Raw genomic sequence first — 54,197 nt, 5'->3', positions numbered from 1 at the left:
TCAATGTGGTGCTGCTCAATGGCGCGATCAACACGCGCTCGGTCGGCGAACCCAGCCATAACGTGGCCGAACGCTTCGCCCAGGCGGCGCGTGGCCAGGCCACCTTGCTGCCCGTGCCGGCCATCCTGGGGCACGCCCATACCCGGGAAGCGCTGGAACAAGACCCGGTGATCGCCCAGGTCATGCACTTGGGCGAGCAGGCGCCAGTTGCCTGCTTCAGCCTGGGCGAGTTGTCCGACCATTCGGTGCTGATGGAGTCGGGCTACATCGACCGTCCCTTGCTCCAGGAACTTGAGCGCCTCGGTGCGGTGGGCGACATCATGGGCCGGTTTATCGGCATGGACGGCGAACCGGTCATGCCCGAACTGGATGCCCGTACCCTTGGCCTGCACCTGTCGGCGCTGCGCGACAAAGCCTGGTCGATAGCCGTGTGCGTGGGGGCCCACAAACATCGCATCGTGCATGCCAGCGTCAAGGCCGGTTACGTCAATGTGCTGGCGACCGACGCTGGCACCGCGCGCTATTTGCTGGAGCAGGATCATGAATGATTTGGCGCTGGAGATTCAGCATGTCAGCAAACGCTTTCCACCCAATGTCATCGCGTTGACCGACGCGTCCCTCGATGTGCGCCCCGGTGAAGTGCATTGCCTGCTGGGCGCCAACGGCGCGGGCAAGAGCACCCTGCTGAAGATCGTCGCCGGCGCCCATCGGCCGGACGCTGGCGAGATGTTCATCGGCGGCCGGCGCGTCGAGTTGAAAAACCCGCAGCAGGCGCGCCAGGCCGGGATCGCCATGATCTACCAGGAACTGGACCTGATCGCGCAGATGACCGTGGAAGAAAACCTGATGCTCGGCTACGCGCCACGGCGCTTCGGCATGATCGACCGTGGCAAGCGCAGTGCCTTGGCCAAGGCTGCGCTGGTGCGGGTTGGCGCCACGTTCTCCAGCACCGACTGCGTGGGCAGCTTGTCGATTGCCAACCAGCAACTGGCGGCCATTGCCCGGGCGCTGACCTGTGAGGCCAAGGTCGTGGTGATGGATGAGCCGTCCGCCGCGCTGAACGAAACCGAACTCAAGCAGGTGTTCCGGGTGATCCGCGAGATCACTGCCGCCGGGGTCGCGGTGTTGTACGTGAGCCATCGCTTGAATGAGATTCGCGAGATCGGCGACCGGGTCACCGTGCTACGTGCCGGGCGCACGTTGCGCACCTATGAATTGGCGCAGATCGATGACCAGGCGCTGGTGGCCGCGGTGGTCGGCGAACATCGCGACCTGCTGGAGCGCAGCCCGCGCCAGCCGCCGCGCGAGGCGCTGGCCCTGGATATTCGTCGCTTGCAGGGTGCCCAGGGCTTGGATGTGCGTGGATTGCAGGTGCGCCAAGGTGAAATTGTCGGCCTGGCGGGGCTCAACGGCGCAGGGCGCAGCACCTTGCTCAAGGCGTTGTTCGGTGTGGGCCGTACCGACAGCGATGTCGAACTGTTCGGTGAGCCCTACCGCCCATTGACCTCACGCCAGGCTATTCGCCAGGGCGTCGGCCTGGTCCCGGAAAACCGCAAGACCGAAGGCCTGCTGCTGGACGCGCCGATCTACCGCAACGCCTGCCTGGTGCATGCGCGGCATCTGGGCTGGTTCTCCCATCGCCAGGCCAAGGACCGTGCGGGCCCGGTGCTGCAACGCCTGCAAACCAAGCTCGACAACCTGGAGCAACCGGTACGCCAGTTGTCCGGCGGCAATCAGCAAAAAGTGGTCATGGCCAAGTGGGTGATCGACGGTGCGCGGTTGTTGCTGCTCGACGAGCCCAGCCGTGGCCTGGATGTCGGCGCCAAGGCCGACCTCTACGCCCTGGCCCGCAGCCTCGCGCAGGAGGGGGCGGCCGTGTTGGTCGCCAGCAGTGAGCTGGATGAGTTGTACGTCAATTGTGACCGGATCTGGGTCATGCACGAAGGGCGTAACGCGGTGTGTTTCGACCCGTTGAGCGCCAGCCGTGACCAGATCGACCAGGCCATCCTTATTGGTCGACATCCTTGAACGGTAAAGAGTGCAGAACCATGACTATTGCCAGCAACCCGACCCCCGTTTTCGACAAGCCCATGGCCCTGACGCCCAGCCGACGCAGTGCGGTGCTGGAATGGGTGATGCGCTACAACTTCGTGTTCATTTTCCTGTTCGCCGTGACAGTGGCGACGTTTTTGTCCGATGACTTCCTGACCTTCGGCAATATCGCCAACCTGTTCCAGCAAGGGGCGATCGTGGGGATCGTGGCCATCGGCATGACCTTCGTCATCCTGACCGCGAACATCGATTTGTCCGTCGGCAGCTTGTGCGCCTTTGGCGGCATCCTGGTGGCGGTGCTGTTGCAGCAACAGGTCAGCGGTTGGCTGGCAGTGCCGGCGACGTTGCTGGTGGGCCTGGCGATAGGCACCTTGATGGGCAGCCTGACGGTATTTGGCAAGGTGCCGAGTTTTATCATCACCCTGGCCGGCCTGGTGTCGTTGCGCGGTGCGACCTTCCTGGCCTCCGATGGCGCACCGATTGGCGGGCTGCCGGCAAGCTTCACCGGGTTTGGTTCATCGATGATCGACATCCTGCCGAGTGCCGGCATCGCGTTTCCGGTGCTGGGCCTGATCTTCATCCTGATCACGCTCATCGCCTGGCTGGTGCTGCGCTACACGGTGTTTGGCGAGTATGTGCTTGCCACGGGCGGTAACCTGGAAGCGGCGCGCTTGTCCGGTGTCCCGGTGCGGGCGGTGACCATTGCGGTGTTCTCCATTTGCGGGGGGCTGGCTGCGTTCGCCGGGCTGTTGATGACCTCGCGCCTGCATGTCGGCCAACCCACGGCGGCCCAGGGCCTGGAATTGGACGCCATCGCTGCCGTGGTGCTGGGCGGCACCAGTCTGTTCGGAGGGCGCGGTAGCGTGGTCGGCACGGCGGTGGCGGTGATGCTGCTGCAAGTGCTGCGCAATATCTTCAATTTGCTCGGGCTGGGTTCGTTCTATCAGATGGCGATCACCGGGGTGATCATTGTGCTGGCGATTCTGCTCAACCGCCTGATCGACCACTACGCTGGCCGAACGTGAGGAGAGCCCTGATGACTGCACCACAGATCAAGGCGGTGATTTTCGATATGGACGGCTTGCTGCTCGATACCGAAGGCATCTACACCGAAGTCACCCAATTGATTGCCGACCGCTTCGGTGGCCGGCGGTTTGACTGGAGTATCAAGCAGCACACCATCGGTCTGGGCGCATACGCGCTGGCGAGCTATATCGTGCAGGCGCTGGAACTGCCGATCAGCGCGCAAGCGTTCCTGGAACTGCGCACGCCCCTGATGAATGAGCGTTTCCCCCAGGCTGCGGCCATGGCCGGCGCTGAAGCCTTGGTGCGTCACCTGTCGGCCAAGGGCATTCCGATTGCGGTGGGGACCAGTTCGTCGCGGCATTATTTCGACCTGAAAATTGCCCGGCATCGTGAGTGGTTCGAGTTGTTCGATGCGGTCGTCACGGCGGATGACCCGCAGGTCGGCGCTGCCAAGCCGGCACCGGATATCTTCCTGGTCGCCGCCCAACGCCTGGGGGTTGCGCCGGCCGATTGCCTGGTATTCGAGGACTCACCGTTTGGTATCAGCGCGGCGAAAGCGGCGGGCATGTACGCGGTGGCCATCCCGGACCCGGCGATGGCCGACGATAAGTTCCTCCACGCCGACCGGCGCCTGCACAGCCTGGAGGCCGTCGACTTGAAGGCATGGGGTTTGCCCACGGACTAGCCGGGTGCTGCGACATGCGGTCGGCCACGCCCGGGGATGTGGGTGTAAGGTAGGGCGCGTACTGCGTGGAAATCTCAGGAAAGCGAGGTGACTATGAGCGCTCCAATGCTGAATAAGCTGCATCTGAATGGCTACGATATCGTGCAGGTGAACTTCGGGCCGTGGCGGGTCTGTACCCATAAGGACCGGTTGGCGTCCTTCAATTCCCGCGAACAGGCACTGGCGTATGCCGCCGCGCTGCCGGTGTACAAGGCACGCACCAGGCGGGTGTCCAACGATCATTGAGGGCGGGCTTGTTGTGGCGAGCGGGCTTGCCCCGCGTTGGGCTGCGCAGCGGCCCCAATAAGGCCACCGCGTTTATCCAGGCATGTTAAATCGCCAGGTTTTGGGGCTGCTACGCAGCCCAACGCGGGGCAAGCCCGCTCGCCACAGCAGCCCGATCGGCCGGGCGTTCAGCGTTGAGCCATGAGGGACACGCGAGCGCGCGCAACAGCGTTCGTTTTACGCCGCGCACCTGTTCAACCCTATAGTGGGACGCTACCCTGGCGCGGTCCCAATCATAAAAAGGAATGAGTGATGAGCATCAACAACCTGCCCCAGGAAGGCAGTTGCCGGTGTAACCAGGTGCGCTTCAGCGTGAGCCAGCCACCGGTGATCACCATGGCGTGCCATTGCACCGGGTGCCAGAAAATGACCGCCAGCGCGTTCTCCCTCAGTGCATTGATTCCCGCCAGCGCATTCACCGTGACCCAGGGTTGCCCGGTGATCGGCGGCTTGCATGGCGTGGACCGCCATTACTTTTGCCCCCATTGCATGAGCTGGTTGTTTACCCGGCCCCACGGCATCGATGAGTTCGTCAATGTGCGCGCCAGCTTGCTGGATAATGCTCGGGAATACGTACCCTTCATGGAGACCTGGACCAGCGAAAAGCTGCCGTGGGCGTCTACCCCGGCGCGTGAGAGTTTCGCGCAACTGCCGGCCCCGCAAGACTTCCCCCGACTGTTGCAAGCCTATGCCGAGTTCAGCGCCCGCTGAGTTCAGTCGATCAGCGCCAGCAGGTCCGTATCGCCCACATCGTGCCCCGCCTGGGTCAGCAGTGTTGTCACCTGGCCCCGGTGATGGGTCTGGTGATTGAAAAAGTGCACCAGCAGGCCAAAAAACGGCTTGTCGGCGGCGGTGCCACGCATGTTGTGGTAGCGCAGGCGCTGGTCAAGCTCGCTTTCTTTCAGGGTGCCGGCCCAATCGATGATCAGTTGATCCAGCCAGGCGCGGTGCGTCCAGAGTTCACCCAGGTTGGCGAAGGCCAGTTGCTTGAGGTCGGTGGGGGTGGCGATGGCGGTTAACGGTGCCAGCGCCCCATAGCCTGCCGGGTGCTGGGCAAAGCGCTTGAGCCACACGGTGTCGCCCAACATCAGGTGGTTCAGCGTGCCCAGGATCGAACCAAAAAATGCCCGACGATCTTCCATCAGCGCGGCATGGCTGAGCTGGTGGGCGGTGTCATACACCTTGCGGTTCATCCACTGGTTGTAGGTCGCCATCAGGGCAATCTGTTCGATACGGTCCACGGGGTGATTCCTCCTCGGCGCGGTGGCGCCATCATAAGGCGTGCCCGCCCGACGGTCATGGTGTTCCGGCAGGCGGGTGGACAGCAGCGCCGCTGCCAGCGCCTAGAAGCGCACTGTGGCGCCGGTGGTCAGCCATTGGTCACGCTCACCGATCAGGCTGCGCCCGAGCACCAGGTCGACATCGACCCACGGCCCGACATGCAACCGCGGCCCCGCCTGCCAGGCCTGGTCACGGCCTGCCTGGCCGTAGCGTTCGGCGATCAGCGTCAGGGACTGCGCCAGCGGGTATTCGAAGCCTGCGCCCCAGGTCAGGCGGTGGGTTTGATCGCCGTCGTTGTAGGCATGGCTCCAGCCAGCATTCAGGTTCAGGCGCAGGGGCAGCGAAGATTGCCAGGTCAGCGGCACGTTGAAGTCCGCGCCGTCAAACCCGTGTCGCCGATCCAGGGCAAAGTGCGCCCCGGCGGCAATCGCCATTTCCAGGCCCAACGCTTCGCTCGACAACAGCTGCGCCTTGAGTTGCGGGTTGACCTGGGTTTCACCCGGGCCACCGGTGGTGGCGCGGGACAGTGCCGCGCCCCATTGCACCGAAGGCAGTGCGCTGAACGTGCAGGCGGGTGACAGGGTCGCGTTGTGGGTGCCGCCATCGTGGCGGTTGGCGGTGTACCAGGCGTCGACGTTGCATTCGCCCGGCGCATTGATCGCGCCATCGTCGACCGTATAAGACCCGCCTGCCGCCTGGGCTTTGGAGAGCACGGCGATGAGCAAAAGGATCGCCAGGGTTATGCCGATAAAGATCAGGTTGCGTTGCAACGCGCGGCGTTTTGCCGGGGGCAGCAGCAACAGCGTGGCCCGAGGGCCGCGATGGTTGCGCGCGCGGTATTTGGCAAACCCGTCCGGGCGTCGAGGGGTGTGTTTTTTGTGCATGAGGCACCTCGCTTGAATTCAGCTTTCTACGGTCAGCACCGAAATGCCGCTGGCTTTGGCCTGGCAGACCAGCTCCGAGGTGTCATCACCACCCGGCAGGGCGATGACCACGTCGGGGCGGCTATCGGTGAGCATGAAATGGTTGCGCTGGCGTTCCGCCTGTTTGCCGTGGTGTTGCCAGTTGGGCGGGTAGCGCACCACGTCGATGCCGAGTTCCCGCGCCCATTCCTCGATATCGCTGCCCAGGAACTGGTTGCCGCCGTGGATCAACACCTGCACCGGGCGCAGGCGGTGGTAGGCATCCAGTACTTGGCGGGACAGCTTGGTGTCGGCGTAATGACGACCTGCACAGATCAAGACGCGCATAGGCCCTTTTTCCTTGTAGTAGCGCTTGTATTGCACGGTAGCGGTCGGGCGACCGCCACCGGTTAAACGGCGGGGGATCAGTACCACTGCTTGAAGCGGCGGATGTAGATCGTCTTCATCAGTTGAGCCACGCAGCAGTAGGCGAACAGGGTGCCCACCAGCCAGGGGAAGTACGCCAGCGGCAGCGGTTGCAGGCCCACCAGTGTGCCCAGCGGCGAGAACGGCACGTAGATGCCCAGGGCGATGACCACGCCGGTCATCAGCAGTACCGGCCAGGCGGCGGTGCTCTGGAAGAACGGGATCTTGCGGGTGCGCAACATATGCACCACCAGGGTTTGTGAGAGCAGGCCCTCGATAAACCAGCCGGACTGGAACAAGGTCTGCATTTCCACACTGTTGGCGGCGAACACGTACCACATCAGCGCGAAGGTGGTGATGTCGAAGATCGACGAGGTCGGTCCGATCCAGATCATGAAGCGGCCAATGTTCTTCGCGTCCCACTTGCGGGGCTTGGCCAGGTATTCCTTGTCCATCTTGTCCCACGGCAGGGCCAACTGGGAGATGTCGTACATCAGGTTTTGCAGCAGCAGGTGGATCGACAGCATCGGCAGGAACGGGATGAACGCACTGGCCACCAGCACCGAGAACACGTTGCCGAAGTTGGAACTGGCGGTCATGTTCAGGTACTTCATGATATTGCCGAAGGTTTCGCGGCCCTTGAGCACGCCTTCTTCCAGCACCATCAGGCTTTTTTCCAGGAGGATGATGTCGGCCGATTCCTTGGCGATGTCCGTGCCGCTGTCCACCGAGATGCCCACGTCGGCATCGCGCAGGGCCGGCGCATCATTGATGCCGTCCCCCAGGAAACCCACGGTGTGGCCGTTGGCTTGCAGCGCCTTGAGCACCCGTGATTTCTGCAGCGGTGTCAGCTTGGCGAACACCGTGCGTTCTTCCACGCGGCGTTGCAGGGTGGCGTCGTCCATCGCTTCGATGTCCATGCCCAGCAGCGGCTCGCCAGGCTCGAGGCCGACCTGGCGGCAGATCTTGCTGGTGACCACCGCGTTGTCGCCGGTCAGCACTTTCACCGCCACGCCAATTTGTTGCAGTGCCGCGATCGCCGGGCCTGCGGTTTCCTTGGGTGGATCGAGGAAGGTCAGGAACCCCTGGATCACCAGGTTGCGCTCATCGGCCGTGGTGTACTGCTGGCGGGCCAAGGCCTTGGGAATATTACGTGTCGCCACCACCAGGACGCGGAAACCGTCCTCGTTATAGTCGTTGGCAAGCGCCAGCAGTTCAGTACGGCGACGCTCATCCAATGGTACGGCGGCCCCGCCTTCCATCACATGGGTGGAAATGCCGAGCATTTCTTCCACGGCACCTTTGCACACCAGCAAGTGGTCGGCGGCGGTGTCCTTGACCACGATCGACAGGCGACGGCGGACAAAATCGAACGGTAATTCATCGACCTTGCTGTAGGCAAAGGGCTGCTGGAACTTCGGGTTCTGTTCCGAGAACTGCACCACGGCCTGGTCCATCAGGTTCTTCATGCCGCTCTGGTGATGGCTGTTGAGCCAGGCCAGGGACAACACCGCGTCATCCCGCTGGCCGAAAGCGTTGACGTGGTGCTCGAGGATGATCTTGTCCTGGGTCAGGGTGCCGGTCTTGTCGGTGCACAGCACATCCATCGAGCCGAAGTTCTGGATTGCGTTGAGGCGCTTGACCACCACTTTGCGCTTGGCCATCGCCGTGGCGCCCTTGGCCAGGTTGGCGCTGACGATCATCGGCAGCATTTCGGGGGTGAGGCCCACCGCGACCGCCAGGGCAAACAGGAAGGCATCGCCCCAGTCACCCTTGGAGAAACCGTTGAGGAAGAACACGATCGGCACCATCACCAACATAAAGCGAATCAGCAGCCAGCTGACGCTGTTCACCCCGCGATCAAAGGCGGTTTGCACCCGCGAGCCGACGATGGCCTTGGCCAGGGAGCCAAAGTAGGTGCGCGCGCCGGTGGCCACGACGACGGCTTTGGCCCGGCCGCTGACCACGTTGGTGCCCATGAAGCAGATGTTCGGCAGGTCGAGCAAATTGCCCTGGTCAGCGGCCGGGGAGTGGGCGGACTTTTGCGTCACATCCCCCAGCGTGTCGTACTTCTCCACCGGCAAGGCTTCACCGGTCAGCACGGCCTGGCTGATAAACAGGTCGCGGGATTCGATCAGGCGGATGTCGGCCGGAATCATGTCGCCCGCCGACAGTTGCACAATGTCGCCGGCCACCAGGTCGCGCATCGGCACTTCGCGCAGGGTTGGCTGGCTGCCCACTTGTTCGCGGCGCAGCACCGTCGCGGTGGTGCGCACCATGGCTTTGAGGGCCTCGGCGGATTTGGCCGAACGGTGTTCCTGCCAGAAACGCAGCAAGCTGCTGAGCAGGACCATGGTCATGATAATGATGACTTTGGTCGGGTCGACCTCTTCTCCTGCCTGCATCGGCAACCAGCAGTCGGTGAAGAAGCTGATGGCGCCCAAGGTCAGCAGTACGTAGATAAACGGGTTGTTCAATGCCTGCAGGAACTGGACGATGGCGTGAGGCGGCTTGTCGTGGGCGACTTCGTTATAGCCTTCGCGTTGCAGACGCGCGGCGGCGTCGAGTTCGGTCAGGCCATCCTGGGTGGCGCGTACGTTGGCCAGGGTGGCCGACAGGCCGTTGTGGGCTTCGCGGGCGGCACGCATCGACAGTTTGGTGTCGGCGTCGCTGCGCGCTTTTTGCTTCAATGGGGCGTTTTTTACGGCGCTCATGGTGTGTGCTCCTGTCGCCAATTCTCGACAAAACATACCCGTTACTGGCCTGATGACAGGCGAGCGAAAGCATGCCGAGTCGCTAACTTCGCGATCGGTTTAAATAAGGTCTCGATATAACTTTTACTGCGCCCGCCAATAGCGCGTTAGTTAACTAACGCGCAGCGGGTTACGACTGGGCTTGTTCATAAAGAACACCAGGTTATTAATCAGGAAGTTGCTGTTTCCAAACGGTTCAGGCAGCGCGAGTGCTCAGGTAAAGATCGAGCATCAGGCTGGCTTGAGCCAGGCTGGAAACGAGAGGTCTCTGAGGGTCCAGCGGGTCGGCGTGATCCCAGTGCAGCACGCGTTGGCCGCTGGCTGGGCAGATACGCCAGCGCGCCAGCGGGTGAGCCGGGCGCACCGGGGGGGCGGCGGTGGTACAGGCAGGGCGGGCAGGGCAAACGCCCGCGGGCCCACGGCATAGCTTGGCGCGCAAGGCCGCGGCCAGCATGCGTGCATCGGGTAGAGCAATGAGTTGGAAGGTCATAACACACCTCGGGACCGGACGGGCGACCGGTGAGGCAGTTACGGTGGAGCATCAAGCTCTAGCGCAGCTTACCGGACCGGGGAGGCGAGTCCTGTCATATTCTGGGTTGGGCGCCCGATGCCCGCGTTCGCGGTGCTCGGACAGCGACTAGATACTGTGTCCATTGGCTTCTTTTGTGAGGTTTAAAAAAGGCCCCAGTTGCGGGCAGGGGCAATCTACTTAGGCAGTTACAAAATGTCAACGCATAATTAATTAAAGTATCCGGCGTTCAGAGTTCATTCAGGCAAGCCGCGCTCGGAAGTTGCTGGATATATAACTTCATATACCGCGTGCGGCCAAAGCCGCCAGGTAGATCAATACCAAACCGCAGGCACCGTAACTGATACGTTGCCAGGTCGGTGAGGCGTTCTGGCGCAACAGATTCACCAGCGCCGCAATCAGAAAACACGACAGCACCGAAGCCAGCATGAACCCTGCAAAAAACATCAGCGTTTGCCCATGGCTGGGCGTGGCCCCGACGATGCCCGACAAGGCGCTGCCCAGCGCCCCCCAGTAAACAATGTTCTTCGGGTTGGCCAGGGAAATCGCCGCGCCCACGGCCAACGCATTGGGCCCGGAGCGGGCTGGTGCGCTGTCTGCTTCGGGCAGGTGCCAGGCATCGATCAGGCTGCGTATGCCGAGCCAGGCCAGGTACAGCGCGCAAATAATCGTCAGCGGTACGCGCACCGCATCATGCTGGATCAACAGAGCAATACCCGTCAGGCCGATCACCGCCCACACGGCATCGCCCACCAGTGAACCTATCTGTACCAGCAGCGCCGGCATGAAGCCGTGGAGCAACCCGCGGCGCAAGGTCTCTGCCAATACCGCGCCGGGAGAAAGGCAAAACACAAAACCGAATACCAGTGCGTAGAAAAAGATCGTCAGCATGCCCGCGTTCCTTCAAATGTGGGTGGGCAGTGTGAGGGGGTGTGCGGGGGGGCGTCTTGAACCAGATTGCGCTTTCAGCGATTCAGGAGGCGTTGGTAGTGCCCCGGCGTCATGCCGTAGGCCGCGCGGAAATGCCGGTTGAGGTGGCTTTGGTCGGCGAACCCCACGTGATGGGCGACCTCGCAGGTCGCCACGCCGTTGCGCAATAGACCTTTGGCCCGCCGAGTGCGCAGTTGCATGGCCCATTGCCGGGGGCTGAGCCCGGTTTCTTTCTGGAAGGCGCGCAGCAGGTGGAATTTGGACAGGCCCAGCTCATCCCCGAGAAGGTCCAGGGACACTGAGCGATGCAGTTGTGCGGCGAGCACTTCCTGGGCGCGACCGATCAGGTTGTGGCCGAGTGTCGTGCTGCCGGGCAGGCGCACGCCACTGGCGTTGACCACTTCCCCCAGCATCAGCACCAGCGCTTCTTCTTGCAGTTCACGGACCAGGGTGTCATCGCTTAAAGCCGCTTTCACCGCGCCGGCCAATCGTTGCGCAAGGTCGGGCTGAAAGCACAGCGAACGATCGAACTCCACGTGCGCCAACCCCAGGTCAGCCGCCAGTTGATCGGCCGTGGCGTACAGGCTGACGAACTGCCAGGGCGCCCCGTCCGCCGCACCGCCGCCTTGAATCTGCCCTGGGTTGTACAAGGTAACGCTGCCCGGGCCGGCCTCGAACTCACGGCGGTCCAGCCAGACTTTTTCTTCGCCCACCAGGTTCACGCCGATCACGCATTCGTCATGGCTGTGGCGGGCAAACGTCAGGCCGGTGCAGGACGTGGAACTGACTTCGTAGTTGCCCAACCAGGCGTGTTGCATGACGCTCATCGACTCGACTCGGTAAGAGATTGGGCACGAGCATACGCTGGCACAGGGGCTCAGATCGACCGTTGATTGACACGTTGTGACAGCTCATCGGCGCTTTCCTTGCGCTCCGAGTAACGGTCCACGAGGTCCGGGCGTTCACGCAGCAGTACGGTGAACTTGACCAGTTCTTCCATCACATCCACGACGCGGTCATAGAGGGCCGACGGCTTCATGCGGTCGTGCTCATCGAACTCCATGAACGCCTTGGGTACCGAGGATTGGTTGGGGATAGTGAACATGCGCATCCAACGGCCCAGCACGCGAAGCTGGTTCACCGTGTTAAAGGATTGAGAGCCCCCGGAGACTTGCATCACCGCCAGCGTCTTGCCCTGGGTCGGGCGAACGGCACCGAGGGCCAGCGGCACCCAGTCGATCTGCGCCTTGAACACTGCCGACATCGAACCGTGGCGTTCGGGAGAGCACCAGACCTGGCCTTCCGACCACTGCATCAGCGCCAACAGCTCTTGAACCTTGGGGTGGTCGTTGGGTGCATCGTCAGGCAATGGCAAGCCGCTGGGGTTGAAGATTTGCGTGTCGGCGCCGAAGTGGCGCAGCAAGCGCGCGCACTCCTCAACCAGCAACCGGCTGAACGAGCGGGGTCGGTTGGAGCCATAGAGCAGCAGGATACGCGGAGGGTGAGCCAGCCCGGTCTGCCGGGGCGGTGCGAGGCGGGTGTCCAGGTTGGGCAGGGTGGTCATGACGCTCTCCGGTTATAACAGCGCAATGCGCTCGAGTTCAGCCTTCAGCTCAGCGGCGCTGAGGCGGTCGAACGGCAGGGCGAAAAAGGCACGACAGCGGGTCTCGATGGTCTCCAGCGTGGCCTTGAATGCTGCATCGACAAGTGCCTCGTCACCTTGCACATCCGAGGGGTCTTCCAGCCCCCAGTGCGCCTTCAGCGCAGGCCCGAAATACACCGGGCAGGCTTCGCCGGCGGCTTTGTCGCAGACCGTGATCACCACGTCTGGCGGGCTGCCTTCAAAGGCGTCATTGCCCTTGCTGTACAAGCCCTCGGTGCTGATGCCCGCCGCCTGCAACGTGCTCAGGCTACGGGGCAGGACCTGGCCCTTGGGGAAGCTGCCGGAGCTGATCGCCACGAAACCGGGCGGCGCAAGGTGGTTGAACATGGCTTCTGACAGGATGCTGCGGCAGCTATTGGCGGTGCACATGAACAGGACTTTCATCACAGAGTTCCTTCAGAACGTGAGGCGCAAGGCGAGGGCGGCGAGGGTGATCAGCAGCACCGGCAAGGTCAGTACGATGCCGACCTTGAAGTAGTAGCCCCAGGTAATGTTGATGCCCTTGCGCGCCAGGATATGCAGCCACAGCAACGTGGCCAGGCTGCCGATAGGGGTGATTTTCGGGCCCAGGTCGCTGCCGATGACGTTGGCGTAGATCATCGCGTCCTTGACCACGCCCACGGCATGGCTGGACTCGATGGACAGCGCACCGATCAATACGGTCGGCAGGTTGTTCATCGCTGACGACAGCAGCGCGGTGAGCACCCCGGTGCCCATCGCCGCGCCCCATACGCCATAGGTGGCGAAGCTGTCGAGCCAGGTCGCCAGGTAGGTGGTCAAGCCGGCGTTACGCAGGCCATAGACCACCAGGTACATGCCCAGGGAGAAGACCACGATCTGCCAGGGGGCTTCCTTGAGTACTTTGCGTGTGGAGATCTTGTGGCCTTTGGCTGCGATCACCAACAGCAGCACGGCGCACACCGCGGAAATCGCGCTGATGGGAATGCCCAGCGGCTCCAGGGCAAAACAGCCCACCAGCAGGATGCCCAGCACCCACCAACCGGCGCGAAAGGTGGCGCGGTCATGGATCGCACTGGCGGGGTCTGCCAGGTCGGCCGGGTCGTAGGTACCGGGAATATCGCGACGGAAAAACCACAACAGCACCGCGAGGGTCGCGGCGACGCTGACCAGGTTCACCGGCACCATGACTGCCGCGTATTCGTTGAAGCCGATCTTGAAATAGTCTGCCGAAACAATGTTCACCAGGTTGGAGACCACCAGCGGCAGGCTGGCGGTGTCGGCGATAAACCCAGCCCCCATGACAAATGCCAGGGTCGCGGCAGGGGAAAAACGCAGGGCCAGCAGCATCGACATCACGATGGGGGTGAGGATCAATGCGGCGCCGTCATTGGCAAACAGCGCCGAGACCAGCGCCCCCAGCAGCACCATATAGGCGAACAACCGACGGCCCCGGCCGCGTCCCCAACGCGCCACGTGCAGGGCGGCCCAGGCAAAGAAGCCGGCTTCGTCCAGCAACAGGCTGATGATGATCAAGGCGACAAAGGTGCCGGTGGCATTCCAGATGATGTGCCACACCACCGGGATGTCCGTCAGGCTGATAACGCCACACGCCAGGGCCAGGATCGCGCCCAGGCTGGCGCTCCAGCCGACGCCCAGGCCCTTGGGCTGCCAGATGACCAGAATGATGGTGAACAGGAAAATCGCACTAGCGACAAGCATGAATAAAGGCTCCGATGGCTCAGCAGCAGGTGCCGGCCCGTTGTGGTCTGTCGCCCATTGCATCAAGACGCAGCGCGTCGTTTTGCAACCATGGCTGATTGGCTTGCAAGGTGGTGTCCAGCACGTGACGCACCCAGTCGGGCAGTGCCGGATTGATGCGGTAATAAATCCATTGCCCTTGGCGACGATCCAGCAGCAACCCGCCACTGCGCAGTTGTGCCAGGTGGCGGGAGATCTTTGGCTGGCTGTCGTCCAAGGCATGGATCAATTCGCACACACAAAGTTCGCCTTCGCGCAGGATCAACAGCGTCAAGCGCACCCGGGTTGGGTCGGCGAAGCATTTGAACAGGGCTGGAGGGGAGAAAAGATCCGACATGACTGATGCACATATATATGGATATACGAATATACGTATTTCCATATGTTTCAGTCAAATCCTGTTTCGATTGATATGGATCAAGTCAGCGCAAATGCGCCACAAGTGTTTGAAATTAAAATGAAACATGAATGTCCTAAAGTGCCTGCTATTGCCGATGAAGGAATACCTCGCGTGACCCGTGCCACTCGCAACCTGCGCAAGACCCTGGATTCCGTCGCGGAAAATAACGAAACCGCGGCATTCGACCTGATGCGCGCGGTCGAAAAACTCAGCGATGAAGTGCTGCGCCAGCGCCTGCTCAATACGATCCATCGGCTCAACCAGGACGCCCACGAACTGCGTGAAGCGCGGGATTCGGTGGAGCAGGTATCGGTCAGACTGGCTTGAGCCGACGATCACATGAGGAAAGCAACTCAAAGGAACTACTGAAAGGCGGATCTCTACTCAGGGTCAGGAAGCAATCATAGACCTGACAACCTGAGGCCCTAATATGATACCGCCGAGAGTCATAGGCTCGTATTTTGACGCAACGGTGCGTCGCAACGAAGTCAACAGCCCTGCGCAACAACTGCCAGGGCCTGCAGCAGGTTCGATACCTCGTACTGAAGGTGTTAAAAAAACCGTCCGCTTGCAATCTCCCCTTGTTACGCCTGAACTCAGGGATTATGTGAAGGCGATAACGTCGAGTTTTCTTACCCCCGCACAAAACACTTCGGCTCTTATCGCGGCCGCACTCAAGAGTCAGTGGAAAATAGAGATAGACCCCGATGTCGCGCGTATCGCAACGTTCAATTATCACCTCGGTCAGCCCAAGCCGGCGGGGGGTAAGTTACTGAACAGCATCACGCTGACAGAGGCTGCCCTTACAAACATGCGCGACAAAAATCCGGACGATGAAACGGCCAAGGTGCAAAAGCCATGGTGGCGTAAAGTTATCGACCTGGTAGAAGAGAATTCGCCGTTGGCGATGGCCATCCAGCAGCGCCAGCATGTTGCGGATTACGCGGGCGCTCACGAATATATTATTCCGCTGTTCGATCCCAACGCTCAGCACACTTATCATGCGAATGAAACGCTGCACCATACGCCGCAGGCATTCCGGGACTTGTTGCGGCAGACCGAACTCAGTGAGCCCTACAAGGCCCACCTGGATAAGTTTTGGCCTGCCCATGAAGATAAATATACGCAATGCAGCAAGTTTGCTTTTGCCGCGGCGGCACAGATCCAGCATAAAGAAGGCAGCCTCAGTAACTATGAAGCAAGCCTCGCCATGCGCGCCGCAGGGTTTGGTGTCGGCAGCCGTCTGAGCGATATGACGGCGGCTGACCTGAAGGCGCCGTTTCGCCAGGACGTCACGCTTGAAACCGGCCTGTTGTCCATTGACGGCAGTCCTTCCACCGATCTCGTCTACGTCACTGACAAGCGCCCGCGCATGAATGGCAAAGGCCAGAAAATCAATCACACGCTGCTGTATATCCCCGGAAACTCCTCACCGATTCATCGATTTGACAGCGTTGCGCAGATGAAAGGCTGGTTGGCGGATCAGGCGGCCGATCCGAACAAACGAGCGCAGTTGAGTACGCATTTCAAAGAAAACGATCAAGACGACAAGGTGTTTTCGGACGGTGTCAAACAAGCGCTTAAGGGGCTGGGCGGCTGGTCCGAGGCAAAAACGCCCAATAAGTGGGGGTTTGAAGCACCCAATGGATGGGACCCGCAGGCCTATATCACCACAGAACCTGTGAGCGATGATCCGTTCCGCGCCATGACGCTGCGACAAAAGGCACGCTCCTATGCAGACGCCGACCATGAGATTGTCACCAACGCCGATGTGCTCAAGCGCCGGCTGATCACGCTTGCCGAGGCCGCGACCACCGCCGCGCTGATGCTGACGCCACTGGCAATGGTCATTCCAGAAGTGGCGATAGCCGCTGAGGCTGTTTATGTCGCCGCTGGAGCCGCTGAAATTGGCGTAGGGATTGATGACGCAATGCATGGCAAATCAACGGCCACGGATCGCACCGTGTTCGGTCTGCTCAATGCCGTGCCGACACTTTTTCATGCGTCTGCGCGGTGGCCTGGCCTTTCCGTCACCGGTCTTGGCAAGTTACCGGATACCATTGAAAAAGCGGCTAACGCGAACAAGGAACTCTTAGAGTTTGAGGCGGTATTTGACAGCGATGAAGTAGCAAAGACCACCGATGTTGTTGAGTTGGCCGGGGAGGCGCCATCCACCAGCAATAATAAACGTGTACGCCTTGATGAATCGCTCGATTCGGAGGGCGCCAAACGCATCAAACTAACTGAACAGCCCAGGGAATTAAATAAATTAAACGACCTGATTTTTACTTTCGTGGACACTTATAACGGCGCTGAGCGACTGAATATAGTGGCCCATGGCATGCTTGGAAACGACGGCGCAAAGTCAGTGGCGAAGATGGTGCTGGATGACGTGAGCTATGACGCTGACGAGTTGACGCAGATGTTGTGGGATAACAACGTGCCAACCGATAAATACGCCAATATACGTTTGTTGATGTGCGACTCGGGTACCGGTGGAGACCGCTCTTTTGCTGCGCAGTTTCAGGAGAACGTCGGGGTTCCGGTTAAGGCTTATGCAAGTAAAGTCAATGCTGAGTTTACGCTGGACGATATCGAGGCTGTTTTTACATCGTCGGATCGAAGCAAAAAATTGGTGCAGTTCGATGATGTACTGCCTGCCGAGCGCCGGCATCGCGTGGTCAAAAAAAATCCGTATTCTTCCGACATTGACAGTAAGGATTACGAAAAATATAAAAGCTTCAGTTATGAACCTGTGCATTTTCCTCCACGGTCGGAAAACCCTAAACAGGCTGTGGCCGGCGCGTCGATGCCGGCACTCTAGCGCCGCCGTAGAGGCAAGGACGGCAGGGCTCGTGCAATATCGTTCAAGACAACCTGGTTATTACGCTGGCATGCTTGTCGACTGTCTGTCGATGAGCTGTCTTCATGCCTACTGCCTTGCCTCATTACGCGTTCGCCCGTGGCGCGATCGCCGTCATTCCATTATCCCTGGCCTGTGCGCCGTGGGGACTGCTCGCCGGTTCCATGGCCATTGATGCGCAATTTACGCCGCTGCAAGCCCAGGGGTTATCCGCCATTGTCTTTGCGGGTGCCGCGCAATTGGTGGCCATCGGCATGGTCAAGAGCGGCGCCAGCCTGGTGTCGATCGTGCTGACCACGCTGCTGCTGACTTCCCAGCATTTGCTCTACGGCATGCACATGCGCCCGACGTTATCCGCGCTGAACACGCGATGGCGCATGAGCCTGGGTTTTTTGCTGACCGATGAGTTTTTCGCGCTGGTCAACCACTATGACCGTGAGACGTTCAACCGCTGGTACGCCCTGGGGGTGGGCCTGACGTTCTATATCGTCTGGAACCTGTTCACCCTGGTCGGCATCGTGCTCGGCAAAAGCATTCCCGGGCTTGATCAGCTCGGGCTCGAATTTTCTATTGCCGCCACCTTCATCGCCTTGATTACACCGGTGGTTCGTGACGTGCCGACGGTGGTGTGTGTCGCTGTGGCGCTGCTGTGCTCGGTGTGGCTGAGTTACTTGCACTGGGAGTCGGCGGTGGTGGTTTCCGGTGTGTTGGGTATGAGTGCAGGGTTTGCCTGCAAGCGATTGGGGGTAGGGCAGCGATGATCTACCTCATGATTGTGGCGATGGGGCTGGTGGTGTTTCTAAACCGCTATCTGTTTATCGAGCCGCGTCTGCCAGTACGGCTCAACCGTGGTGCACGGGAGTTTCTCGGTTTTGCCGTGCCGGGCATGCTCACGGCGATCTGCGGGCCGATTATTTTCCTCGCCGACCACCAGCTCAACCTGAGCCCGGCCAATCCTTACCTGTTGGCCGGAATCTGCGCGGTCGCACTGATGTTCTGGACGCGTAACGTGCTGCTCACGGTGTTGCTGAGCATGGCGTTGTTCTATCTGTTTCGCTGGTGGCTCTGAAACGCAGGCGAAAAAAAGCCCGCGGGAGGGCGGGCAGAAGGGAGACTTCTAAAAATGAGCTTGGCCAGTATCGGTGGCGCGGTCTTCCTTCACAGTGAAACTAAATTCATACGGCTGATAGCAAAGCAGCCCTGGGCGGGGCTGCGACGGCGCTTGAGGCTAAAACCGGCGCCTGATCACTTCTTCCTGGACTGCGCCTCGGCGGCCAGGCACTCCAGGGCGAATTGCTCGGTGTAAGTCATCTGGATTGGCGTGCTTTCGCCTTTGACCGTGCGCTCGCCATCGAGAATGTAGCGAATGCGCTTGTCGGTGACACCAATGCGCTTGGCGATCCAGGTGGGTGTCTGGCCGATGCGGCTGATCAGCTTGTCGGCGTAATCGGTGGACGGGTTGTAGTGTTCGGCGTTGGGTGTCATCGGTTTTCCAGGTAGAAGCGAACTCGCAAGTAAGCGACAGGGTGACGTAATAATCCTTGGGTGTCGCCTGCTAATGGTAGAGTCGCGTTTTTTTCAAGGAGGCAATGGCATGCGGAAGGTAGTAGTGGGCGCATTGGTGCTGGCGATGCTCGGCGGTTGCGCAGGTTCGAAGATGAACACGGCGCGCGCGGGTACACCCTACAAGACCCTGGCTTCGGACAAGGCCGCCCTGGTGGTTGCTCAATGCATCCAGTTCGGCTGGCAGGACGAGAGCGTGTTCGGCGTCGATGCCGGCGGGTTCAAGGAGCCGACCGAGGCCGGTGGTTTCACGGTCTACACCACCGGCGGCGATTACTTTGTGGATGTGCGCACTGCCGGTGCCGGCTCCACCATCAATTACTTCGCCGCCCAGGACGATATGCCAGCCAAGCGCCGGTTGGCCGCTCTCGCGACCTGTCTGTAATCCGTTGCCTTAGCTGTTTTCGGAAATGCCCGGCGGGACAGCCACTGGGCATTGCCTTATGATTCACTCGCTCGCTCGACGTGATGGCTCTTTACCAGTACACGGATGTCGAGGCCCAACGTCGGGCGGGCACCCTTTGCATCGGCGCGTCCCTTCAACGAGGCATATAGCCCAGGTGCCAGCGGCGGGGGATCTTCAACGTCACCACCCCCAGGAATGCCGCCAGGGCACCGCTGATCAACAGCGCACGCAGGCCCAGCTGGTGCTCCAGCAGCGCCCCGAGCACCGCGCCGACAAACATCCCCGTCCACGGGATCAATTGCACGCGCCAGCCACTGCGCCGTTCTCCCATCATCCAGCGGCCCAGCCCGCGCCCGAAGCGTGAAAGCGCCCCGGTGACATAGGTGAGACCCACCGGCAAGCCGTTGACCTCCTCGACCGCCGCATTGAGCATGCCCATGGCCACGATCGCCGCCAGCAACGCTGGCAACATTTCCGCAAACGGCCATAGCGCACCGCCGCAGAGCAGGGCCGCGATGCACAACAGCAAAGGCAGCGCATGGCGTTGACTGACGCGACTGACGACCACCCCCAACGCGTTGCCAGCGATAAAGGTGGCAACCAGCAACAGCAGGCGCCCGGTCAGGCCGAGGTCACCCTCGCTGATCGCTACCGCCAGGCGCGTGGTATTACCGCTCATGAACGAAACAAAGTCGCCGCTGGCCATGAAGCCAATGGCGTCCGTCATACCCGCCAGCACCGAAAGGCTGGCGACCAGCATTAAGCCGACTCGGCCGCGCCATCGCTCTCGGTGAGCGAGTGCGGCGTTGGTGTAAGGCTTGCGGGATGAAGGCAGCATGGGGCCGGGTTCCTCGGTGAGATTATCCGGCCACTACCGTAGGACGCTTTGTGCGTCCGCGCAATGATCTCAGACACCCTCCAGTCGCCAACCCTCGTTTCGCCAGGTCAAGTAGTGGGTGGGCTCGATGGCCTGCAGAAAGGCTGCGTCGTGTGACACCGCGACGATCGCCCCATTAAAACCTTTCAACGCCTGTTCGAAGGCGAGCACTGACTCCAGGTCCAAGTGATTGGTCGGCTCGTCCAATAACAGCAGTTGCGCCGGGACTTGCCGCCACAGGGCGACCGCCATCGCGGCCTTCAAGCGTTCGCCGCCGCTGAGGTGCCCCGTCGGTCGTGTCACCCGCACTGCATCCAGTTGCAGCAGGGCCAGGCGGGTGCGCACGTCGGCTTCCGCCAGCGGTGTGTCGAGCAGGTTGAGTTGCTCGATGATGGAGCGCTGGTCGTCCAGCAATGCCAGGTGCTGATCGATGTAGGCACACGGGACCGGCACTGAGCATTCGCCACTGACCGGCTGCCATTGAGCCGCCAGCAGCTTGAGCAAGGTGGATTTACCGCAACCGTTCGGCCCGCGCACGGCGACGCGCACGGGGCCCGCCAGGCTGAACGTGATCGCCGGCTGATCCACCCACGGCAGGCGGGCCTCGACCAGGGCCACGACTTGCCGGCCATTGGGGACTGCCGAATCCGGCAAGGCCAGCAACGTTGGTGTCTGTTGCGCCACCCGTTCGTAGGCGTGGCGCACCTGCGCATCCAGCTCGTTCTTGCAGGCCTGATGGGCACTGCGCAGCGTGCTGACGATTTGCGTCGCCGCGCCTTTCCAGCGGGCCTTGGTGAAGCGGTCGACGTTGGCGGTCTCGGCATGCTTGCGTGAACGGGCGGCGCTGCGCTGCAGGCTGTCATGGTCATTTTGCAGGCGCCGACGCTCGCGGCTGCGTTCCAGGCGGGCGTGTTCCCAGGCCGAGACGGCGGCGTGTTGCTCGGTGTCGCGCTGTTTACGATAGGCCTGGTAATTGCCGCCATACACACGAGCGCCGAGGGGCGAGAGTTCGATGATGCGGCCCAGGCTGTCAAGCAGTTGCCGATCATGGCTGACCACCACCAGGCCGCCGCGCCAGTCGTGCAGCGCTTGCAGCAGCCACTCGCGACCGGCGCTGTCGAGGTGGTTGGTCGGTTCGTCCAGTACCAGCAACTGCGGCGCCGCCAGCAGGGCGCCGATCACCGCGACTCTGGCCAACTGGCCACCGCTGAGTCGATCGGCTGCGGCGTTGAAGTCGAGGCCGTGCAGTCCGGCTGCATCCAGGGCTGTACGCAGGCGTTCGGCAAGGTCCCAGCGCTCGTCAATCAGTTCCAGGTCATCGCTTTGCCCCTGGCCTTGGGTCATGCGTGCAAGCGCGGCCAATACTGGAGCGGTGCCCGTGACATCGGCCACGGTTGTTCCAGCCTGGATGGCCAGGGCCTGCGGGACGTAGGCCACGCTGGCGTATGCCTTGAGTGTCCCGGAGGAGGGGCGCAGAACCCCGGCGATCAATTGCGCCAGGATGCTTTTGCCGCAGCCATTTCGGCCGACTATCCCGGTGGGGGTGTGATCGATGGACAGGTTCAGGTCTTCCAGCAAGGTTTCGCCATGGGCGAACTGGAAGGACAGGTGTTGCAGGGATACAAGCACGGGCAGCCGGTTGACGTCAGTCATCAGCACCTCCAAAAAAATGTCGACAGGCCAACCAGCGCGCAAGGCGGCTCGTTGCAGATACATTTTGGAAGGCTTAGTGATTCACGTCGGCGGTCGTCCCATGAGTTGGAAGGGAGGCAGAGGCTAGCCTACCTTGGCCTTGTCCGGCAAGTCGGCAGCCAGTTGTTCCAGGAACATCGCCAGTGCGACTTCCTCGGCTTTCAGGCCCTTGCGTACCCTCGGCCTGGGCAGTTTCGATAGCTCGCCGAGGTTGAAATGCTCAAGCACCGCCGGGTGGATATAGCACTTGCGGCATACCGCCGGGGTGTTGCCCAGTTGCTTGGCGACGTCCTTGACCATCGCCACCACATGGCGTTTGGCGTCGGATTCCGGTTGCCACGCCAGTTCGCGCAGGACTGCCAGCGCCATGGCGGTGCCGGCCCAGGTGCGGTAGTCCTTGGCGGTGAAGTCGGCGCCGGTGAGGCTGTGCAGGTAAGCGTTGACGTCATGGGAGCTGACCGTGCGGCGTTCACCGTCTTCGTCCAGGTACTGGAACAGGTTCTGCCCCGGCAACTCCAGGCAGCGCTTGACCACGCTGGCCAGGCGTCGGTCCTTGACGCTGACTTGATGCTCGACACCACTCTTGCCGCGAAACTGGAACTGGATCTCGCTGCCCTTGATGTCCACATGCCGGTTGCGCAGGGTGGTCAGCCCGTAGGATTTGTTGGCACGGGCGTATTGGGTGTTGCCGACCCGAATCAATGTGGCATCCAGCAGCATGACCACGGTGGCCAGCACCTTTTCCCGAGTGAACCCCGGTTCGGCGAGTTGCGCTTGCAGCTGCTTGCGCAGTTTGGGCAGGGCTTCGCCGAACGCTTGCAGGCGTGCGTATTTGTCAGTGTCGCGTACTTCACGCCAGCGTGCGTGGTAGCGGTACTGCTTGCGTCCGCGCGCGTCACGGCCGGTGGCTTGCAGATGGCCGCGCGGGTCGGCGCAGATCCATACATCGGTATAGGCGGGCGGTACGGCCAGGGCGTTCAGGCGCTTGATGTCTTCGGGATCGGTGATGCGCTTGCCCTGGGAATCAAAGTACTGAAATTTGCCACGCAGCTTTTTACGGCGAATGCCTGGCTGCGTGTCATCAACATAATGCAGGTCGTGGGGCAGGTCGGCGGGCAACGCAGAATCGGGCATGGCGCAGGGTCCTTGGCAATCAGTCAGGCCGGTATGTCTGATTGACCGCAGGGTTTTGCGGTGGTGCCAAAAAGGTTTGTCATGCCAATACGGCAACCGCCTTGATCTGCGCCCATAGTGTCTGCCCAGGGTGCAGTTGCAATTGGTCGCGGGAGAAACGGGTGATCCGCGCCAGCAACGGCGTGCCGCCAGCATCCAGGCGCACCAACACGTGGGCGCTGTTATCCGCTGAAATTTCCTGGGTAACCGTCACCGGCAGGCGGTTGAGGATGCTGCTGGGTTCTTCGCCTTGCAGGCTGAGGCTGACATCCCGCGCCTGCACCTTGATCCGCAGGGCCTTGCCCAGTGCGAGCGGTGCATGGGCCACACGCATGCGCAAGGCGCTGCCGGGCAATTGCAGGGTGAGCAATTGGTAATGCTCATCGTAGGCGCTGACGGTGCCGCTGATCACCACGCCGGCGTCGTCGCCCAACGCCAGGGGCAAGTCCAGGCGAGCCAGGGTTTCACCGATGGGGCCACTGGCCAAGGCTTTGCCTTCGCTGAGTAATACGATGTGATCGGCCAGGCGTGCCACCTCGTCCTGGGCGTGGCTGACATAGAGCACCGGGATATCCAGTTCGTCATGCAGGCGCTCCAGGTACGGCAGGATCTCGCCCTTGCGTTTGCTGTCGAGCGCCGCGAGCGGTTCATCCATCAGCAGTAACTTGGGGCTGGTCAGTAATGCCCGGGCGATGCCAATGCGCTGGCGTTCCCCCCCGGACAGGTGCTGGGGATGACGTTCGAGCAAATGCCCGATACCCAATAAGTCCGTGGCCTGGGCCATGTCAACGCGCCGCGCCTGGCGAGGGATGCGCTTGAGGCCGAACTCCAGGTTGGCCCGCACGGACAAATGCGCAAACAGGCTCGCCTCCTGGAACACATAACCCAGCGCGCGCTTATGCGGCGGCACGAACAGCCCGCTGCGGCTGTCCTGCCAGATTTCATCGTTGACCTGGACAAACCCGTCCTTGGCGCGCTCCAGCCCGGCGATGCAACGCAGGCAGGTGGTCTTGCCGGAACCCGAATGCCCGTACAGGGCTGTCACGCCGCGACCGGGCAAATGCAGGTCCACCTCCAGCGCAAACGCGGCGTACTTGAGATGCAGGCGCACATTAATCATCGACATCAACTCCAGCCCATCTTGGTTTTACGGCTGGAGTAGAGCGCCAGCAATACAAGGAACGCGAAGATCACCATGGAACCGGCCAGCCAATGGGCCTGGGCATACTCCATCGCTTCGACATGGTCGTAGATCTGCACTGAGACCACCCGGGTCTTGTCCGGGATATTGCCGCCGATCATCAGCACCACGCCGAACTCACCGACGGTATGGGCAAAACCGAGAATCGACGCGGTGATGAATCCTGGGCGTGCCAGGGGCAGGATCACCGTGAAAAACGTGTCCCAGGGATTGGCGCGCAAGGTCGCAGCCACTTCCAGCGGGCGTGTGCCGATGGCGGAGAAGGCGTTTTGCAACGGCTGCACCACAAACGGCATGGAATAGATCACTGAACCGATCACCAACCCGGCGAAACTGAAGGTCAGGGTGCCCAGGCCCAGCCATTGGGTGAACTGGCCGAAATAGCCATTGGGCCCCATGGTTAACAGCAGGTAGAAGCCAATGACCGTGGGCGGCAGCACCAGCGGCAGGGCGACGATCGCACCAATGGGGCCGCGCCACCAGGAGCGGGTGCGCGACAGCCACAGGGCAATCGGAGTGCCGATGACCAGCAGGATCACAGTGGTCAGTGAGGCCAGCTTGACGGTCAACCAGATAGCGGAAAAATCGGCACTCGAAAGTGGCATTTAGAGCTCATAACCGTAGGATTTGATAACGGCAGCGGCTTTTGGCCCTTTCAGGTACTCCACCAGTGCCTTGGCTGCGACGCTGTCTTTGCCTTTGTTGAGGATCACCGCGTCCTGCTTGATTGGGTCGTGCAGCGACGCGGGGACAATCCACGCCGACCCGCTGGTGACTTTGCCGTCTTTATAGATCTGCGACAAGGCGACGAATCCCAGCTCGGCGTTGCCGGTGGAGACAAACTGGTAGGCCTGGGTGATGTTTTGGCCTTCAACGATCTTGTCCTTGACCTTCTCGGTCAAGCCTTCTTTGGCCAGCACCTGGGTGGCAGCGAGACCGTACGGCGCGGCTTTCGGGTTGGCAATGGAGAGGTGCTTGAAGTCGTTCTTGTTCAGGACCTCGCCCTTGGCGTCCACATAGCCTGCTTTGGCCGACCACAGCGCCAGGGTGCCCACCGCGTAGGTGAAGCGCGAGCCCTTAACGGTGGCGCCTTCGTCTTCGAGTTTTTTCGGGGTGGTGTCGTCGGCGCTCAGGAACACCTCGAACGGCGCGCCGTTCTTGATCTGGGTGTAGAACTGCCCGGTGGCGCCATAGGCCGCGACCAGTTTATGGCCGGTGTCTTTTTCGAAGTCAGCGGCAATTGCCTGGATCGGTGCGGTGAAGTTGGCGGCCACGGCCACCTGCACTTCATCGGCATGGGCCGAACCCACGGCGAAGGCAGCCATCAGGGTGGCCAGGGCGGTTGGGGCCAGGCGTGCGGCGCGAATCATCATGAAGCAGCTCCTTGGGACGTGTACGGCTTGTTATAGGTTGAAGGCTTAACCGCTATGTATGGGAATATATAGCGGTTGGCCATTGCCGGTACAGTGCAAAGTTGCCACAGGCCTGCTTCTACTTGAGCTTCGCCAGGGTTTGCCTGGCCAGTTCGCGGGTCAGCTCAAAGGTTCCGATATCCTTGCCCAGCCGCAGCGCTTGGCCTGACCACAGGTTGCTGAAGCCCGCTTCGTCCTTGGCCTTGAGTGGCATCAATGCCCCACCAGCCCGCGGAAACGCCGGAGCCAGCGGGTTGATCGCCCCCAGTTCACGCATGACGCGGTTGACAATGCCACGCGCCGGCCGGCCGGTGAACAAGTTGGTCAGTGCAGTTTCGCTGGCCTGGGCATGACGTAACGCATGATGGTGGGACGCACTGACGTTCGCTTCGGGCGTGAACAGGTAGGCGGTACCCATTTGCACGGCAGAAGCACCCAGGGCGAACGCCGCGACAATGCCACGCGCGTCACCAATACCCCCGGCCGCAATCACCGGCACGCTGACCGCATCGACAATCTGCGGCACCAGTGCCATCAAGCCAATCTGGGTGTTGAGGTCGTCGCTCAGGAAAATCCCACGGTGCCCGCCCGCTTCAAGGCCCATGGCAATGATTGCATCGCAGCCCTGCTGTTCCAGCCACACGGCTTCTTCGACGGTGGTGGCCGAGGAAAGCACCTTGGCCCCCGTGGCTTTTACGCGGTCAAGCAACGCTTGCTCCGGCAGGCCGAAGTGAAAACTCACCACCTCGGGGCAAAATGCTTCTACGACCTGGCACGCCGCGTCGTCGAACGGCGCACGGTTGGACACGGGAGTCGGCGCATCGAAGTCGGCGCCCAGTTCGCGGTAGTAGGGTTCCAGCAGATGCTTCCATTGACGGTCACGCTCGTCGTCGACCAATGGCGGCTGATGGCAGAAAAAGTTCACGTTGATCGGCCGCGTGCTGCCCCGGCGGATAGTGGCCAAGGCTTCGCGCAGTTGCTCGGTGCTCAGCGCCGCGGCAGGCATCGAGCCCAGCGCGCCGGCTTCGTTGGCGGCGATGACCATGGCCGGGGTGGTGGCACCGGCCATGGGTGCCTGGATGATGGGCACGTCAATGCCCAACAGGTCGAGAATACGGGGGTCTGGCCAGGTGCTCATAGGATGCGTCTCCAGCGTCAGTAGGACTGTGCGCTGTTTTAGCAGGGCCCTTGGCACCCGGCCAGTCTGTTTTATTCACTGGACGAAGCGGGTATTTCGTGCGCTGTCATCAGTCGATGGCGTAGATCTGCGGGGCAAAGTGGCCGGCAAGGTCGAGGCTTGCCAGGCGCAGGACCTGGCGTTGATCTACATCGGCATCCGTCAGGCTTTTGTCGGGCTTTCCCGTTCCAGCAGTTGCCGCTTGCGCTCCACGCCCCAGCGGTAGCCCGACAGTTCGCCATCACTGCGCACCACGCGGTGGCAGGGAATGGCCACCGCGAGGCTGTTGGCCCCACAGGCCTGGGCCACCGCCCGAAACGACTGGGGCGCGCCAATCCGCTGGGCGATCTGCGCGTAGCTGGCGGTACTGCCCGGCGGAATGTCGCGCAAGGCCCGCCATACCCGTTCCTGGAACGCCGTGCCGCGCAGGTCCAATGGCAGGTCGAGGCCCAGGGCCGGCGCTTCGATAAAACCCACTACTTGCGCGATCAATTGTTCGAAATCGTGATCGGCGCCGATGATGTCGGCTTTAGGAAATTGATCCTGCAGGTCGCGTACCAGCTTGTCTGGGTCGTCGCCCAGCAGGATCGCGCAGACGCCGCGATGACTCTGCGCAACCAGAATCGCGCCCAGCGAACATTGGCCAACGGCAAAACGAATCGTGTTGTTGGTGCCGCCGCCCTTGTAGTCGCTTGGCGTCATGCCGAGTAACTGATTGGCCGATTCATAGAAGCGGCTGTTGGAGTTGAAGCCGGCGTCATACAGGGCGTCGGTGACCGAACGCTGATCCTTGAGCCCATCGCGGATTTTGCGCGAGCGATGGGCACTGGCGTAGCCCTTCGGGGTCAGGCCGGTGACGGACTTGAATACCCGGTGGAAGTGAAAGGGGCTCAACCCGGCGTGCTGGGCCAGTTGCTGCAGGCCTGGCGCGGTGTCGGCCTGCTCGATCTGCCGGCAGGCGTCGGCCACCAGGCGGGCGTGATGCGCGGCCCGTTGCGTCTGATCGCCGGCGGCACGCTTGCTGGGCCGGTAGCCTGCCGCTTCGGCCTGTTGCGCGGTGTCAAAGAATTCGACGTTTTCCGGGCGCGGCAAACGCGAAGCGCTGCTGGGGCGGCAATACACGCCGGTGGTCTTCACGCCGTAGACAAACAGCGCGTCGGCCTCGGGGTCACGGGCCAGGATGGCTGCCCAGCGGGGGTCTTGTGGATTGATCATTGCCTGCACTCCTGACGGGTCACCGCCAGATTAGTCGGGACGCCTCGGCCTGGCACTCTGAAGCTTGCGGTCAAATCAGCCGGCGGTGCGAAAGGTCAGGTTGATACGTTGCGGGCCCATGATGGGATGCACGCCATCCTTGATCGGCATCACCCCATGGAAACGCAAGCGATCGACACCGCCCCACACCACCACATCGCCGTGGAACAACGAGACTTTTTGCGCCTTGTCGCTGCGTTCATGGCCACCAAACAGGAAGATCGCCGGTAGCCCCAGGGACACACTCACGACGGGCGCCGAGTAACGACGCTCGTTTTTGTCCTGATGCAAAGACATCTTTGCCCCTGGCACGTAACGGTTGATCAGGCAGGCGTCGGGTTCAAAGTCGTTGAACCCGGCTTGCGCAGCCGCCTGCACCGCCAGTTGGCGCATCGCGTCGGGCAGTGCCGGCCAAGGCTGCTGGTTGCGCGGGTCCAGCGCGCTGTAGCGGTAGCCGTTGGCATCCGTGTTCCAGCCCAATTCGCCGCAGCTGCTCAAGGCCGCCGACATGGTAAATCCGCCTGGGGTGACCATCTTGCGAAATGGCGATTGCGCCAGTACACGGCGCAATTCGGGTAGGAGGCGCTCAATCCAGGGCAGGGCATAACCTCTGAGGACGTAGGACTGTTCGCCAATCTGCTCGCGCTTCTGCGGTTGTTGCAGCGCATCATCGGCAAACAGGTCAGCGGTAGGGCCGGTCATGTCCTTACAGCGCCTTGCTCACATTGATGTCGGTGATTTCGTCGTTGGCATCGTGAATTTTTGCCAGGGCTTGCTTGGCTTCTTCAACGCTGTTGGTGTGCAACTGGGCAAATTCAAAACGACGCTCGCCGTTGAGCTTGTACTTGATGACATATTTGGTGGTGGTCACAGCTTTTTTCCTGTCGAGAGTCCGGATCAGCTCAGTTTGGAGCTGGTGCGACGAACGATGCGGATCTTGTGGGACAAGGTGGGTTTACGGGTGACGCTGATGGCGCGGCGGGTCACGACGTCTAGGGTGATGTTCCAGAATCCGGTGCTCGGCGCGGTGATTTTTGCCGGGAATTTGTCGAAGGCGCCGCCGTGGTAGGTGTGGCGCCCGCCATTTTTGAAGCTGCGAAAGTTGGCGTCGCTCATCAGGCGAATGTTGCAGGTTTGCGAGCATTCGATAACAACGATGTCTCCTTCGTTGAGGTGCTCGCGCTGGTGGATGAATTTCATGGGGGTGTCTCCAGAAGGGCTTTTTCTGAAAAATCAGAACGATACGTAGGTTAAGATGGAGTTTATCAGCCCCAGCGCGTTTATTATCGGGCCGTCGTCGACGACTTTGACAATTTAAAACAGTTATCTACCGAGTTATCAGGGATAAATCCTACTTTGGCGGGAGAAAATTACCATCCCCGTTGTCGTAGGGTCTTTATCGGAGGTTTTTTATGAAGTGGAGTGTGTTGGTTCTGGCCCTGGCGCTAGGTGGGTGTGCTTCGGTTGCAGACATCAAGCAGACCCCGCCGACGTTGGCGGTTATATCCGGGAAGAAACCACAGGAATATGCTGCCTGTGTGGTGCGTAAACTGTCCACGACGCGCCGGCCGCCGCAGATCGAACCTCATAAGGAGGGGGTACAAGTCATCGTGCCACAGAAGTTCTCCGCCGACCCTTCTGCGATTTTCGAGATCGAAGAGCGTTCCAGTGGCAGCAGCATCAAGCTCTACGAGAGCATGTCCAACGTGCCTATCCGTCCGGGTGACGTCAAGAAGGCCGGTGAAGAGTGCATTTCCGGCTAAGCCGCGTGAGCCCGCCGCCCCTTGAATCCGATAAAAGAAGCCTGGCCCTGGCGTGACAGCGCCGGGCTTTTTTATGAGTTGTCGCCACCCGACAAGCGTTACAACCTGAGCCAGGGTGCCTGCCTGGGACGTAGCAGCCTACGTCAACAGCCACGAGCGGCCACGCTGGGGTCAATCTTTACGCTCAAACCGTAGAGGGCGTGCTGATCGGGCAGGGCATCCGTTAAACTGTCGGTCATTCAATGCAAAAATGCCGCTCAAGCCTTGGGTTTGCGCGGCATTTGTCTTTATGTGGAAACCTGTCATGAAACGCGAACACGTCAGAGCCCAACATGCCGAGGGTCAGATTTCGGCCACCCATGTCATCCAGAACCCCGCCGATCCAGGCGAGTGGATCGTATTCTTCAAGAAAAGCGGTGGGCGCAGTTTTTTCCTGGTGGATGATCAGGATGAGGTGGAGTCGTTCCAGCGCCTGGACGACCTGATCGAGACCATTCGCGGCCTCGGCATCAAGTTTGCGGAAATTCACATGTAGGGCACTTGCGCCTACTTGCAGACCACTACCACGCTGCGGCTTTTGAAGTTGCCGACATCCTTGCCCAGGGTCTTGTCATCTTCACTCAACGCCGGCGTACCCTCGGTACCGACGATGCGATAACCGGTGCCCGCGCAGGAGGCGTCAGCCTTTTCGTAGCAACTGGCCCAGGAGTTGGCTTCGCCCGAGCAATCGATGGTCAGCCCCTGTTCGCCGTTTTTCAGATAGACGTCAGAGGTGGTGGTGCAACCGGTAAGCGCCAGTACCGCAGTCAGGGCCAGAATCTTGTTCATGTGTGTTCGTCGTCAAAGGTGTTGGAAGGAGCGCGGACACTGTCGTGGGGCGTTTGCGGAAGATTATAGCGAACTGCCATGTAGGTACAGACAAACACAAAAAAGCCCCATTGAACGGGGCTTTATGCGCTGGGCGGCGAGGTTTACTTGCCCTTCGGGCGCTTGCTCGACGCGTGGCCTGCTTCATCCACGAACACTTCGGCAACCGCAATCGCTTCACGTTCGGTCGCGAATGTGCCGGCGACGCTGTCTCCGTGGAAGTTGATCAGGTGCCAGCCGTCCGCACGCTGGGTGATCAGGTAGCCATTTACGCCTTTGGGTTCTGACATCTATTAACAATCTCGTGGTCGGATTCAAAGGCGTAATGATAGCGCCAAATGTCGCAGGCTCGCCGAAGTTATTCCATGTCAATGTCTGGCGCCGAAAAGCGTGCTAAAAGGGTTGGGTCCCGTTTAAATCAGAGGAAAAAGCTGATTTGGGGGTGTCGTTAGTGAAGCGCTTCGTAGGATTAGCGGAACTTACGACGACATTTTTTCTCTATGTTGACATCGCAACGCCAGCAGGACCCATTGTAAGGTGACTGCGGCCTGATTAGACTGCGCCGAATTCCGTACGCACAGCCCTTTGTAAGGACTCATATGATCAAGAAATGCTTGTTCCCAGCAGCCGGTTACGGCACTCGCTTCTTGCCAGCGACCAAGGCCATGCCCAAAGAGATGCTGCCGGTGGTGAACAAGCCACTGATTCAGTACGGCGTCGAAGAGGCACTGGATGCCGGCTTGAACGAAATCTCTATCGTTACTGGCCGCGGTAAGCGCGCGCTGGAAGACCACTTCGACATCAGCTACGAGCTGGAAAACCAGATCAAGGGCACCGACAAGGAAAAATACCTGGTCGGCATCCGTAAACTGCTCGACGAGTGCTCGTTCTCCTACACCCGCCAGACCCAGATGAAAGGCCTCGGCCACGCCATCCTCACCGGCCGCCCACTGATCGGTGACGAACCGTTCGCCGTGGTCCTCGCGGATGACCTGTGTGTAAACCTGGAAGGCGACGGCGTCCTGACCCAAATGGTTAAGCTGTACCAGAAATACCGTTGCACCATCGTCGCGGTTCAAGAGGTTGACCCTCAGGAAACCAACAAGTACGGCGTGATCGCTGGCGACGACATTGGCGACGGCCTGATCCGCGTACGCGACATGGTCGAGAAGCCAGCACCGGAAGATGCACCGTCGAACCTGGCGATCATCGGTCGTTACATCCTGACCCCGGACATCTTCAAGCTGATCGAAGAAACCGAGCCAGGCAAGGGTGGTGAGATCCAGATCACCGACGCCCTGTTGAAGCAGGCCAAAGACGGTTGCGTGATTGCCTACAAGTTCAAAGGTCGCCGCTTTGACTGCGGTGGTGCCGAAGGCTACATCGAAGCGACCAACTTCTGCTACGAGCACTTCTACAAGACTGGCAAGGCTTACTGATTCACGGTTGCCCGCCTGATTTAAAGTACGAACGCTAGAGAAAGCCACCTTCGGGTGGCTTTTTCGTTTTTCAGCCCCATGTAAGTCGGTATGCTGATGGCCTGCCGAGGAGAGTGAAATGGCCTACGATTTTGACCTGTATGTAATTGGCGCCGGTTCCGGTGGCGTTCGTGCGGCGCGCTTTGCCGCCGGTTTTGGTGCCCAGGTGGCTGTCGCAGAAAGCCGCTACCTGGGGGGTACCTGCGTGAACGTCGGCTGCGTGCCGAAGAAGCTGTTGGTGTACGGCGCGCATTTTGCCGAAGATTTCCAGCAATCCAGTGGCTTTGGCTGGTCCCTGGGGGAGGCGAACTTTGATTGGGCGACCCTGATCGCCAACAAGGATCGCGAGATCAACCGTCTCAATGGCATCTATCGCAACCTGCTGGTCAATAGCGGCGTCACCCTGCATGAGGGGCACGCACGGCTGGTCGACCCGCATCAGGTGGAGATCAATGGTGAGCGCTTCACCGCCAAGCATATCCTGATCGCCACGGGCGGCTGGCCGCAGATCCCTGAGATTCCGGGGCGCGAGCATGCGATCGGTTCGAATGAGGCGTTTTTCCTGAAAGAGCTGCCCAAGCGTGTGCTGGTGGTGGGGGGCGGTTATATCGCCGTCGAGTTCGCCGGGATATTCCATGGCTTGGGGGCCCACACTTCCTTGTTGTATCGCGGCGACCTGTTCCTGCGTGGTTTCGACGGTTCGGTGCGTACGCATTTGAAGGAAGAGCTGACCAAGCGCGGCCTCAACCTGCAGTTCAACGCCGATATCGAGCGCATCGACAAGCAGGCCGATGGCAGCCTCAAGGCAACGCTGAAAGATGGTCGAGTGCTGGAAGCCGATTGTGTGTTCTACGCCACCGGCCGTCGTCCGATGCTGGATAACCTGGGGTTGGAAAACACTGGCGTCAAACTCGACAAGCGCGGCTTTGTCGAAGTGGATGACCTGTACCAGACCGCCGAATCGTCGATCCTGGCCATTGGCGATGTGATAGGGCGCGTGCAATTGACCCCGGTCGCCCTGGCCGAGGGCATGGCTGTGGCGCGTCGCTTGTTCAAACCTGAGCAATATCGTCCGGTGGACTACGCGATGATCCCGACGGCGGTGTTCAGCTTGCCGAACATCGGCACCGTCGGCCTGACGGAAGAAGAAGCGAACGAAAAGGGCTATGCGGTGCAGGTCTTTGAAAGCCGGTTCCGGCCAATGAAGCTGACGCTGACAGACTGTCAGGAGAAAACCTTGATGAAGCTGGTGGTCGATGCCGACACCGACAAAGTGCTGGGTTGCCATATGGTTGGCCCGGACGCCGGCGAAATCGTGCAGGGCCTGGCGATCGCGCTCAAGGCGGGCGCGACCAAGCAGCATTTCGATGAAACCATCGGCGTGCACCCCACGGCGGCGGAAGAATTCGTCACCATGCGCACGCCTGTGGCTGGCTGATCAGGCTTTAGGCGTGGCCTCTGGCGCCGTTGCAATGACGGTCGCCAGGCGCAGCGCTTCGATGGTGGCCTGGGCCTTGATCAGGTCCAGTTCCAGTGCCTTGTTCGTCTGCTGGTGGGCGATCAGCGCTTCCTGGCGTGATTGACTGTCCAGTACTGCGACGCGCAGGCGCTCCTGAAGCACGGTGCGTTCGTTGTCGATCTGATTGACCTGTTCGCTCAGCTTGAGCTGGTGAGCCTGATCCTTGCGGATTTGCTCCTGCAATGCACTGAGTTCCTTCGTTGTTACCCGTTGCTCGATCAGCAACCGCTCGTTGTCGCGGTGCAGTTGAGTGATCTCGTCCTGGCGCACCATGGCGCTTTGCTGGGCCTGGCGCAGTTCCGCCTGGACCTGCTGCAACTGGCCTTCATGGCGACGCTGTTCCTGCTCGCGCTGCTCCTTGATTGCAGTGCGGTAATGCTCCAGCGCATCCCTGGCATGCAGGTGCTTTTCTTCCAGGGAGCGAATCTGTTCGTCCTTGTCACTGATCCGCAGCTCGTAGTCACTGCACGCCTGGCTGAGGCCGGCGTTGCGGGTTTGCTCGGTCTGCAGGCTGGTGCTGGCGGTTTGCAGGGCGGCACTTTCTTCGGCGAGGGCCGCGGCCTGGATATCGAATTGCTGCTGCAGCTGGCTGTGGGCCTCTTCCAGCGCATTGATCTGGGCGAGCAGGGCGGTCTTCTGCTGTTCAAACTGCGCCAAGGCCAGGTCAATCGGCTCCTGGGCTTTCTCTTTCAGGCGCTGGGCCAAGCGCGCCACCAGTTCGCCAAGCTCCTCGTCGATGGGGGCTTCGGTAATGGTCAGGCGGGTTTCACTCTCATCCAATTCTTTCAAATAACGATGAATCGTGGTTTTCGAGCCGGTATTGCCCATTTCGATGCGCACGGCATCGATGCTGGGGTTCTCGCCGCGGGCAAGGATCGCCAGGCGTGCCGTTTGAACTACTGCTTTGTTTATGCCGCCGCGAGCCATGGGGTCTCCGTCGATTTAGTACTGTGGTACGTATTATGTAGATACATACTGTATCACGAATAAAATAGGGTTCAAATTCATGATTTAACAGATGGGATATTGGCGTATTATCACGTGTCAAACAGGTTTCAGCCGCCGACACCCCCGATAGCAGTACGAATAGGCCTTTCATGAGCGATCTGGATCGTTACCTCAACGCCGCCACCCGCGATAACACGCGCCGCAGCTATCGCGCGGCCATCGAGCACTTCGAAGTGAGCTGGGGCGGATTCCTGCCGGCGACGAGCGACAGCGTGGCGCGTTATCTGGTGGCGCACGCCGGGGTATTGGCGGTCAACACCTTGAAACTGCGGCTCTCGGCGCTGGCGCAATGGCACACCAGCCAGGGGTTCCCCGACCCGACCAAGGCGCCGGTCGTGCGCAAGGTGCTCAAGGGCATTCGCGCCGTGCACCCTGCGCAGGAAAAACAGGCCGAGCCGTTGCAGCTCAAGCATCTGGAGCAAGTGGTGGCGTCCCTTGAGGTTGAGGCGATCGAGGCGGGCAAGGCTCAGGACCAAGCTCGATGGTTGCGCGCCAAGCGCGACACTGCACTGATCCTGCTGGGCTTCTGGCGGGGGTTTCGCAGCGATGAGTTATGTCGGCTGAGCATCGAGCATGTCCAGGCCGTGCCCGGAGCCGGCATCAGCCTGTATCTGCCACGCAGCAAAAGCGATCGCGACAACCTCGGCAAGACCTACCAAACCCCCGCTTTACTAAGGTTGTGCCCGGTGCAGGCCTACAGCGAGTGGCTCAGCGCGTCGGCCCTGGTGCGCGGTCCGGTATTTCGCGGTATCGACCGCTGGGGCAACGTGGGCGAGCAGGGGTTGCACCCCAACAGTGTGATTCCGCTGCTGCGCCAGGCCCTTGAGCGTGCGGGCATTGCTGCCGAGCACTACACCAGTCACTCCCTGCGCCGCGGCTTTGCGACCTGGGCCCATCGCAGCGGCTGGGATTTGAAGTCGCTGATGAGTTACGTCGGCTGGAGCGACATGAAATCGGCCATGCGCTATGTTGAAGCAACACCCTTTCTCGGCATGACCTTGGCCACTCCCGCGCTGATTTGATGTTTCTTCTATTAATACGGTTGCCTGATAGAGAAAGCCAATCGTCAGCATCAGGTTTGCCAATGAGCCATCGTCCAGAAGAGTGGGTAGGATTCACTTCATCAACTTCTTAACCCCTGACGGAGAGTCAACGATGCCTATCATCAACAGCCAAGTAAAACCGTTCAAAGCTACCGCATACAAAAACGGCAACTTCGTAGACGTGACCGACGCTGACCTGAAAGGCAAATGGTCTGTAGTGTTCTTCTACCCAGCCGACTTCACCTTCGTTTGCCCTACCGAGCTGGAAGACCTGGCTGACAACTACGCCGAGTTCCAGAAACTGGGCGTGGAAATCTACAGTGTTTCCACCGACACCCACTTCGCTCACGCTGCCTGGCACAACACTTCGCCAGCCATCGGCAAGATCCAGTACACCATGATCGGCGACCCGACCCTGACCATCTCCCGCAACTTCGACGTACTGATCGAAGAAGCTGGCCTGGCAGACCGCGGCACCTTCGTCATCAACCCTGAAGGTCAGATCAAGATCGTTGAGCTGAACGACGGTGGTGTTGGCCGTGACGCTTCCGAGCTGCTGCGCAAAATCAAGGCAGCCCAGTACGTCGCTGCTCACCCAGGTGAAGTGTGCCCAGCCAAGTGGAAAGAAGGCGAGGCCACCCTGGCGCCGTCCCTGGACCTGGTCGGCAAGATCTAAGTCTGTGAAGTATCAAGGGCGGATTACCGCACCTAAGTAAGCAACACCGCCCTCGAAACGCCCGGGCGAGATTCGCTCGGGCGTTTTTTTGTCTGCAATAAACCGAATGAACAGGAAATCGCCCGTATGTTGGACGCCAATCTTAAAGCTCAGTTGAAGTCATACCTGGAACGGGTCACCCAGCCGATCGAGATCGTCGCCTCCCTCGACGACGGCGCGAAATCCCAGGAAATGCTTGCCCTTTTGCAGGACGTAACCAGCCTCACCACGCTGATTACCCTGAAAACCGATGGCGATGATGCGCGCAAGCCGTCGTTCTCCATCAACCGCCCGGGTGCCGATATCAGCCTGCGTTTCGCCGGTATCCCCATGGGTCATGAATTCACTTCGTTGGTGTTGGCCCTGCTGCAAGTCGGTGGCCACCCGTCGAAGGCCAGTGTCGAAGTGATTGAACAGATTCGCGCCCTTAAAGGCGAGTTCAGCTTCGAGACGTACTTCTCGCTGTCCTGCCAGAACTGCCCGGACGTGGTCCAGGCGCTGAACCTGATGGCTGTGCTGAACCCGAACATACGCCACGTCGCCATCGACGGCGCGCTGTTCCAGGCGGAAGTCGATGAGCGCCAGATCATGGCGGTGCCCAGTGTCTACCTCAACGGGGTGAACTTCGGCCAAGGCCGCATGGGCCTGGAAGAAATCCTCGCCAAGCTCGACACCAGCGGCATCGAAAAAGCCGCTGAGAAAATCAGCGCCAAGGACGCCTTTGATGTACTCGTCGTCGGTGGTGGCCCGGCCGGTTCGGCAGCCGCCATCTACGCAGCGCGCAAAGGCATCCGTACCGGCGTGGCAGCCGAACGTTTCGGCGGTCAGGTGCTGGACACCATGTCCATCGAGAACTTTATTTCGGTACAGGAAACCGAAGGGCCGAAACTGGCCAGCGCGCTCGAAGCCCATGTGCGCCAGTACGACGTCGACATCATGAACCTGCAGCGCGCCAGCAGCCTGATCCCGGCGAAAAATGCCGGTGAGCTGCACGAAATTCGCTTTGAAAGCGGTGCGACGCTCAAGTCCAAGACAGTGATCCTGGCCACTGGCGCCCGCTGGCGCGAAATGGGTGTGCCGGGGGAGCAGGAATACAAGGCCAAGGGCGTGTGTTTCTGCCCGCACTGCGATGGCCCGCTGTTCAAAGGCAAGCGCGTGGCCGTGATTGGCGGCGGTAACTCCGGCGTCGAAGCCGCCATTGACCTGGCAGGTATCGTCAGCCACGTCACGCTGCTCGAGTTTGACAGCAAGCTGCGCGCCGATGCGGTGCTGCAACGCAAGTTGTACAGCCTGCCCAACGTTGACGTGATCACCAGCGCGTTGACCAGTGAAGTCAAGGGGGATGGCCAGAAAGTCACCGGCCTGGCATACAAGGATCGCGACAGCGGCGAGTTCAAGACCCTCGAGTTGGAAGGCATCTTTGTGCAGATCGGCTTGCTACCCAACACCGACTGGCTCAAAGGCACCGTGGAGCTGACGCCCCGTGGCGAGATCATTGTCGACGCCCGTGGCGAAACCTCATTGCCCGGTGTATTCGCTGCCGGTGACGTGACCACGGTGCCGTACAAGCAGATTGTGATCGCGGTTGGAGAGGGCGCCAAGGCTTCCCTGAGTGCGTTCGATCACCTGATTCGGACGTCCGCTCCGGCGTAAATCCGGGCCCGGAAATGAAAAACCCCATGAGCGATCATGGGGTTTTTTCGTTTACAGCGGCGCTGGCTGAATGATCTCAACCCAGTACGCATCCGGGTCTTTGATGAACGCCAGGCTTTTCATGCGACCATCGGTCAGGCGCTTCTGGAAATCGCAACCCAAGGCTTCGAAACGTTCGCATGCCGCCACGATATCCGGCACCGAAATGCAGATATGGCCAAAGCCGCGCGGATCGGTGTTGCCGTTGTGGTAGGCAAAGTCGGCATCGTTTTCGGTGCCATGGTTGTGGGTCAGTTCCAGGATGCCTGGGATCGACTTCATCCACTGGGTGCGCTCGGCAGCGTCGGCCGGGATCTGGGCCTTATCCACCAACGCCAGGAAGTACAGGCTGAATTCGGCTTCCGGGAAGTCGCGTTTTTCAACCAGGGAGAAACCCAGTACGCGGGTGTAGAAATCCAGCGACTTGGTGATGTCCTTGACCCGCAGCATGGTGTGGTTGAACACGAAGTTCGCGGTGGCGGTGTCAGGTTGGGCGGTGACGCCCGGGAAAGTGTTCAGATCGTGCAGGCTCATGGGCCCTCCAGAAAAAAATCGGGCAAATGCGGCTCGATGTGAGATGAGCGGTCCCTTGGCTTGCGGCTGGCATCCGTGCAGCCGAACCATGATACGCAAGGCCTGCGCGCAGCGCCAAATGAAAAAGCCCACACGGACCTTGCGGCCCGTGGGTGCCGAGGCTCAAACTTTGTCGCTTGAACCTTGGGCGTTTTTTGCAATGATCGAATTTCGTAGACCGCTGTTGAGTTCCTTGTGTTTGCTGATGGGCAGCCCCTTTGTGCTGGCGGCCGACCCGGAAATTCATTGGCCCAGTGGCTGGCAGGTGGAGGAGGTGGTGCCCGACGACCAGGCACCCGCCAACCCTGCCGCCGTGTCGCGCCAACGGGCCATCAAGAACGATGAAAACGGCAGCACCCTGATGGTCATGGAGTTGACTGGCACGCCGATCGAGGCCGGGCATAAAGTTAATCTTCAGGGGGTATTGCTGGAAATGCGTAAATCCATCCAGAAGGATTTTGCCCAAGGCGGTTATCAAAGCGTTTGCACCAAGATGCACCCCACGACGTTGAGTCGCCTCGATGCGCTCGAAACTACTTGCGTGATTACCGAAAACGGGCGGCATGTGCTGTCGCAAACATTGGTGGGCGCTGTTGATGTCGATAAAGCCTATGTATTTTCATACGCGGGCCAAGCGCAAGCTTACGAAGCGAGCAAGGATGAAGTCAGTTCGGTGCGTGACAGCTTGAAACTTTGATGGCGTTACATCAATCGTTTTTGAACCGAATGAAATGTTATTTAAGTTCGTTTTCGAACTCGAAAATAAAAAGCCTCGCTTATGCGAGGCTTTTTGTTAGTGCGGTGGATCAGCCGCGAAGCCAGGAGTCTACAGTGGCGGCGCCATACTGTTCTTTCCAGGCTTTCAGGCCGCGGTGATTGCCGCCCTTGGTTTCGATCAGTTCGCCGGTGTGCGGGTTTTGGTAAACCTTGACCACGCGTGCGCGGCGCTGTTTTGGTGCGGCGACAACCGACGCACCGGCCTTGCCCAGGTTGGGATCGAGGATCGAGATGATATCGCGCAGCCCTTTGCCATAGCTCTTCATGAGCGCTTGAAGCTTTTCTTCGAATTCGATTTCTTTCTTCAGGCCGGCATCGTTCTTCAAGGACTCCAGCTGGGCAAGCTGTTCTTGAAGGGCTTTTTCTGCTGCGCGAAATTCGGCGAGTCTGGACAAAATCTGTACTCCAATAGTGTATTTGACTGATATCAACTGCAGACAAAGCTACAAGCCAAGCGCGTTAAGGCGACTCGAGGAAAAAGCCGTCCTGCGGACTTCTGCACAGGCAAGAAAAATTGTAGTAGTTAATCCGTCATGAGTAAATCATGTCTTTTGTCTGAACAACATTATTTCATCGTATTAGTCGCTGGCTATTCAATGGCGGGCCAGGGATTTAATGAATTCATCACAAGGTAAAGGACGACCAAACAGATAACCCTGTAGGAAGTGCACACCGTGTGCGGCAAGGTATTCACATTGCTCTGCTGTTTCCACGCCTTCGGCAACGATGCCCAGGTCGAGCTTGACGGACAGTTCTATGATGCTGTCCAGGATGTGCCGCGAGAGCGCGTCCACACCGATCATGGCGACAAAACTTTGATCGATCTTCAAGTAGTCCACATTGAAGTTACGCAAGTAACCCAGGCTGGAATGACCCGTGCCGAAGTCGTCGATGGCGATCATGACGCCCAGCGCATGCAAGGCGTCGAACAGGCGGCGGGTGATGTCCGTGGGCTCGATCAACTCACGTTCGGTCAGCTCCAGTACCAGTGTGACCTGGCCAGGCGTGAAGGCCGCCAGAAACTCCCGGCAGTCTTCCACGAGCGCCAGGTCCTCGCAGTGGCGGGCGGTAATATTCACGCCGATATGAAAGCCTGGGCTGAAGCGCGCGGCATGGGGCGCCAGTTGCGCGGCTGTTTGGCGTAGCAGCGCGCGGGTCATCGGTACGATCAGGCCGCAATCCTCGGCCAGCGGAATGAACAGGTCGGGGCGCACCAGGCCTTCCTTGGGGTGTTTCCAGCGCATCAGCACTTCACAGCCCGCCCACTGGCGGGTATCGCCGCGGACCACGGGTTGAAAATAAGGCATGAACTCGTTGGCCCCCAACGCGCGCTGTAACTCATGGGAGGGGGCCGACACGCGTTTTTGCAGCCAGTGCGCAAGCAGGCCCGCCAGGATGCCGAAGAACACGACCAGGCTGAACATCGCCGGGTAGCGCGCTTGCATATAACGCCAGGTTTCACCCGCCGGCATACCGGCTTCGACGCTGTAGTGATAGCGCGGCGAGACCAGGTGGTGGTGGGCCACCGCGAACTGCGGCACGGCCGTGTCATGCACGTTGCCCTCAGCGTCCAGCCAATGGGGACCCACTTGCAGGACCAATTGCGCATAGCGGCTGATCAGGCGCAGGGCGTTGGTCAGGTGGTATCCATCGATCGAGGCAAAGGCACCTTGGTCGCCTTCGACCAGGCGATAGACCAGCAGCGCGGTATCCGGTGTGACCGGGTTGCCATTCATCAACCACAGGCGACCGTCCACATAATCATCCGGATTGACCTGCGATGCGTAGTGGCTGCCGAACAATGAGCTGCAATAGATGTTTTCCTGCCAGGACAAGGTGGTGGCGCGTACGAACGGTCGGCGCGTGACCTGTTCGCGCAAGGCCAATTGCGTAGCGGCGTCGCAGGGTTGGCCGGCCAGCGGGAGCAAGGCTTGGGCCGCCAGTGCGGTGTTGTCGAGCATCAGGTCGAACTGGCGCACGGCCTCCTGGGCCGTCTGGGCCGTGCTCTGTTCAAGCGTGCCTTCGGCTTGCCAGTACAGGATGACGACGCCCAGCAGGATCGGCAGCAGCCCGGACAATGCACTGATCGAGTAGCGTGTGAAGGGCTTTCGAGGACCTTGGACGGTGAGCGGCATGAGTTCTACGGCCTGTTACACAGTGGGGGAATGTACCGGTAGGCCGGTCAGGGATGCGTCGATGATAGATGGCCGGCTGGAAATATGCTCGCCATTCCCGGGGCCTGTGCCATCGCGATAAAGGCCAGCGTGGCAGGAGACGACTGGCGCCGGTCCAGCACGGCCAGGCCAATCTGGCGCGGCACGCGGGGTGACAACGCGCGTTTGACATAGCGCGGGTCGCTTGCCTGGGGTAAGGAGGCTTCTGCCACGATGCTCAGGCCATCGCCACGACTGACCGCTTCCAGGGTGCTGAGCAGTTGGGCGCAGCGATAGCGTACCTTCGGCTGCAACCGGGCCGCGCTGAATAGGCGAGTGACCAACTCCGAGGAGCCGGCCTCGGTGAGAATGAACGGATCGTCACACAGGTCTCGCAGGGTCAGGGCCTCTCGTGCGGCCAGGGGATGATCGGCGGGCAACAGCGCCACCAACTGGTCTTCGAACACCGCAAAGGTGTCGAGGCGCTCTTGTTCCAGTACCACGAAACCGACGTCGATACGCCGCTCATCCAGCCACTGGAGTACTTGCCGATCAGGCCCCTCGTCCACGTGCACTTCGATGCCGGAATGCGCTGCGCGAAACCGCCTGAGAATGCTCGGCAGCAAGCGATTCGACGCAGTGGGCCCAAACGAACCGATGCGCAAGGTGCCGCGCTTCATGCCTCGGGCATCGGCGGCCTCCTGTTGCAGGGTGTTGGCCAGGCCCAGCATGGCACGGGCGCGTCCGAGTAATTGCTGGCCAATATCGCTCGGCTCCACCAGGGTCTGGTGACGTCGAAACAGTTCCACGCCCAACTCCTGCTCCAGCGCCTTGATGGCGTGGGATACCGCAGATTGGCTGATGCCCAGCCGGTGGGCCGCACTGGTAAAGCCTTGCAGCTCGGCAACCAGGGCAAAGATTTCCAATTGAGTCAGGGTCATGAGCAAACACTCATTTTACGATGAGGAGGTATTAGCAAAAGAATAACTGCATTCTTTCGCCCCTCGAGCAACTTTCTATGAGCCCCAGCCCGGATCGCCTGACTTACTGCAAACTCGCCGCCGTCACCATGGTCTGGGGCGGCACCTTCGTCGCCGGGCGTTACCTGGCCGATCAGATCAATCCATTGCTGGCCGCCAGCCTGCGTTTTCTCCTGGCGAGCCTGGCGCTGCTGCTGTACCTGGCTTGCGCGCGCATTGCGCTGGTACGCCCAAGCCCCCGCCAACTGGCACGGTTGGCGGTATTGGGGTTTTTTGGGATCTTTTTCTACAACCTGTGCTTCTTCTATGGGCTGCAGTACATCAATGCCTCGCGGGCATCACTGATCGTCGCGCTGAACCCGGCGGTGATCGGCCTGGCATCCTGGCTGTGGTTCAAGGAGCGCCTGGGTCGCGCCCAGTGGCTGGGCATCGTGTTGTGCCTGGTTGGCGCGGCGGCGGTGATCGTCAGCCGCAACCCGCACGTGTTGCAGGGGGCCAGCCACGCCTGGATCGGCGACCTGCTCATTCTCGGTTGCGTGGTGGGGTGGGGCGTCTACTCGCTGCTGTCTCGTGGACTCAACCAAAGCCTGGGCCCCTTGCAGACGGTGACCTGGTCGATATTGCTGGGGACGTCGATGCTGGGCACTGCCACGTTGGCCACGGGAAGCTTCACCACCGCAGCACTCGGCAACGTTCATCTGCCACAACTCTTGAGCTTGCTGTACCTGGGTGTGCTGGGCTCGGCCCTGGCGTATATCGGCTACTACGAGGGTATCCGGCGCATTGGCGCGACACGTTCCGGGGTATTTATCGCGCTCAATCCGCTGACGGCCGTGATCTGTGGCGCATTGCTGCTGGGAGAGCCTCTGACTGCGCCGATGCTGATGGGGGGCGCGGTCATCCTGCTGGGGATCTACCTATGCAACAAACCCCTTGCGCGGGTCAGGGCAATGGGGATTTGATAAGAGTACGGACAAACTCGGTTACGCTGTGTAGAATCGATTTACGCATACAAGAATATGGACTTGCGCTCACGCAAGCCTCGGCCGTCAGAGACTGATGTAACCATGAAGCTACTCGGCTCCCCCCTCATCTTTGGTGATTTCCTCGCCCGCAGCGTGCGGGGCCTCTCGTGTGCACCGCCCTCGCGCTTCATCCTTGCTGGCAATTGATATCCGTTAATCACAAGCATGATGAGGCGCCGAACATGGCAGACCAATACGAAAACCCGATGGGCCTGATGGGCTTTGAATTTATTGAATTCGCATCGCCCACCCCCGGCACCCTGGAACCGATCTTCGAGATCATGGGCTTCACCAAGGTCGCGACCCACCGTTCCAAGAACGTGGAGCTGTATCGCCAGGGCGAGATCAACCTGATCCTCAACAACGAGCCCCACAGCATCGCCTCGTATTTCGCCGCCGAACACGGCCCGTCGGTGTGTGGCATGGCGTTTCGCGTCAAGGATTCACAAAAAGCCTACAACCGTGCCCTGGAGTTGGGCGCGCAACCGATCCATATCGAAACCGGGCCAATGGAACTGAACCTGCCGGCCATCAAGGGGATTGGCGGAGCACCGCTGTACCTGATCGACCGGTTCGGTGAGGGCAGCTCGATCTATGACATCGACTTCGTGTACCTCGAAGGCGTGGAGCGCAACCCGGTAGGCGCCGGCCTCAAGGTCATCGATCACTTGACCCACAACGTGTACCGCGGGCGCATGGCTTACTGGGCCAACTTCTACGAGAAGCTGTTCAATTTCCGTGAAGCCCGCTACTTCGACATCAAGGGTGAATACACCGGCCTGACTTCCAAGGCCATGAGCGCCCCGGATGGCATGATCCGCATCCCGTTGAACGAAGAGTCGTCCAAGGGAGCCGGGCAGATCGAAGAGTTCCTGATGCAGTTCAACGGCGAGGGCATCCAGCACGTGGCGTTCCTCACCGACGACCTGGTCAAGACCTGGGACGCGTTGAAGCGCATTGGCATGCGTTTCATGACTGCGCCGCCGGACACCTACTACGAAATGCTCGAAGGCCGCCTGCCGAACCACGGCGAACCCGTGGACCAACTGCAAGCGCGTGGCATTCTGTTGGACGGCTCGTCCATTGAAGGCGACAAGCGCCTGTTGCTGCAGATTTTCTCGGAAACCCTGATGGGCCCGGTGTTCTTCGAATTCATCCAGCGTAAGGGCGACGATGGGTTCGGGGAGGGCAACTTCAAGGCGTTGTTCGAGTCGATCGAGCGTGACCAGGTACGTCGCGGTGTATTGAGCGCCGACTGAACAAAAAACCGCCCGGTCGAGGTCTGCCTCGGCCGGGCGGTTTTTTTTGCCTGGCGTCAGGCTTTTCGCTGGCGCACCAGGTGCTTGAAGCCTTCATATACCAGCACCATCACCGCCAGCCAGATCGGAATGTACGTCAGCCATTGCCCGGCCTTGATCCCTTCACCCAGCAGCAACGCCACGCCGAGCAGCAGCACCGGCTCCACATAGCTGAGCAGGCCGAACAGGCTGAACGCCAGCAAGCGGCTGGCAATGATATAGCTCACCAGCGCCGAAGCGCTGATCAAGCCCAGCATCGGGATCAGTGCGTACAGCTTCGGATAGGCATCCAGCACCGCGAAGCCTTGTTCGCCGCTTTGCACAAACCACCAGGCCACCGGCAGCATCAACGCCATGTCCAGCCACAACCCGCCCAAGTGGTCGGTTGCCAGGTATTTGCGCACCACGAAATACACCGGGTAGCCGATGATCACCACCAGCGTGGCCCAGGAAAAACCGCCCGCCTGATACAACTCGTTCAGCACCCCCAGGGCGGCGAAGACCACGGCAATCTGTTGCAGGCGCGAAAGGCGTTCGCCATACACCAGGCGCCCGGTCAGCACCATGGTCAGCGGCAGCAGGAAGTACCCCACCGACACGTCCAGGCTGCGCCCGTTGAGCGGCGCCCACATAAACAGCCACAGTTGCACCCCGAGCAAAGCCGAGGACACCACCACCCCGGCAATCAGCCGTGGCTGGGCCGCCAACCTGCGCAACAGTTCCCACACCCGTCGCCATTCGCCAGTGACGAGCATGAACACCGTCATGCACGGCACGGTCAGCAACATGCGCCAGCCAAAAATCTCCAGGCCGCTCAATGGCGTGAGCAATGACGTGAAGTAATACATCACGGCAAATAACACCGAGGCCGATACCGATAACACAACACCTTTAGACACGCTGTCCTCGCGAAAACCGATAGCTAAAAAAGAGGGGGGATTTCAGGCTGGGAATATATTGCTTTTGAGCTGAGACGTTTGCTCTGTTTTGGGGCATCTTATGGGAAATTTTCTCACGCCCAGGGTTCTTACGGATGTCCATCCCCCCGCAGCCACCCCTCGACGCATTCGATGTGGCGATTCTCAAGCACCTGCAACATGACAACACCACCGCCCTGCGGGTGATTGGCGAGCAGGTAAACTTGTCGACGGCTGCCGTGCAGCGGCGAATCAAGCGCATGCAGCAGAGCGGGGTGATCACGGCGAATACGGCGGTGGTCAACCAGGAGGCGCTGGGCAAGCCGATCACGATCCTGGTGGAGGTGCACGCCGAACGCACGCACATCGAAGACCTTGATGTACTCAAGGCGCAGATGTCGATTCCCCAGGTGCAGCAGTGCTATTACGTCACTGGCGATGCGGATTTCATGCTGGTGATCGTGGTGGAGACCATGAAGGCATACGAGACCTTGGCCCGGCAGTTGTTCTACGAGAACCGCAATATCAAGTGGTTCCGCAGCATCGTGGTGATGGACCGGGTCAAGGTCAGCCTGGATGTGCCGCTGGACTGAGCCAGCGGCGCACATCCAAGCGATGGGCGCCGGCTCAAGGTCGTACGATTCGCCCGGAGACGAAGTGGCCCACGTCATTGAACCCCGGCGTCGACGAATGCCCCGGCGTCACCAGCGTGTCAATGAACGCTTCATCCTCAGCGCTGATGTGCACATCCAGCGCTCTCGTGTAGGCGTCCCACTGGGCTTCGGTACGAGGCCCGACGATCGCCGAACTCACTGCCGAGTTGTTCAGCACCCAGGCAATCGCAAACTCGACCATCCCGACACCGCGCCCCTGGGTGTAGTGCTGGATCTGCTGGGCAATACGCAGTGACTCTACGCGCCACTCGGTTTCCAGGATGCGTTTGTCCTGGCGCGCGGCGCGGCTGCCCGGTTCAGGGGTGACGTCGGGCGCATACTTGCCGCTGAGCACGCCCCGGGCCAATGGGCTGTAAGGCACTACGCCCAGGCCGTACGCGGCGGCGGCGGTGAGCTGTTCGACCTCGGCCTGGCGATTGACGATGTTGTACAGCGGTTGGCTGATGATCGGCTTGTCGACACCCAGGCGCTCGGCCACGCGGATCACCTCGGCAATGCGCCAGCCGCGGTAGTTGGACAGGCCCCAATAGCGGATCTTGCCTTGGCGAATCAGGTCGCCGATCGCCGACACGGTCACCTCCAGCGGCGTGCCGTGGTCTTCACGGTGCAGGTAGTAGATGTCCAGGTAATCCGTGTCCAGGCGCCTCAGGCTGGCTTCCAGCGCGTTGAAAATCCGCTTGCGGCTCAAACCGCTGCGGTTGGGTACGCCGTCGACGGGGCCGATGCCGACTTTCGAGGCCACCACCCAGTCCTCGCGATGACGCACGATGGCCTCACCGACGATTTCTTCGGAGCGCCCGCCGGTGTAGACGTCGGCCGTGTCGATAAAGTTGATGCCCTGGTCCCAGGCCTTGTCGATGATGCGCAGCGAGTCCTCGGTGCTGGTCTGTTCGCCAAACATCATGGTGCCCAGGGTCAGCGCGCTGACCTTCAAGCCGGACTGGCCCAGTGTGCGGTAAATCATGGAAAGCTCCTCGAAACGCGCAAATGTACGTTATGCAATACCAGACTCGCAGGCTCTGGAACAAGCCCTGCGCGCGTTTCTTCATGCGTTCAGCAAGGCCTGGCAGCGCACCTGTAAAAAACGGTGCAACACCTTCACCCGCTCCGACACTTGCAGGCGGTGGGGGCACATCAGGTTGAACGGCGTCGGTTCGCCTTGCCAATCCGGCAGCAGTTGCACCAGGCGTCCGGCCTTGAGGTCGCGGGCGATATCCAGGTTGGCCTTATAGGCGATGCCATGTCCGGCCAATGCCCAGCGACGCACGATTTCACCGTCATCGCTCAGGTAATCGCCCGTCACCTCGACTTCCTGGAGCACGGCGCCTTGGCGAAAGTACCAGGTGTTGTTGGCGCGCCCCTGGCGCATGTAGCGCAGCGTGTTGTGTTGCGCCAGCTCCGTCGGGGTGCGCGGCGTGCCATGGCGCGCCAGGTAGTCGGGGCTGGCGCAGGGGATGCGTCGATGATCGGGCACCACCGGCAGCGCCACCAGGCTGGAGTCCCGGGGGACACCGAACCGCAGGGCGATGTCGACGGTTTCGCGGAACAGGTCGGCATTGCTGTCGTTGAGCATCAATTGCAAACGGATGTTGGGGTGCTCGAGCTTGAACGCATCCAGCCAGCCCAGTACCACGTTGCGCCCGAAATCCGACGGCGCCGCCAACTGCAGCAGCCCGGTCAAGCCGTGGCTTTGCTGCCTGAGCGCTTGCTCACCCTCGGCCAGCGTCGCCAACGCCTCGCGCACGCTGTCGAGGTAACGCCGACCTTCCTCGGTCAGGCGCATGCTGCGTGTGGAGCGCGCCAGCAGGCGACTGCCCAGGCGGGTTTCCAGGCGCTTGAGGGCGATGCTGGCGGCGGCCGGGCTCAGCCCCAGGCTGCGTGCGGCGGCAGACAGGCTGCCGGTGTCGGCGGTGCGCACAAAGACTTCCAGGTCGAGAATCGAGCTCATTTATAAAAATCCTTTAAAGATCCTGTCGTTTTACCGGGATTTTTCGTCGATTGCCAAGCTGGGAAGATGAACGCTCACTTTCTAACCCAGGACATTTCCCCATGACATCCTCCCTCAGCGGTCAAACCGTGATCGTAATCGGCGGCAGCAGCGGTATCGGTGCCGCCGTGGCCAAGGCGGCGACCGCACGTGGTGCGCAGGTGGTGTTGGCCGGCCGACGCCTGTCCTCCGGCGTCGATAACGGCGTGCGCCGCGAACCGGTGGACGTGACCGACGCCAACTCCCTCCAGCAACTGTTCGAACGCGTGGGGCGCTTTGACCACCTGGTCTATACCTCGGGCCCTTCGGTACGGGCCAAACCCCTGGTCGAAACGGACCTGGACGAAGCCCAGGACAATTTCAACGTGAAGCTCTGGGGTTCACTGCGCGCCATCCAGTTGGCCCTGCCTTTTATGCATGAGCGCGGCAGCATCAGCCTGACCTCTGGCCAGTTGGGGAGAAAATTGGCACCGGGGCAGTTCATCAAGACCGGCATCAACGCCGCCACTGAAGCATTGGGCAAGCAACTGGCCAAGGAGCTGGCACCGCGTCGGGTCAATGTGATCAGCCCAGGCGTGATCGACACACCGGCGTATGCCGGGCTGGCTGAAGAACAACGGCTGGCGATGTTTGCCAAGGCGGGCGGCGCGTTGCCAGTAGGGCGTGTGGGGCAAGCGGAGGAGGTGGCGGCCGGGTATGTGCTGGCCATGGAGAATGGCTTTATGACCGGTGCCGTGATCGATATCGACGGCGGCGGTCTGCTGTAGCGCTGTCGCCCGGCAAACTGGTCTCCCAGTTAAGCGTACCTCGCCTTCTGTAGGAGCGAGGGGGACGCCTAGTTCTTGCTCGCGAAAAACTCACAGGCGCCGCGTTGATTCAGGAAACACGCGTTATCGTTGAGGTTTTTCGCGAGCAAGCTCGCTCCTACATAAACGGCGTCAGGCCTTCAAGGTCCGCGTCATGCGTAACGCCAGCACACTGCCCGCGACAATCACCGCAGCCAGCAAGTACAGCGCCATATCCGTCGACCCGGTGGCATCCTTCACAAAGCCGACGATATACGGGCTGAGGAAGCCGGCCATCTGGCCCATGGAGTTGATCAGCGCCAAGCCACCGGCTGCTGCGCCTGCGCTGAGCATGGCGGTCGGCACCGGCCAGAACATCGGCAGGCCGGTGAGGGCGCCCATGGTCGCGATGGTCAGGCCAAGAATCGCAATGGCCGGCGTGGTGGCGAAATTCACCGCGATGACCAGGCCGATTGCGCCCATCAGCATCGGCACCACCAAGTGCCAGCGCCGTTCCTTGCGCAGGTCGGCGGAGCGGCCCACCAGCAACATGAATACCGCGGCCAGCAGATAGGGAATCGCGCTGAGCCAGCCAATCACCAGGTTATCGCTGAACCCCAGGTTCTTGATGATCGACGGCAGCCAGAAGTTGATCGCGTACACGCCGCTCTGGATGCAGAAGTAGATCAGACCGAAAGCCCAGATCGCCGGATTCTTGAACACTTCTCCCAGGGAGTCCGTGGTGGTTTTCGGCTTGTTCGCCAAGTCCGTCGCTTGGTCGGCCTCCAGCACCGCGCGCTCATGGGGCTTGAGCCACTTGGCGTTGGCGAAGCTGTCACTGAGCAGGAAGTAGGCGAGGGCGCCGAGGATCACGGTCGGGATGCCTTGCAGCAGGAACATCCACTGCCAGCCCGCGAGGCCGCCTTGGCCGGCAGCGAAGTGGTTGAGAATCCAGCCGGAAAACGGGCTGCCGAGCAAGCCGGAGACCGGGATCGCCGACATGAACAAGGCCATGATGCGACCACGGCGGAACGTCGGGAACCACTGCGAGAGGTACAACACCACGCCGGGAAAGAAGCCCGCTTCAGCGGCGCCGGTCAACAGGCGCAAGGTATAGAAGTGCGTCGGCGTGGTCACAAACAGCAGGCAGGTCGACAGCGTGCCCCAGACGATCATCATCAACGCAATCCAGCGTCGTGGGCCGAACCTGGTCAACGCCAGGTTGCTCGGCACGCCGCACAGCACGTAGCCGATAAAGAAAATCCCGGCGCCAAGGCCGTAGACGGTTTCGCTGAACTTCAAGGCATCGAGCATCTGCAACTTGGCAAAGCCAACGTTTACCCGGTCGAGGTAGTTGAACAGATAGCAGATGAAGATGAAGGGAATCAGGCGCAGGGTGATGCGCTTGTAGATGGCGTTTTTATCGTCATCGGTGGCCAGTGTGGCAGCGGCGCTCTGTGACATGGGGATCTCTCTTTATTATGATTTTTCGCGATGCGCAGGTAACGTTGATCGCCCAACGAGTCTCGGCCACCTGGCGGGGTGCTGTCTTTGTGCTCGCGCACAGTGAAGCATCGTTTGCGCTGTGCCGATGAACAACCCTCCCTTTCAACGACTTCTTTCCAGGAGATGGCCCCATGTTCGAGCTGGATCATGACTTGGCGCAGGATATCGTCGACCGCACCATGGCGATCCTGCCCCACAACGTCAACGTCATGGACAGCCAGGGCCTGATCCTCGGCAGTGGTGAGCCCGAACGCATCAACACCCGCCACGAAGGGGCGCAACTGGTATTGGCCAATGGCCGCGTGGTCGAAATCGATGGGCAGACTGCCAAGCACCTCAAAGGCGTACAGCCCGGTATCAACCTGCCGCTGATGCATGACCAGCGCCTGATCGGCGTGCTGGGCATCACCGGCGAACCGGAAGGGCTGCGCACCTATGCCGAGCTGGTGCGCATGACCGCCGAAATGTTGGTCAGCCAACGTCACCAGCAGGTTGAACAACAATGGCGGCGCCAGCGCTGCGACGATCTGCTCGCCTTGTTGCTGGCTGACAGCGGCGACTCTCCCCGCCTGGTGGACGAAGCCCAACAACTGGGGCTCAAACCGCAGATGGCACGCACGCCTTACCTGTTCGAATTGGGGGTGGGGCAATCGGCGGAGGCCTTGAGTGCCTGGCTGACATCGCGCTACCCGGACAGCTGGTGTGTGAGCTCGGCGCAGTTTTCCCTGCTGTGGTGCCGACCGGCAGCCGTGCCGGTGGACAACCTGCGCCTGCTGGAGAAGCTTCAGGGCCTGGGCTGGAACATCCTGCGCGTCGCCGTTGGCGGGCAGGCCGATGGGCTGGCGGGATTGCGTCGATGCTACCGCAGGGTCGGCGATTTGTTGGCCTATGGGCGCGATATCTTGCCCCAGTCGCGCCTGTTGACCCTCAACCGTTACCGTCTGCCGGTGATGCTGTGGCGCCATCGCAACGACGATGCGCTGGACGAGCTGCTCAACCCCTTGCGCAAAGTGCTGGCCAAAGACAGCAACGGCCAACTCCTGGCCACGTTGCGCAGCTGGTGCGATCACGATGGGCAAAGCCAGGCTTGCGCCGATGCCTTGGGTATCCACCGTAACAGCCTGCGCTACCGCATGGAACGCATCGCCGAGCTGAGCGGCGTCGACCCGCTGACCCTCGATGGCATGCTCGCGCTGTACCTTGGCGTGCAGCTATTGCCCCAGCCTTTGTCCGAATGAACAACAAACCCCACCCGCACTTGTGCATCGGACCGGCGTTATTACCGGAGCCAACTGGCAGCATGGGCGTCATAAAAACCGGAGAAAGCCCATGAAAATCATCATCGCCCCCGACTCGTTCAAGGACAGCCTGAGTGCCGACGGCGTCGCCCAGGCCATTGCCGAAGGCTTGGCCCAGGTCTGGCCGGATGCACAGTTGATCCAGTGCCCGATGGCGGATGGCGGTGAAGGTACGGTGGATTCGGTGCTTGCAGCGTGCAATGGCGAGCTGCGTCACCAGCGCGTACGCGGCCCGCTCGGCGCGACGGTTGACGCGCGTTGGGGCTGGTTGGCCGACAGCCACACCGCCATCATCGAAATGGCCGAGGCCAGTGGCCTGCAACGGGTGCCGCCAGGCCAGCGCGATGCATGCCGGACCACCACCTATGGCACCGGCGAACTGATCCGCGCGGCCCTGGATGCTGGCGCCCAACGCATCATCCTGGCGATTGGTGGCAGCGCGACCAACGACGGCGGCGCGGGGGCCATGCAGGCCCTTGGTGTGCAACTGTTCGACGCCGAAGATCAGGCCCTGGCACCGGGTGGCCTGGCGTTGGGTCAACTGGCACGTATCAGCCTCGAGCAACTGGACCCGCGCCTGGCCCAAGTGCGTTTCGACATCGCCGCCGACGTGAACAATCCGTTATGCGGTCCCCACGGCGCCTCGGCGATTTTCGGCCCGCAGAAAGGCGCCAACCCCGAGCAAGTCCAACAGCTGGACGCCGCCCTTGGCCACTTTGCCGACCATTGCGCCCAGGTCCTGCCCAGGGACGTGCGCGACGAGCCCGGCAGCGGTGCCGCCGGTGGCCTGGGCTTCGCAGCCAAGGCCTTTCTGGGCGCACAGTTCCGCGCCGGTGTGGAGGTGGTGGCCGAACTGGTGGGCCTCGACGAAGCCGTACGCGGCGCCGACCTGGTGATCACCGGCGAAGGCCGCTTCGACGCCCAGACCCTGCGGGGCAAAACCCCGTTTGGTGTGGCGCGTATCGCTCGCCGGCACAACGTCCCCGTCATCGTGATCGCCGGCACCCTGGGCGAGGGCTATGAGCAGATGTACGCCCATGGGGTGGCGGCGGCTTTTGCTTTGCCCTCCGGGCCGATGAGCCTTGAGCAGGCGTGCAGTGAGGCACCGCGCTTGTTGCGGGAGAGGTCGGCGGATATTGCGCGGGTGTGGCGGTTGGCGGCGTTGCACCGCCGATAGAGCCACCCCTACACTGGGCGGCCACTTGTTTTTCAAAGGATGAAACACAATGCACCCGCCTGAACCCCATATCGTGATCCAGCGCTTTACCGAAGCCCACCTTGAAGGCGTCGCCGCGCTCTACAACGAGCCGGCCGTGTGCCGTCAGGTGCTGCAGATGCCTTTTCAGTCCGCTGAAACCTGGCGCAAACGCCTGGTGATGGACAACGAGCGGCGGCTCCAACTGGTGGCGTTGCATGGGGGAGAAGTGATTGGCCAGCTTGGCCTGGAACAGTACCTGCGCGTACGCCAGGCCCATGTGGGATCGTTCGGCATGGGCGTGGCCACGGCTTGGCAAGGCAAGGGTGTCGGTTCGCGGTTGTTGACTGCTGCGCTGGACGTGGCCGACAACTGGATGAACCTGCACCGTGTCGAACTTACGGTGTATGCCGACAACGAAGCCGCGCATAACCTGTATCGCAAGTTCGGCTTCGAAGTCGAAGGGCGGCTGCGCGATTACGCCCTGCGTGATGGTGTCTTCGTCGACACCCTGAGCATGGCGCGCCTGCGCCGGTCGGCTTAATCCTGCAAGGCAAACGCCACCGCAGCCTGCGCATGCAGCTCGGTGGTGTCCAGCAGCGGCAGGTCGCTGTGTTCCGGCTTGATCAGCAGGCT

Annotated in this window: 61 protein-coding genes and 1 pseudogene (2 of these 62 cut by a window edge); 27 read left to right on the top strand and 35 right to left on the bottom strand. The window is 60.8% G+C overall.

Annotation, left to right across the window (positions count from 1 at the left end; genetic code table 11):
- From ACODSV_RS04260 to ACODSV_RS04235, 6 genes are all read left to right on the top strand, one after another.
- A protein-coding gene (locus ACODSV_RS04260; RefSeq protein WP_150053951.1) for a sugar-binding transcriptional regulator crosses the window boundary here: on the top strand, window positions 1-548 show its 3' portion. Its footprint begins 439 nt before the window's first position; the window shows 548 of its 987 coding nt (coding positions 440-987); its start codon lies off the left edge, out of view; the stop codon is at window positions 546-548.
- On the top strand, window positions 541-2,028 hold the full coding sequence (locus tag ACODSV_RS04255; protein ID WP_102624644.1) for a sugar ABC transporter ATP-binding protein: 1,488 nt from the start codon (window positions 541-543) through the stop codon (window positions 2,026-2,028). The genes ACODSV_RS04260 and ACODSV_RS04255 overlap by 8 nt, the downstream gene beginning before the upstream one ends.
- A gap of 20 nt (window positions 2,029-2,048) precedes the next feature.
- Window positions 2,049-3,077 (top strand): ABC transporter permease, encoded by a 1,029-nt coding sequence (locus ACODSV_RS04250; RefSeq protein WP_150053950.1) that lies wholly within the window; start codon window positions 2,049-2,051, stop codon window positions 3,075-3,077.
- Window positions 3,078-3,088: 11 nt separating this feature from the next.
- Window positions 3,089-3,763, top strand: a complete 675-nt coding sequence (locus ACODSV_RS04245) for an HAD-IA family hydrolase (protein WP_024075676.1) — start codon at window positions 3,089-3,091, stop codon at window positions 3,761-3,763.
- Window positions 3,764-3,856: 93 nt separating this feature from the next.
- Window positions 3,857-4,048 carry a hypothetical protein gene (locus ACODSV_RS04240; protein ID WP_041160947.1) on the top strand — a complete coding sequence of 64 codons (192 nt, stop codon included), beginning with the start codon at window positions 3,857-3,859 and terminating at the stop codon, window positions 4,046-4,048.
- A gap of 291 nt (window positions 4,049-4,339) precedes the next feature.
- Complete coding sequence (locus ACODSV_RS04235) at window positions 4,340-4,798, top strand: GFA family protein (protein ID WP_102624642.1); 459 nt, start codon at window positions 4,340-4,342, stop codon at window positions 4,796-4,798.
- A 2-nt stretch (window positions 4,799-4,800) separates the two neighbouring features.
- Here ACODSV_RS04235 and ACODSV_RS04230 read toward each other — a convergent pair whose 3' ends face one another.
- From ACODSV_RS04230 to ACODSV_RS04180, 11 genes are all read right to left on the bottom strand, one after another.
- Window positions 4,801-5,328 carry a DinB family protein gene (locus ACODSV_RS04230; protein ID WP_069076045.1) on the bottom strand — a complete coding sequence of 176 codons (528 nt, stop codon included), beginning with the start codon at window positions 5,326-5,328 and terminating at the stop codon, window positions 4,801-4,803.
- Between the two features lie 102 nt (window positions 5,329-5,430).
- Window positions 5,431-6,252 (bottom strand): hypothetical protein, encoded by an 822-nt coding sequence (locus ACODSV_RS04225; RefSeq protein WP_150095329.1) that lies wholly within the window; start codon window positions 6,250-6,252, stop codon window positions 5,431-5,433.
- An 18-nt stretch (window positions 6,253-6,270) separates the two neighbouring features.
- Window positions 6,271-6,618: a DUF2493 domain-containing protein gene (locus ACODSV_RS04220; protein WP_024075671.1), complete on the bottom strand. Its 348-nt coding sequence runs from the start codon at window positions 6,616-6,618 to the stop codon at window positions 6,271-6,273.
- Window positions 6,619-6,695: 77 nt separating this feature from the next.
- Window positions 6,696-9,410 (bottom strand): magnesium-translocating P-type ATPase, encoded by a 2,715-nt coding sequence (mgtA, locus tag ACODSV_RS04215; protein WP_069076043.1) that lies wholly within the window; start codon window positions 9,408-9,410, stop codon window positions 6,696-6,698.
- A 235-nt stretch (window positions 9,411-9,645) separates the two neighbouring features.
- Complete coding sequence (locus ACODSV_RS04210) at window positions 9,646-9,939, bottom strand: hypothetical protein (protein WP_081329196.1); 294 nt, start codon at window positions 9,937-9,939, stop codon at window positions 9,646-9,648.
- Window positions 9,940-10,257: 318 nt separating this feature from the next.
- A complete protein-coding gene (locus tag ACODSV_RS04205; RefSeq protein WP_024075668.1) occupies window positions 10,258-10,869 on the bottom strand; it encodes a LysE family transporter in 612 nt (203 codons plus the stop codon).
- Between the two features lie 74 nt (window positions 10,870-10,943).
- On the bottom strand, window positions 10,944-11,735 hold the full coding sequence (locus ACODSV_RS04200; protein ID WP_190300954.1) for a helix-turn-helix transcriptional regulator: 792 nt from the start codon (window positions 11,733-11,735) through the stop codon (window positions 10,944-10,946).
- Window positions 11,736-11,785: 50 nt separating this feature from the next.
- Window positions 11,786-12,472, bottom strand: a complete 687-nt coding sequence (gene arsH, locus ACODSV_RS04195) for an arsenical resistance protein ArsH (protein WP_024075666.1) — start codon at window positions 12,470-12,472, stop codon at window positions 11,786-11,788.
- Between the two features lie 12 nt (window positions 12,473-12,484).
- Window positions 12,485-12,955, bottom strand: a complete 471-nt coding sequence (locus ACODSV_RS04190) for an arsenate reductase ArsC (RefSeq protein WP_024075665.1) — start codon at window positions 12,953-12,955, stop codon at window positions 12,485-12,487.
- 12 nt (window positions 12,956-12,967) lie between these two features.
- Window positions 12,968-14,251 (bottom strand): arsenic transporter, encoded by a 1,284-nt coding sequence (locus ACODSV_RS04185; RefSeq protein ID WP_024075664.1) that lies wholly within the window; start codon window positions 14,249-14,251, stop codon window positions 12,968-12,970.
- Between the two features lie 19 nt (window positions 14,252-14,270).
- Window positions 14,271-14,627 carry a metalloregulator ArsR/SmtB family transcription factor gene (locus ACODSV_RS04180; protein ID WP_150053984.1) on the bottom strand — a complete coding sequence of 119 codons (357 nt, stop codon included), beginning with the start codon at window positions 14,625-14,627 and terminating at the stop codon, window positions 14,271-14,273.
- A 174-nt stretch (window positions 14,628-14,801) separates the two neighbouring features.
- On the opposite strand from ACODSV_RS04180, the gene ACODSV_RS04175 reads away from it, so the two are divergent.
- The 4 genes from ACODSV_RS04175 to ACODSV_RS04160 all read left to right on the top strand — a co-directional run bounded on the left by ACODSV_RS04175 (window position 14,802) and on the right by ACODSV_RS04160 (window position 18,622).
- Entirely contained in the window at window positions 14,802-15,017 is a 216-nt protein-coding gene (locus ACODSV_RS04175; RefSeq protein ID WP_024075662.1) for a hypothetical protein, read from the top strand.
- 145 nt (window positions 15,018-15,162) lie between these two features.
- Complete coding sequence (locus ACODSV_RS04170) at window positions 15,163-17,514, top strand: dermonecrotic toxin domain-containing protein (RefSeq protein ID WP_150053985.1); 2,352 nt, start codon at window positions 15,163-15,165, stop codon at window positions 17,512-17,514.
- A gap of 104 nt (window positions 17,515-17,618) precedes the next feature.
- Window positions 17,619-18,314, top strand: a complete 696-nt coding sequence (locus ACODSV_RS04165; RefSeq protein WP_024075660.1) for an AzlC family ABC transporter permease — start codon at window positions 17,619-17,621, stop codon at window positions 18,312-18,314.
- The gene (locus tag ACODSV_RS04160) at window positions 18,311-18,622 is read left to right on the top strand and encodes an AzlD domain-containing protein (RefSeq protein ID WP_150053986.1); all 312 of its coding nucleotides are present in this window, start codon (window positions 18,311-18,313) and stop codon (window positions 18,620-18,622) included. Before ACODSV_RS04165 ends, ACODSV_RS04160 begins: the two co-directional genes overlap by 4 nt.
- Window positions 18,623-18,798: 176 nt before the next feature.
- Here the strand turns inward: ACODSV_RS04160 and ACODSV_RS04155 are convergent, their stop codons facing one another.
- Window positions 18,799-19,038: a hypothetical protein gene (locus ACODSV_RS04155; protein WP_024075658.1), complete on the bottom strand. Its 240-nt coding sequence runs from the start codon at window positions 19,036-19,038 to the stop codon at window positions 18,799-18,801.
- A gap of 109 nt (window positions 19,039-19,147) precedes the next feature.
- Here ACODSV_RS04155 and ACODSV_RS04150 point away from each other — a divergent pair, with 109 nt between their 5' ends.
- Window positions 19,148-19,501 carry a hypothetical protein gene (locus ACODSV_RS04150; protein ID WP_024075657.1) on the top strand — a complete coding sequence of 118 codons (354 nt, stop codon included), beginning with the start codon at window positions 19,148-19,150 and terminating at the stop codon, window positions 19,499-19,501.
- Between the two features lie 154 nt (window positions 19,502-19,655).
- On the opposite strand, the gene ACODSV_RS04145 is transcribed toward ACODSV_RS04150, so the two are convergent.
- The 11 genes from ACODSV_RS04145 to ACODSV_RS04095 all read right to left on the bottom strand — a co-directional run bounded on the left by ACODSV_RS04145 (window position 19,656) and on the right by ACODSV_RS04095 (window position 29,508).
- Window positions 19,656-20,360 (bottom strand): YoaK family protein, encoded by a 705-nt coding sequence (locus ACODSV_RS04145; RefSeq protein ID WP_024075656.1) that lies wholly within the window; start codon window positions 20,358-20,360, stop codon window positions 19,656-19,658.
- A 69-nt stretch (window positions 20,361-20,429) separates the two neighbouring features.
- Entirely contained in the window at window positions 20,430-22,052 is a 1,623-nt protein-coding gene (locus tag ACODSV_RS04140) for an ABC-F family ATP-binding cassette domain-containing protein (protein ID WP_150053987.1), read from the bottom strand.
- A gap of 123 nt (window positions 22,053-22,175) precedes the next feature.
- Window positions 22,176-23,225 carry a DNA topoisomerase IB gene (locus ACODSV_RS04135; protein WP_150053988.1) on the bottom strand — a complete coding sequence of 350 codons (1,050 nt, stop codon included), beginning with the start codon at window positions 23,223-23,225 and terminating at the stop codon, window positions 22,176-22,178.
- A 79-nt stretch (window positions 23,226-23,304) separates the two neighbouring features.
- Complete coding sequence (modC, locus tag ACODSV_RS04130) at window positions 23,305-24,390, bottom strand: molybdenum ABC transporter ATP-binding protein (RefSeq protein ID WP_411741560.1); 1,086 nt, start codon at window positions 24,388-24,390, stop codon at window positions 23,305-23,307.
- Window positions 24,390-25,070, bottom strand: coding sequence for a molybdate ABC transporter permease subunit (gene modB / locus ACODSV_RS04125; protein WP_069076039.1), 681 nt, complete (start codon window positions 25,068-25,070; stop codon window positions 24,390-24,392). Before modB ends, modC begins: the two co-directional genes overlap by 1 nt.
- Window positions 25,071-25,790 (bottom strand): molybdate ABC transporter substrate-binding protein, encoded by a 720-nt coding sequence (gene modA, locus ACODSV_RS04120; protein WP_370531124.1) that lies wholly within the window; start codon window positions 25,788-25,790, stop codon window positions 25,071-25,073.
- Between the two features lie 166 nt (window positions 25,791-25,956).
- Window positions 25,957-27,015, bottom strand: coding sequence for an NAD(P)H-dependent flavin oxidoreductase (locus ACODSV_RS04115; protein ID WP_150053990.1), 1,059 nt, complete (start codon window positions 27,013-27,015; stop codon window positions 25,957-25,959).
- Window positions 27,016-27,216: 201 nt separating this feature from the next.
- The gene (gene ada, locus ACODSV_RS04110; RefSeq protein WP_150053991.1) at window positions 27,217-28,269 is read right to left on the bottom strand and encodes a bifunctional DNA-binding transcriptional regulator/O6-methylguanine-DNA methyltransferase Ada; all 1,053 of its coding nucleotides are present in this window, start codon (window positions 28,267-28,269) and stop codon (window positions 27,217-27,219) included.
- A gap of 75 nt (window positions 28,270-28,344) precedes the next feature.
- Complete coding sequence (gene alkB, locus ACODSV_RS04105; protein ID WP_150053992.1) at window positions 28,345-29,010, bottom strand: DNA oxidative demethylase AlkB; 666 nt, start codon at window positions 29,008-29,010, stop codon at window positions 28,345-28,347.
- Between the two features lie 4 nt (window positions 29,011-29,014).
- The gene (locus tag ACODSV_RS04100; protein WP_168232635.1) at window positions 29,015-29,179 is read right to left on the bottom strand and encodes a hypothetical protein; all 165 of its coding nucleotides are present in this window, start codon (window positions 29,177-29,179) and stop codon (window positions 29,015-29,017) included.
- Window positions 29,180-29,205: 26 nt separating this feature from the next.
- On the bottom strand, window positions 29,206-29,508 hold the full coding sequence (locus ACODSV_RS04095; RefSeq protein ID WP_024075646.1) for a DUF1883 domain-containing protein: 303 nt from the start codon (window positions 29,506-29,508) through the stop codon (window positions 29,206-29,208).
- A 212-nt stretch (window positions 29,509-29,720) separates the two neighbouring features.
- Between ACODSV_RS04095 and ACODSV_RS04090 the strand changes: the two genes are divergently transcribed.
- From ACODSV_RS04090 to ACODSV_RS04080, 3 genes and pseudogenes are all read left to right on the top strand, one after another.
- Window positions 29,721-30,071 carry a hypothetical protein gene (locus tag ACODSV_RS04090; protein WP_024075645.1) on the top strand — a complete coding sequence of 117 codons (351 nt, stop codon included), beginning with the start codon at window positions 29,721-29,723 and terminating at the stop codon, window positions 30,069-30,071.
- A 121-nt stretch (window positions 30,072-30,192) separates the two neighbouring features.
- Window positions 30,193-30,298: pseudogene (locus ACODSV_RS04085) on the top strand (c-type cytochrome); the annotation flags it as partial.
- A gap of 77 nt (window positions 30,299-30,375) precedes the next feature.
- Entirely contained in the window at window positions 30,376-30,606 is a 231-nt protein-coding gene (locus ACODSV_RS04080; protein WP_069076036.1) for a hypothetical protein, read from the top strand.
- Between the two features lie 11 nt (window positions 30,607-30,617).
- Here ACODSV_RS04080 and ACODSV_RS04075 read toward each other — a convergent pair whose 3' ends face one another.
- Window positions 30,618-30,899, bottom strand: a complete 282-nt coding sequence (locus ACODSV_RS04075; RefSeq protein WP_024075349.1) for a hypothetical protein — start codon at window positions 30,897-30,899, stop codon at window positions 30,618-30,620.
- A gap of 143 nt (window positions 30,900-31,042) precedes the next feature.
- Entirely contained in the window at window positions 31,043-31,228 is a 186-nt protein-coding gene (locus ACODSV_RS04070; RefSeq protein ID WP_016969599.1) for a hypothetical protein, read from the bottom strand.
- 309 nt (window positions 31,229-31,537) lie between these two features.
- Between ACODSV_RS04070 and galU the strand changes: the two genes are divergently transcribed.
- Entirely contained in the window at window positions 31,538-32,377 is an 840-nt protein-coding gene (gene galU / locus ACODSV_RS04065; protein WP_003212579.1) for a UTP--glucose-1-phosphate uridylyltransferase GalU, read from the top strand.
- Between the two features lie 118 nt (window positions 32,378-32,495).
- The gene (gorA, locus tag ACODSV_RS04060) at window positions 32,496-33,854 is read left to right on the top strand and encodes a glutathione-disulfide reductase (RefSeq protein ID WP_150053993.1); all 1,359 of its coding nucleotides are present in this window, start codon (window positions 32,496-32,498) and stop codon (window positions 33,852-33,854) included.
- On the opposite strand, the gene ACODSV_RS04055 is transcribed toward gorA, so the two are convergent.
- The gene (locus ACODSV_RS04055; protein WP_150053994.1) at window positions 33,855-34,862 is read right to left on the bottom strand and encodes a DNA-binding protein; all 1,008 of its coding nucleotides are present in this window, start codon (window positions 34,860-34,862) and stop codon (window positions 33,855-33,857) included.
- Window positions 34,863-35,032: 170 nt separating this feature from the next.
- On the opposite strand from ACODSV_RS04055, the gene ACODSV_RS04050 reads away from it, so the two are divergent.
- From ACODSV_RS04050 to ahpF, 3 genes are all read left to right on the top strand, one after another.
- A complete protein-coding gene (locus tag ACODSV_RS04050) occupies window positions 35,033-35,965 on the top strand; it encodes a site-specific integrase (RefSeq protein WP_024075352.1) in 933 nt (310 codons plus the stop codon).
- A gap of 133 nt (window positions 35,966-36,098) precedes the next feature.
- Window positions 36,099-36,662, top strand: a complete 564-nt coding sequence (gene ahpC, locus ACODSV_RS04045) for an alkyl hydroperoxide reductase subunit C (RefSeq protein ID WP_003173835.1) — start codon at window positions 36,099-36,101, stop codon at window positions 36,660-36,662.
- A gap of 126 nt (window positions 36,663-36,788) precedes the next feature.
- Window positions 36,789-38,354: an alkyl hydroperoxide reductase subunit F gene (gene ahpF / locus ACODSV_RS04040; protein ID WP_069076033.1), complete on the top strand. Its 1,566-nt coding sequence runs from the start codon at window positions 36,789-36,791 to the stop codon at window positions 38,352-38,354.
- Window positions 38,355-38,405: 51 nt separating this feature from the next.
- On the opposite strand, the gene gloA is transcribed toward ahpF, so the two are convergent.
- A complete protein-coding gene (gloA, locus tag ACODSV_RS04035) occupies window positions 38,406-38,927 on the bottom strand; it encodes a lactoylglutathione lyase (protein ID WP_024075354.1) in 522 nt (173 codons plus the stop codon).
- A 199-nt stretch (window positions 38,928-39,126) separates the two neighbouring features.
- On the opposite strand from gloA, the gene ACODSV_RS04030 reads away from it, so the two are divergent.
- Window positions 39,127-39,663, top strand: a complete 537-nt coding sequence (locus ACODSV_RS04030) for a DUF4946 domain-containing protein (RefSeq protein ID WP_069076032.1) — start codon at window positions 39,127-39,129, stop codon at window positions 39,661-39,663.
- Window positions 39,664-39,772: 109 nt separating this feature from the next.
- On the opposite strand, the gene ACODSV_RS04025 is transcribed toward ACODSV_RS04030, so the two are convergent.
- The 3 genes from ACODSV_RS04025 to ACODSV_RS04015 all read right to left on the bottom strand — a co-directional run bounded on the left by ACODSV_RS04025 (window position 39,773) and on the right by ACODSV_RS04015 (window position 42,837).
- Complete coding sequence (locus ACODSV_RS04025; RefSeq protein ID WP_024075356.1) at window positions 39,773-40,138, bottom strand: histone-like nucleoid-structuring protein, MvaT/MvaU family; 366 nt, start codon at window positions 40,136-40,138, stop codon at window positions 39,773-39,775.
- Window positions 40,139-40,336: 198 nt separating this feature from the next.
- Window positions 40,337-41,878 (bottom strand): EAL domain-containing protein, encoded by a 1,542-nt coding sequence (locus tag ACODSV_RS04020; RefSeq protein ID WP_024075357.1) that lies wholly within the window; start codon window positions 41,876-41,878, stop codon window positions 40,337-40,339.
- A gap of 47 nt (window positions 41,879-41,925) precedes the next feature.
- Window positions 41,926-42,837 (bottom strand): LysR family transcriptional regulator, encoded by a 912-nt coding sequence (locus ACODSV_RS04015; protein WP_150053995.1) that lies wholly within the window; start codon window positions 42,835-42,837, stop codon window positions 41,926-41,928.
- Window positions 42,838-42,914: 77 nt separating this feature from the next.
- On the opposite strand from ACODSV_RS04015, the gene ACODSV_RS04010 reads away from it, so the two are divergent.
- Window positions 42,915-43,838 (top strand): DMT family transporter, encoded by a 924-nt coding sequence (locus tag ACODSV_RS04010; protein WP_150053996.1) that lies wholly within the window; start codon window positions 42,915-42,917, stop codon window positions 43,836-43,838.
- Between the two features lie 245 nt (window positions 43,839-44,083).
- Complete coding sequence (gene hppD, locus ACODSV_RS04005; RefSeq protein WP_150053997.1) at window positions 44,084-45,160, top strand: 4-hydroxyphenylpyruvate dioxygenase; 1,077 nt, start codon at window positions 44,084-44,086, stop codon at window positions 45,158-45,160.
- A gap of 56 nt (window positions 45,161-45,216) precedes the next feature.
- On the opposite strand, the gene rarD is transcribed toward hppD, so the two are convergent.
- Window positions 45,217-46,098, bottom strand: a complete 882-nt coding sequence (gene rarD, locus ACODSV_RS04000) for an EamA family transporter RarD (RefSeq protein WP_102623395.1) — start codon at window positions 46,096-46,098, stop codon at window positions 45,217-45,219.
- A gap of 134 nt (window positions 46,099-46,232) precedes the next feature.
- Between rarD and ACODSV_RS03995 the strand changes: the two genes are divergently transcribed.
- The gene (locus ACODSV_RS03995; RefSeq protein WP_024075362.1) at window positions 46,233-46,709 is read left to right on the top strand and encodes an Lrp/AsnC family transcriptional regulator; all 477 of its coding nucleotides are present in this window, start codon (window positions 46,233-46,235) and stop codon (window positions 46,707-46,709) included.
- A gap of 34 nt (window positions 46,710-46,743) precedes the next feature.
- Here ACODSV_RS03995 and ACODSV_RS03990 read toward each other — a convergent pair whose 3' ends face one another.
- The gene (locus ACODSV_RS03990) at window positions 46,744-47,754 is read right to left on the bottom strand and encodes an aldo/keto reductase (protein WP_150053998.1); all 1,011 of its coding nucleotides are present in this window, start codon (window positions 47,752-47,754) and stop codon (window positions 46,744-46,746) included.
- 81 nt (window positions 47,755-47,835) lie between these two features.
- Entirely contained in the window at window positions 47,836-48,738 is a 903-nt protein-coding gene (locus ACODSV_RS03985) for a LysR family transcriptional regulator (RefSeq protein ID WP_150053999.1), read from the bottom strand.
- Window positions 48,739-48,839: 101 nt separating this feature from the next.
- Here ACODSV_RS03985 and ACODSV_RS03980 point away from each other — a divergent pair, with 101 nt between their 5' ends.
- On the top strand, window positions 48,840-49,544 hold the full coding sequence (locus ACODSV_RS03980) for an SDR family oxidoreductase (protein ID WP_150054000.1): 705 nt from the start codon (window positions 48,840-48,842) through the stop codon (window positions 49,542-49,544).
- A 171-nt stretch (window positions 49,545-49,715) separates the two neighbouring features.
- Here the strand turns inward: ACODSV_RS03980 and ACODSV_RS03975 are convergent, their stop codons facing one another.
- The gene (locus tag ACODSV_RS03975; protein ID WP_150055780.1) at window positions 49,716-51,026 is read right to left on the bottom strand and encodes an MFS transporter; all 1,311 of its coding nucleotides are present in this window, start codon (window positions 51,024-51,026) and stop codon (window positions 49,716-49,718) included.
- 173 nt (window positions 51,027-51,199) lie between these two features.
- Here ACODSV_RS03975 and ACODSV_RS03970 point away from each other — a divergent pair, with 173 nt between their 5' ends.
- The 3 genes from ACODSV_RS03970 (at window position 51,200) to ACODSV_RS03960 (ending at window position 54,105) form a co-directional block, all read left to right on the top strand.
- On the top strand, window positions 51,200-52,306 hold the full coding sequence (locus ACODSV_RS03970; protein ID WP_024075367.1) for a sugar diacid recognition domain-containing protein: 1,107 nt from the start codon (window positions 51,200-51,202) through the stop codon (window positions 52,304-52,306).
- A gap of 91 nt (window positions 52,307-52,397) precedes the next feature.
- A complete protein-coding gene (locus ACODSV_RS03965) occupies window positions 52,398-53,543 on the top strand; it encodes a glycerate kinase (protein WP_150055779.1) in 1,146 nt (381 codons plus the stop codon).
- 49 nt (window positions 53,544-53,592) lie between these two features.
- Window positions 53,593-54,105: a GNAT family N-acetyltransferase gene (locus tag ACODSV_RS03960; RefSeq protein ID WP_150055778.1), complete on the top strand. Its 513-nt coding sequence runs from the start codon at window positions 53,593-53,595 to the stop codon at window positions 54,103-54,105.
- Here the strand turns inward: ACODSV_RS03960 and ACODSV_RS03955 are convergent.
- Window positions 54,102-54,197: the end of an aspartate/glutamate racemase family protein gene (locus ACODSV_RS03955; protein WP_150055777.1), read on the bottom strand. The gene runs 597 nt beyond the window's last position; 96 of the gene's 693 nt are visible here — the last part of the coding sequence; its start codon lies beyond the right edge, outside the window; its stop codon occupies window positions 54,102-54,104. The two genes, ACODSV_RS03960 and ACODSV_RS03955, sit on opposite strands and share 4 nt — an antisense overlap.

The organism is Pseudomonas sp. FG86, assembly GCF_057808775.1.
Note: the sequence above shows the minus strand (reverse complement) of the source record. Positions and strands in the feature narration are given on the sequence as shown.

What these genes read in the sequence shown, in the direction of transcription:
- ACODSV_RS04255 (WP_102624644.1), top strand. Translation starts at nt 541, where the DNA reads ATGAATGATTTGGCGCTGGAGATTCAGCATGTCAGCAAACGCTTTCCA.
- ACODSV_RS04250 (WP_150053950.1), top strand. Translation starts at nt 2,049, where the DNA reads ATGACTATTGCCAGCAACCCGACCCCCGTTTTCGACAAGCCCATGGCC.
- ACODSV_RS04245 (WP_024075676.1), top strand. Translation starts at nt 3,089, where the DNA reads ATGACTGCACCACAGATCAAGGCGGTGATTTTCGATATGGACGGCTTG.
- ACODSV_RS04240 (WP_041160947.1), top strand. Translation starts at nt 3,857, where the DNA reads ATGAGCGCTCCAATGCTGAATAAGCTGCATCTGAATGGCTACGATATC.
- ACODSV_RS04235 (WP_102624642.1), top strand. Translation starts at nt 4,340, where the DNA reads ATGAGCATCAACAACCTGCCCCAGGAAGGCAGTTGCCGGTGTAACCAG.
- ACODSV_RS04225 (WP_150095329.1), bottom strand. Translation starts at nt 6,252, where the DNA reads ATGCACAAAAAACACACCCCTCGACGCCCGGACGGGTTTGCCAAATAC.
- ACODSV_RS04220 (WP_024075671.1), bottom strand. Translation starts at nt 6,618, where the DNA reads ATGCGCGTCTTGATCTGTGCAGGTCGTCATTACGCCGACACCAAGCTG.
- mgtA (WP_069076043.1), bottom strand. Translation starts at nt 9,410, where the DNA reads ATGAGCGCCGTAAAAAACGCCCCATTGAAGCAAAAAGCGCGCAGCGAC.
- ACODSV_RS04210 (WP_081329196.1), bottom strand. Translation starts at nt 9,939, where the DNA reads ATGACCTTCCAACTCATTGCTCTACCCGATGCACGCATGCTGGCCGCG.
- ACODSV_RS04205 (WP_024075668.1), bottom strand. Translation starts at nt 10,869, where the DNA reads ATGCTGACGATCTTTTTCTACGCACTGGTATTCGGTTTTGTGTTTTGC.
- ACODSV_RS04200 (WP_190300954.1), bottom strand. Translation starts at nt 11,735, where the DNA reads ATGAGCGTCATGCAACACGCCTGGTTGGGCAACTACGAAGTCAGTTCC.
- arsH (WP_024075666.1), bottom strand. Translation starts at nt 12,472, where the DNA reads ATGACCACCCTGCCCAACCTGGACACCCGCCTCGCACCGCCCCGGCAG.
- ACODSV_RS04190 (WP_024075665.1), bottom strand. Translation starts at nt 12,955, where the DNA reads ATGAAAGTCCTGTTCATGTGCACCGCCAATAGCTGCCGCAGCATCCTG.
- ACODSV_RS04185 (WP_024075664.1), bottom strand. Translation starts at nt 14,251, where the DNA reads ATGCTTGTCGCTAGTGCGATTTTCCTGTTCACCATCATTCTGGTCATC.
- ACODSV_RS04180 (WP_150053984.1), bottom strand. Translation starts at nt 14,627, where the DNA reads ATGTCGGATCTTTTCTCCCCTCCAGCCCTGTTCAAATGCTTCGCCGAC.
- ACODSV_RS04165 (WP_024075660.1), top strand. Translation starts at nt 17,619, where the DNA reads ATGCCTACTGCCTTGCCTCATTACGCGTTCGCCCGTGGCGCGATCGCC.
- ACODSV_RS04160 (WP_150053986.1), top strand. Translation starts at nt 18,311, where the DNA reads ATGATCTACCTCATGATTGTGGCGATGGGGCTGGTGGTGTTTCTAAAC.
- ACODSV_RS04155 (WP_024075658.1), bottom strand. Translation starts at nt 19,038, where the DNA reads ATGACACCCAACGCCGAACACTACAACCCGTCCACCGATTACGCCGAC.
- ACODSV_RS04150 (WP_024075657.1), top strand. Translation starts at nt 19,148, where the DNA reads ATGCGGAAGGTAGTAGTGGGCGCATTGGTGCTGGCGATGCTCGGCGGT.
- ACODSV_RS04145 (WP_024075656.1), bottom strand. Translation starts at nt 20,360, where the DNA reads ATGCTGCCTTCATCCCGCAAGCCTTACACCAACGCCGCACTCGCTCAC.
- ACODSV_RS04140 (WP_150053987.1), bottom strand. Translation starts at nt 22,052, where the DNA reads ATGACTGACGTCAACCGGCTGCCCGTGCTTGTATCCCTGCAACACCTG.
- ACODSV_RS04135 (WP_150053988.1), bottom strand. Translation starts at nt 23,225, where the DNA reads ATGCCCGATTCTGCGTTGCCCGCCGACCTGCCCCACGACCTGCATTAT.
- modC (WP_411741560.1), bottom strand. Translation starts at nt 24,390, where the DNA reads ATGTCGATGATTAATGTGCGCCTGCATCTCAAGTACGCCGCGTTTGCG.
- modB (WP_069076039.1), bottom strand. Translation starts at nt 25,070, where the DNA reads ATGCCACTTTCGAGTGCCGATTTTTCCGCTATCTGGTTGACCGTCAAG.
- modA (WP_370531124.1), bottom strand. Translation starts at nt 25,790, where the DNA reads ATGGCTGCCTTCGCCGTGGGTTCGGCCCATGCCGATGAAGTGCAGGTG.
- ACODSV_RS04115 (WP_150053990.1), bottom strand. Translation starts at nt 27,015, where the DNA reads ATGAGCACCTGGCCAGACCCCCGTATTCTCGACCTGTTGGGCATTGAC.
- ada (WP_150053991.1), bottom strand. Translation starts at nt 28,269, where the DNA reads ATGATCAATCCACAAGACCCCCGCTGGGCAGCCATCCTGGCCCGTGAC.
- alkB (WP_150053992.1), bottom strand. Translation starts at nt 29,010, where the DNA reads ATGACCGGCCCTACCGCTGACCTGTTTGCCGATGATGCGCTGCAACAA.
- ACODSV_RS04095 (WP_024075646.1), bottom strand. Translation starts at nt 29,508, where the DNA reads ATGAAATTCATCCACCAGCGCGAGCACCTCAACGAAGGAGACATCGTT.
- ACODSV_RS04090 (WP_024075645.1), top strand. Translation starts at nt 29,721, where the DNA reads ATGAAGTGGAGTGTGTTGGTTCTGGCCCTGGCGCTAGGTGGGTGTGCT.
- ACODSV_RS04080 (WP_069076036.1), top strand. Translation starts at nt 30,376, where the DNA reads ATGAAACGCGAACACGTCAGAGCCCAACATGCCGAGGGTCAGATTTCG.
- ACODSV_RS04075 (WP_024075349.1), bottom strand. Translation starts at nt 30,899, where the DNA reads ATGAACAAGATTCTGGCCCTGACTGCGGTACTGGCGCTTACCGGTTGC.
- ACODSV_RS04070 (WP_016969599.1), bottom strand. Translation starts at nt 31,228, where the DNA reads ATGTCAGAACCCAAAGGCGTAAATGGCTACCTGATCACCCAGCGTGCG.
- galU (WP_003212579.1), top strand. Translation starts at nt 31,538, where the DNA reads ATGATCAAGAAATGCTTGTTCCCAGCAGCCGGTTACGGCACTCGCTTC.
- gorA (WP_150053993.1), top strand. Translation starts at nt 32,496, where the DNA reads ATGGCCTACGATTTTGACCTGTATGTAATTGGCGCCGGTTCCGGTGGC.
- ACODSV_RS04055 (WP_150053994.1), bottom strand. Translation starts at nt 34,862, where the DNA reads ATGGCTCGCGGCGGCATAAACAAAGCAGTAGTTCAAACGGCACGCCTG.
- ACODSV_RS04050 (WP_024075352.1), top strand. Translation starts at nt 35,033, where the DNA reads ATGAGCGATCTGGATCGTTACCTCAACGCCGCCACCCGCGATAACACG.
- ahpC (WP_003173835.1), top strand. Translation starts at nt 36,099, where the DNA reads ATGCCTATCATCAACAGCCAAGTAAAACCGTTCAAAGCTACCGCATAC.
- ahpF (WP_069076033.1), top strand. Translation starts at nt 36,789, where the DNA reads ATGTTGGACGCCAATCTTAAAGCTCAGTTGAAGTCATACCTGGAACGG.
- gloA (WP_024075354.1), bottom strand. Translation starts at nt 38,927, where the DNA reads ATGAGCCTGCACGATCTGAACACTTTCCCGGGCGTCACCGCCCAACCT.
- ACODSV_RS04030 (WP_069076032.1), top strand. Translation starts at nt 39,127, where the DNA reads ATGATCGAATTTCGTAGACCGCTGTTGAGTTCCTTGTGTTTGCTGATG.
- ACODSV_RS04020 (WP_024075357.1), bottom strand. Translation starts at nt 41,878, where the DNA reads ATGCCGCTCACCGTCCAAGGTCCTCGAAAGCCCTTCACACGCTACTCG.
- ACODSV_RS04015 (WP_150053995.1), bottom strand. Translation starts at nt 42,837, where the DNA reads ATGACCCTGACTCAATTGGAAATCTTTGCCCTGGTTGCCGAGCTGCAA.
- ACODSV_RS04010 (WP_150053996.1), top strand. Translation starts at nt 42,915, where the DNA reads ATGAGCCCCAGCCCGGATCGCCTGACTTACTGCAAACTCGCCGCCGTC.
- hppD (WP_150053997.1), top strand. Translation starts at nt 44,084, where the DNA reads ATGGCAGACCAATACGAAAACCCGATGGGCCTGATGGGCTTTGAATTT.
- ACODSV_RS03995 (WP_024075362.1), top strand. Translation starts at nt 46,233, where the DNA reads ATGTCCATCCCCCCGCAGCCACCCCTCGACGCATTCGATGTGGCGATT.
- ACODSV_RS03990 (WP_150053998.1), bottom strand. Translation starts at nt 47,754, where the DNA reads ATGATTTACCGCACACTGGGCCAGTCCGGCTTGAAGGTCAGCGCGCTG.
- ACODSV_RS03985 (WP_150053999.1), bottom strand. Translation starts at nt 48,738, where the DNA reads ATGAGCTCGATTCTCGACCTGGAAGTCTTTGTGCGCACCGCCGACACC.
- ACODSV_RS03980 (WP_150054000.1), top strand. Translation starts at nt 48,840, where the DNA reads ATGACATCCTCCCTCAGCGGTCAAACCGTGATCGTAATCGGCGGCAGC.
- ACODSV_RS03975 (WP_150055780.1), bottom strand. Translation starts at nt 51,026, where the DNA reads ATGTCACAGAGCGCCGCTGCCACACTGGCCACCGATGACGATAAAAAC.
- ACODSV_RS03970 (WP_024075367.1), top strand. Translation starts at nt 51,200, where the DNA reads ATGTTCGAGCTGGATCATGACTTGGCGCAGGATATCGTCGACCGCACC.
- ACODSV_RS03965 (WP_150055779.1), top strand. Translation starts at nt 52,398, where the DNA reads ATGAAAATCATCATCGCCCCCGACTCGTTCAAGGACAGCCTGAGTGCC.
- ACODSV_RS03960 (WP_150055778.1), top strand. Translation starts at nt 53,593, where the DNA reads ATGCACCCGCCTGAACCCCATATCGTGATCCAGCGCTTTACCGAAGCC.